This window comes from Pseudomonas saudimassiliensis, assembly GCF_000939975.1.
GTDB lineage: Bacteria > Pseudomonadota > Gammaproteobacteria > Pseudomonadales > Pseudomonadaceae > Halopseudomonas > Halopseudomonas saudimassiliensis.
The window spans coordinates 2,590,632-2,632,240 of record NZ_LK391969.1 but is presented as its reverse complement, the minus strand read 5'-3'; the positions used below and the strand labels follow the sequence as shown (position 1 = coordinate 2,632,240).

41 protein-coding genes (1 of these 41 only partly in view) are annotated in these 41,609 nt (G+C 64.3%); 15 read left to right on the top strand and 26 right to left on the bottom strand.

From position 1 onward, the window contains the following. The 4 genes from VG99_RS12145 to VG99_RS12130 all read right to left on the bottom strand — a co-directional run. Window positions 1-533, bottom strand: a 533-nt coding sequence (locus VG99_RS12145; RefSeq protein ID WP_158023965.1) for a tRNA pseudouridine(13) synthase TruD, incomplete at its 3' end; no start/stop codon positions are given. After that, on the bottom strand, window positions 530-1,003 hold the full coding sequence (ispF, locus tag VG99_RS12140) for a 2-C-methyl-D-erythritol 2,4-cyclodiphosphate synthase (protein ID WP_044500264.1): 474 nt from the start codon (window positions 1,001-1,003) through the stop codon (window positions 530-532). The genes VG99_RS12145 and ispF, both read right to left, overlap by 4 nt. A gap of 598 nt (window positions 1,004-1,601) precedes the next feature. Further along, entirely contained in the window at window positions 1,602-2,456 is an 855-nt protein-coding gene (gene fghA, locus VG99_RS12135; protein ID WP_044500262.1) for an S-formylglutathione hydrolase, read from the bottom strand. 88 nt (window positions 2,457-2,544) lie between these two features. Then, entirely contained in the window at window positions 2,545-3,657 is a 1,113-nt protein-coding gene (locus tag VG99_RS12130) for an S-(hydroxymethyl)glutathione dehydrogenase/class III alcohol dehydrogenase (protein WP_044500261.1), read from the bottom strand. A 127-nt stretch (window positions 3,658-3,784) separates the two neighbouring features. Here VG99_RS12130 and VG99_RS12125 point away from each other — a divergent pair, with 127 nt between their 5' ends. Beyond that, the gene (locus tag VG99_RS12125) at window positions 3,785-4,684 is read left to right on the top strand and encodes a LysR family transcriptional regulator (protein WP_044500260.1); all 900 of its coding nucleotides are present in this window, start codon (window positions 3,785-3,787) and stop codon (window positions 4,682-4,684) included. A gap of 50 nt (window positions 4,685-4,734) precedes the next feature. On the opposite strand, the gene VG99_RS15540 is transcribed toward VG99_RS12125, so the two are convergent. After that, complete coding sequence (locus tag VG99_RS15540; protein WP_052508797.1) at window positions 4,735-5,118, bottom strand: DUF4168 domain-containing protein; 384 nt, start codon at window positions 5,116-5,118, stop codon at window positions 4,735-4,737. Between the two features lie 247 nt (window positions 5,119-5,365). Here VG99_RS15540 and VG99_RS12115 point away from each other — a divergent pair, with 247 nt between their 5' ends. From VG99_RS12115 to ligB, 9 genes are all read left to right on the top strand, one after another. After that, entirely contained in the window at window positions 5,366-6,802 is a 1,437-nt protein-coding gene (locus tag VG99_RS12115) for a sensor histidine kinase (protein ID WP_052508796.1), read from the top strand. Then, window positions 6,799-8,181, top strand: a complete 1,383-nt coding sequence (locus tag VG99_RS12110) for a sigma-54-dependent transcriptional regulator (protein ID WP_044500258.1) — start codon at window positions 6,799-6,801, stop codon at window positions 8,179-8,181. Before VG99_RS12115 ends, VG99_RS12110 begins: the two co-directional genes overlap by 4 nt. Window positions 8,182-8,289: 108 nt before the next feature. Then, window positions 8,290-9,450, top strand: coding sequence for an efflux RND transporter periplasmic adaptor subunit (locus VG99_RS12105; RefSeq protein WP_044500256.1), 1,161 nt, complete (start codon window positions 8,290-8,292; stop codon window positions 9,448-9,450). Beyond that, window positions 9,450-11,399, top strand: coding sequence for a MacB family efflux pump subunit (locus VG99_RS12100; RefSeq protein ID WP_044500255.1), 1,950 nt, complete (start codon window positions 9,450-9,452; stop codon window positions 11,397-11,399). The genes VG99_RS12105 and VG99_RS12100 overlap by 1 nt, the downstream gene beginning before the upstream one ends. Beyond that, window positions 11,389-12,765, top strand: a complete 1,377-nt coding sequence (locus VG99_RS12095; protein ID WP_158023922.1) for an efflux transporter outer membrane subunit — start codon at window positions 11,389-11,391, stop codon at window positions 12,763-12,765. Before VG99_RS12100 ends, VG99_RS12095 begins: the two co-directional genes overlap by 11 nt. A gap of 31 nt (window positions 12,766-12,796) precedes the next feature. Then, window positions 12,797-13,234 (top strand): hypothetical protein, encoded by a 438-nt coding sequence (locus VG99_RS12090; RefSeq protein ID WP_044500253.1) that lies wholly within the window; start codon window positions 12,797-12,799, stop codon window positions 13,232-13,234. A gap of 117 nt (window positions 13,235-13,351) precedes the next feature. Continuing rightward, the gene (locus VG99_RS12085) at window positions 13,352-14,320 is read left to right on the top strand and encodes an alpha/beta fold hydrolase (protein ID WP_044500251.1); all 969 of its coding nucleotides are present in this window, start codon (window positions 13,352-13,354) and stop codon (window positions 14,318-14,320) included. Window positions 14,321-14,765: 445 nt separating this feature from the next. Then, window positions 14,766-15,419, top strand: a complete 654-nt coding sequence (locus tag VG99_RS12080) for a 7-cyano-7-deazaguanine/7-aminomethyl-7-deazaguanine transporter (protein ID WP_044500250.1) — start codon at window positions 14,766-14,768, stop codon at window positions 15,417-15,419. 246 nt (window positions 15,420-15,665) lie between these two features. Next, complete coding sequence (gene ligB / locus VG99_RS12075) at window positions 15,666-17,324, top strand: NAD-dependent DNA ligase LigB (protein ID WP_052508795.1); 1,659 nt, start codon at window positions 15,666-15,668, stop codon at window positions 17,322-17,324. Between the two features lie 132 nt (window positions 17,325-17,456). Here the strand turns inward: ligB and speA are convergent, their stop codons facing one another. Continuing rightward, on the bottom strand, window positions 17,457-19,373 hold the full coding sequence (gene speA / locus VG99_RS12070; protein ID WP_044501625.1) for an arginine decarboxylase: 1,917 nt from the start codon (window positions 19,371-19,373) through the stop codon (window positions 17,457-17,459). Between the two features lie 341 nt (window positions 19,374-19,714). Between speA and ectA the strand changes: the two genes are divergently transcribed. The 5 genes from ectA to VG99_RS12045 are packed head-to-tail and all read left to right on the top strand — an operon-like array spanning window position 19,715 to window position 24,345. Further along, entirely contained in the window at window positions 19,715-20,242 is a 528-nt protein-coding gene (gene ectA, locus VG99_RS12065) for a diaminobutyrate acetyltransferase (protein WP_044500249.1), read from the top strand. Then, a complete protein-coding gene (gene ectB / locus VG99_RS12060; protein ID WP_044500247.1) occupies window positions 20,239-21,525 on the top strand; it encodes a diaminobutyrate--2-oxoglutarate transaminase in 1,287 nt (428 codons plus the stop codon). The genes ectA and ectB overlap by 4 nt, the downstream gene beginning before the upstream one ends. Before the next feature lie 14 nt (window positions 21,526-21,539). Continuing rightward, on the top strand, window positions 21,540-21,932 hold the full coding sequence (locus tag VG99_RS12055) for an ectoine synthase (protein ID WP_044500244.1): 393 nt from the start codon (window positions 21,540-21,542) through the stop codon (window positions 21,930-21,932). Between the two features lie 24 nt (window positions 21,933-21,956). Continuing rightward, window positions 21,957-22,874 (top strand): ectoine hydroxylase, encoded by a 918-nt coding sequence (gene thpD / locus VG99_RS12050; protein ID WP_204216721.1) that lies wholly within the window; start codon window positions 21,957-21,959, stop codon window positions 22,872-22,874. Between the two features lie 40 nt (window positions 22,875-22,914). Next, window positions 22,915-24,345, top strand: a complete 1,431-nt coding sequence (locus VG99_RS12045) for an aspartate kinase (protein ID WP_044500243.1) — start codon at window positions 22,915-22,917, stop codon at window positions 24,343-24,345. Window positions 24,346-24,814: 469 nt separating this feature from the next. Here the strand turns inward: VG99_RS12045 and VG99_RS12040 are convergent, their stop codons facing one another. The 20 genes from VG99_RS12040 to VG99_RS11945 form a co-directional block, all read right to left on the bottom strand. Further along, on the bottom strand, window positions 24,815-25,678 hold the full coding sequence (locus tag VG99_RS12040) for an alpha/beta fold hydrolase (protein WP_044500242.1): 864 nt from the start codon (window positions 25,676-25,678) through the stop codon (window positions 24,815-24,817). A gap of 115 nt (window positions 25,679-25,793) precedes the next feature. Next, complete coding sequence (locus VG99_RS12035) at window positions 25,794-26,510, bottom strand: SIMPL domain-containing protein (protein ID WP_044500241.1); 717 nt, start codon at window positions 26,508-26,510, stop codon at window positions 25,794-25,796. Window positions 26,511-26,547: 37 nt separating this feature from the next. Continuing rightward, window positions 26,548-27,681: a flagellar biosynthesis protein FlhB gene (gene flhB, locus VG99_RS12030; RefSeq protein ID WP_044500239.1), complete on the bottom strand. Its 1,134-nt coding sequence runs from the start codon at window positions 27,679-27,681 to the stop codon at window positions 26,548-26,550. After that, on the bottom strand, window positions 27,681-28,457 hold the full coding sequence (gene fliR / locus VG99_RS12025) for a flagellar biosynthetic protein FliR (RefSeq protein WP_044500237.1): 777 nt from the start codon (window positions 28,455-28,457) through the stop codon (window positions 27,681-27,683). The genes flhB and fliR overlap by 1 nt, the downstream gene beginning before the upstream one ends. Beyond that, complete coding sequence (gene fliQ / locus VG99_RS12020; RefSeq protein ID WP_044500235.1) at window positions 28,457-28,726, bottom strand: flagellar biosynthesis protein FliQ; 270 nt, start codon at window positions 28,724-28,726, stop codon at window positions 28,457-28,459. Before fliQ ends, fliR begins: the two co-directional genes overlap by 1 nt. 10 nt (window positions 28,727-28,736) lie before the next feature. Beyond that, on the bottom strand, window positions 28,737-29,489 hold the full coding sequence (gene fliP, locus VG99_RS12015; protein WP_044500233.1) for a flagellar type III secretion system pore protein FliP: 753 nt from the start codon (window positions 29,487-29,489) through the stop codon (window positions 28,737-28,739). After that, a complete protein-coding gene (fliO, locus tag VG99_RS12010) occupies window positions 29,486-29,911 on the bottom strand; it encodes a flagellar biosynthetic protein FliO (RefSeq protein WP_044500232.1) in 426 nt (141 codons plus the stop codon). Before fliO ends, fliP begins: the two co-directional genes overlap by 4 nt. Before the next feature lies 1 nt (window position 29,912). Next, a complete protein-coding gene (gene fliN, locus VG99_RS12005; RefSeq protein WP_044500230.1) occupies window positions 29,913-30,380 on the bottom strand; it encodes a flagellar motor switch protein FliN in 468 nt (155 codons plus the stop codon). Between the two features lie 51 nt (window positions 30,381-30,431). Next, a complete protein-coding gene (gene fliM / locus VG99_RS12000) occupies window positions 30,432-31,403 on the bottom strand; it encodes a flagellar motor switch protein FliM (protein WP_044500228.1) in 972 nt (323 codons plus the stop codon). A gap of 9 nt (window positions 31,404-31,412) precedes the next feature. Next, a complete protein-coding gene (locus tag VG99_RS11995; protein WP_044500227.1) occupies window positions 31,413-31,907 on the bottom strand; it encodes a flagellar basal body-associated FliL family protein in 495 nt (164 codons plus the stop codon). 156 nt (window positions 31,908-32,063) lie between these two features. Beyond that, on the bottom strand, window positions 32,064-33,329 hold the full coding sequence (locus VG99_RS15535; protein WP_052508794.1) for a flagellar hook-length control protein FliK: 1,266 nt from the start codon (window positions 33,327-33,329) through the stop codon (window positions 32,064-32,066). An 86-nt stretch (window positions 33,330-33,415) separates the two neighbouring features. Next, window positions 33,416-33,760 carry an Hpt domain-containing protein gene (locus tag VG99_RS11985; protein WP_044500226.1) on the bottom strand — a complete coding sequence of 115 codons (345 nt, stop codon included), beginning with the start codon at window positions 33,758-33,760 and terminating at the stop codon, window positions 33,416-33,418. Between the two features lie 123 nt (window positions 33,761-33,883). After that, window positions 33,884-34,351, bottom strand: a complete 468-nt coding sequence (gene fliJ / locus VG99_RS11980; protein ID WP_044500224.1) for a flagellar export protein FliJ — start codon at window positions 34,349-34,351, stop codon at window positions 33,884-33,886. Beyond that, the gene (fliI, locus tag VG99_RS11975; RefSeq protein WP_044500222.1) at window positions 34,344-35,693 is read right to left on the bottom strand and encodes a flagellar protein export ATPase FliI; all 1,350 of its coding nucleotides are present in this window, start codon (window positions 35,691-35,693) and stop codon (window positions 34,344-34,346) included. The genes fliJ and fliI overlap by 8 nt, the downstream gene beginning before the upstream one ends. After that, the gene (gene fliH / locus VG99_RS11970) at window positions 35,680-36,465 is read right to left on the bottom strand and encodes a flagellar assembly protein FliH (protein WP_044500220.1); all 786 of its coding nucleotides are present in this window, start codon (window positions 36,463-36,465) and stop codon (window positions 35,680-35,682) included. Before fliH ends, fliI begins: the two co-directional genes overlap by 14 nt. A 33-nt stretch (window positions 36,466-36,498) precedes the next feature. Continuing rightward, on the bottom strand, window positions 36,499-37,518 hold the full coding sequence (gene fliG / locus VG99_RS11965) for a flagellar motor switch protein FliG (protein ID WP_044500219.1): 1,020 nt from the start codon (window positions 37,516-37,518) through the stop codon (window positions 36,499-36,501). Next, complete coding sequence (gene fliF / locus VG99_RS11960) at window positions 37,511-39,241, bottom strand: flagellar basal-body MS-ring/collar protein FliF (protein WP_044500218.1); 1,731 nt, start codon at window positions 39,239-39,241, stop codon at window positions 37,511-37,513. The genes fliG and fliF overlap by 8 nt, the downstream gene beginning before the upstream one ends. A 37-nt stretch (window positions 39,242-39,278) precedes the next feature. Further along, window positions 39,279-39,614 (bottom strand): flagellar hook-basal body complex protein FliE, encoded by a 336-nt coding sequence (fliE, locus tag VG99_RS11955; RefSeq protein ID WP_044500217.1) that lies wholly within the window; start codon window positions 39,612-39,614, stop codon window positions 39,279-39,281. A 111-nt stretch (window positions 39,615-39,725) separates the two neighbouring features. Further along, a complete protein-coding gene (locus tag VG99_RS11950) occupies window positions 39,726-41,138 on the bottom strand; it encodes a sigma-54-dependent transcriptional regulator (RefSeq protein WP_044500215.1) in 1,413 nt (470 codons plus the stop codon). Beyond that, window positions 41,135-41,609, bottom strand: partial view of a sensor histidine kinase gene (locus VG99_RS11945; RefSeq protein ID WP_044500214.1) — the end only. It continues 722 nt past the right edge of the window; 475 of the gene's 1,197 nt are visible here — the last part of the coding sequence; its start codon lies beyond the right edge, outside the window — the gene reads right to left on this strand; its stop codon occupies window positions 41,135-41,137. Before VG99_RS11945 ends, VG99_RS11950 begins: the two co-directional genes overlap by 4 nt.

Below are 41,609 nucleotides of genomic sequence, written 5' to 3'. Positions count from 1 at the left end.
TGGTCGATATTACCGCCGTCCCGGCCAAAACGCTGGGGACCAAAATAGTTCGGCACGCCTTCGGCAGCGATGCGCTGCAGGCGCGCGTCCAGCTCCGCTGGCACCGCCTCGAGGTTGCTCAACCGGATGACAAAGCGGTTGGCGCTGTGGGCACCGCGCTGCAGCTTACGCGAGTGGCGTCGACTGTTCAGGCAACGCAGACCGGCGTGCCACAGGGATGTCAGGTCAGGGTCCGACCGCCCCGGCAATTGCAGACTGAACCACTGGCTGGTGACCGCGCGCCTATCCTTGATGCCGGCATAGCTGACGTCGCGCAGCTTGATACCGGCTGCCTTGGCCAACAGCCGCGCCACATCCTCGGTGTTCTGGTCACGCTTCTCGATCAGCAACCACAGGTGCTCGCCCGCCCCGCTCAGCTCGATGTCGAGCACCTCGGTTACCCGGAAGTCTTCCGGCTGCGCCTTGAGCACGGCCCGCCCGCAGGGCTCACCCAGGGCCCGCGGTCCCAGCCACTGGCTGTCGTCGAGGATCATCGGGGCAGCAGCAGGGCTACCGCGTGTACGGCTATCCCTTCTTTACGGCCGACAAAGCCCAGCTTCTCGGTGGTGGTGGCCTTGATGTTGACCTGATCCCGTGTCACCTGCAGGTCCTCGGCGACCCGCTCGCACATGGTCTCGATATGCGATGACAGCTTCGGCGCCTGGGCGGCGATGGTGACGTCCACGTTGCCCACTTGCCAGCCCTTGGCATGGACCAGCGACAGCGCATGGCGCAGCAACACCCGGCTGTCGGCGCCCTTGAACTGGGGGTCAGTGTCGGGAAAATGCCGGCCGATATCACCCAGCGCCGCGGCGCCAAGAATCGCGTCGGTCAGGGCATGCAACACCACATCCCCATCGGAATGGGCCACCAGCCCCCGATCATGGGCGATCTGCAGCCCACCCAGAGTAATGAAGTCGCCCTCACCGAAACGGTGGACGTCGTAGCCGTGGCCAATGCGCATGGGATACCTGCTGAGCTGAAAAACGAAAGGGGGATATTACAGGGTCCGGGTTACCGGCAGAAGCGTTGCCGGGGTTTGTGCACGCCAGATGGGCCGAGACCAGTTGCCGCTTCCGGTTGCGAGTGGCTTTTGCACCGGGAGCGGCCTACATGCGACACGCCGCAAATCCCGCAAGCGGCCCGGCCCGTCCCGTCCCGTCCCGTCAATCATAGATTGCCGGGCGTTCGGCTGCACGCGAAGCGATGCTTCGCAAACATTTGCCTCACCCCTGTAGGCTCGCGGTCGCTATCTGACCGCCAGGGATGGCGAGAATGCCGGAAATGCAGGAGCATTTTCCGGCCTTGGCGACACGACGGTCGCATGTAGGCCGCTCCCGGCGCAAAGGTGTGAGTCTCAGTGTGGCTGAGGTTTAAAACCATCAGCACCGTCGAACTTGCGGAGCAGGTTGGTCGGCAGGGTTGTGCCGACCGTCGGTTGCCATGGATGGCAACCGCGAGCCCCCAGGGACGGGTTCACGGCGTGTCGGCACGGCCCTGCCGACCTACCTGCCCTACCGCAAGACCAGCAAACACCAGCAAACACCAGCAAACACCAGCCGTTAGAGCCGCCCCAACGCCCGAGCATGATGTCGCAGATGATCATCGATAAAGCTGGCGATAAAGAAGTAGCTGTGATCGTAACCCGGCTGCCGACGCAAGGTCAGCGGATGCCCAACAGCGGCGGCCGCCGCCTCCAGCGCCTCGGGCTTGAGCTGTTCGGCGAGGAAGTTATCCGCATCGCCCTGGTCAACCAGCAGCGGCAACCGCTCCGGTGCATCGGCAATCAGCTCACAGGTATCCCATTGCTTCCACTGCTCCCGGTCGTCGCCCAGATAGTTACCGAAGGCCTTATGACCCCAGGGGCAGTTGATCGGGTTGGTGATGGGCGCGAAGGCGGAGACCGACTGATAGCGACCGGGATTTTTCAGGGCGCAGATCAGCGCGCCGTGGCCGCCCATGGAGTGGCCACTGATACTGCGCTTGTCCGATACCGGGAAATTCGCCTCCACCACAGCTGGCAGCTCGCTGACGACATGGTCGTACATGCGGTAATGCTGGGCCCAGGGCTGCGCTGTCGCGTTGACATAGAAACCCGCGCCCAGTCCGAAATCCCAGGCGCCGTCCGGATCGTCCGGCACACCTTCGCCGCGCGGGCTGGTATCCGGCGCTACGATGACCATGCCCAGCTCCGCCGCGAGCTTCTGCGCGCCGGCCTTGTGCATGAAGTTTTCATCGTTGCAGGTCAGGCCGGACAACCAATAGAGCACTGGCAGCGGCTCGCCCTGATCCGCCTGGGGCGGCAGATAGATACCGAAGATGGTGTCGCACCCCAACACCGCCGAACGGTACCGGTAGCGCTTGGTCCAGCCGCCGAAACTCTTGTTGGCGGCCAGCAATTCAATTGAGGAATTCATGGATCTACTCCTGACGCATTCAGTTGAAGCTCTGAATCAGCAGTGTGGATGAGCCGGGATGCGACATCCCGGCTGCTCGGGCTCACGCTTAGAAATGGATGACCGTACGAATGCTCTTGCCTTCGTGCATCAGGTCAAACGCCTTGTTGATGTCCTCCAGGCCCATGGTATGGGTAATGAAGGCATCCAGCGGAATCTCGCCCTTCTGCGCCTTCTCCACATAGCCGGGCAACTCGGTGCGGCCCTTCACGCCACCGAAGGCGCTGCCGCGCCAGACCCGGCCAGTTACCAGCTGGAACGGCCGGGTGCTGATTTCCTGGCCGGCACCGGCGACGCCGATGATGGTCGACTCGCCCCAGCCCTTGTGGCAGCACTCCAGCGCCGCGCGCATCAGATCGACATTGCCCACGCATTCGAAGGAGTAGTCCACCCCGCCGTCGGTCATGTCCACGATCACCTGCTGGATCGGCTTGTCATGATCCTTGGGATTGACGAACTCGGTCGCGCCCAACTCGCGGGCCTTGTCGAACTTGGCCGGGTTGATGTCGATGGCGATGATGCGGCTGGCACCGGCCATTTTCGCACCGATGATCGCCGCCAGGCCGATGCCGCCCAGGCCGAAGATGGCCACGCTGGAACCGGCTTCGACCTTGGCAGTGTTGAGTACTGCACCGATGCCGGTGGTCACGCCACAACCCAGCAGGCAGACCTCCTCCAGGGGCGCTTCCGGCTGGATCTTGGCCAGCGACACTTCGGGCAGCACGGTGTATTCGGAGAACGTCGAGCAGCCCATGTAGTGATAGATAGGCTCGCCCTTGTAGGAGAAGCGCGTGGTGCCATCGGGCATCAGGCCCTTGCCCTGGGTCTCGCGGACGGCGCTGCACAGGTTGGTCTTGCCGGATTTGCAGAATTTGCACTCGCGGCATTCGGCGGTATACAGCGGGATCACGTGATCGCCGACGGCCAGGGAGGTCACGCCCTCGCCCACCGCCTCGACAATACCACCGCCCTCGTGACCGAGAATCGCCGGGAATACCCCTTCCGGATCATCCCCCGACAGGGTAAAGGCGTCGGTATGGCAGACGCCGGTAGCGACGATGCGCACCAGCACCTCGCCGGCCTTCGGCGGCGCCACGTCCACTTCGACGATCTCCAGGGGTTTGCCTGCTTCGAACGCCACAGCGGCGCGGGACTTGATCATGGGGGACCCTCCGTTCAGATGATTGGCAATAACAGCTGCCAGTGTAGTAAATCATCCAGTCGTGGATAATAGGCCGCCAGACAAAACATTATTGCCACACAGGGATAATCATGCGAGACCACACCTCATGAGCCGCTGGAGCGGTCTGGATGAATTCGTCGCCGTGGCGGAGCTGGGCCATTTCAGCGGCGCGGCCCGCCGGCTCGGCGTTTCCTCCTCCCATATTAGCCGCCAGATCGCCCGGCTCGAAGATCGCCTGCAGACGCGGCTGTTCTACCGCAGCACCCGCCGCGTCACCCTGACCGAAGCGGGCCAGACCTTCCTGCAACACTGCCAGCGGCTGCAGGACGCGCGGGATGAAGCGTTGCAGGCGGTCACCGACCTGTCCAGCGAACCCAAGGGATTGCTGCGCATGACCTGTTCCGTAGCCTACGGCGAAGAGTTCATCATGCCGCTGGTCAACGACTTCATGGCCCTGCATCCGCAGCTGCGCATCGAGATGGCGCTGACCAACCAGACCCTGGATCTGCTGCACGGGCAGTTCGACCTGGCCATCCGGCTGGGGCGGCTGCAGGATTCCCGGCTGGTTGCCACCCGGCTCGCGCCACGGCGCATGTACCTGTGCGCCGCCCCCGCCTACCTCGCCCACCACGGCGCGCCCCACAGCCTGTCCGAGTTGCCCCGGCACAACTGCCTGATCGGCAGCAGCGATACCTGGACCTTTCTCGAGTCAGGCCGGGAAGTGCCGGTGCGGATCCAGGGCAACTGGCGCTGCAATAGCGGCCGCACGGTGCTGGATGCAGCGCTGCGGGGGTTCGGCCTGTGCCAACTGCCGGACTACTACGTGCAGGAGCACCTGCGCAGCGGCGCGCTGCGCTCACTGCTCAACCAACACCAGCCACCCCACACCGCGGTCTGGGCGCTGTACCCCCAGCAGCGACACCTGTCACCGAAGGTGCGCAAGCTGGTCGAGCACTTGAAGAACGGCCTGCAGCAGCGGCTTGAATATCAGCAGCTGGATGCCTGACAGACACAAAAAAGGGAGCCCGAAGGCTCCCCTTTGTCGCACCCGTGCCGTTATTTCAGGCTTTCGGCGCGCTGCTGCAGTTCGGGATCGGTCTGCATGCGGGTGGCGATCTCGTTATAGGTCGGGACATCCAGATCGGCGTCCTGTACCGCTTCAACCATTTTCTCCTGGGCTTCAAGCTGGAGCTTCTGGGCTTCTTCCTGATCTTCTGCCTTGCTCAGTTTTTCCGAGAACTCGTCACGCAGCTCGGCTACTTCCTTATCCGCCTCGACAAATTTCTCCAGATTCTCTTCGCTGATCGGCGCGGCGGCAGGCTGGCCCTGCTGGTGCTGTTGCTGAGCAGGAGCGCCTCCGGCCTGGGCCATGACAGCGGGTGCGCCCATCCCGAAGGTGGCGAAAGCGATGGCGGCGGTCAGTGTTTTAAGCGTGTTCATGAGGTGCTTCTCCTTCAGTTGAAAGTAACCAGACCTATCCATGAACCGTGCCAGTTTTTGATAAAAACCCGTAAGCACCTGTTTTACCTGAAAAATTAAACATGAACACGTTTCAGATGCACAGGCTGCCCTACCCTCGACCAGCCGTAGAGTGTATATATAATGCACATGCGCAAAAAATACCCGGTCAAAAATGAACACATTTTGCACTGATCCACGGCGTCGTATAAACGGTCTGCAGCGGACCTTGCTGCTATTCGTGGTCCTGCCCATCGTGCTGCTTACCGCGCTGGGCATCCGCTTCGGCCTGGGCCAGGCGGGCCAGTTTCAGGAGCAGCGCTTGAAGAACGACCTGGAGCTGATCGGTCGGGCCATCAGCATTCCGGTGGGTAACGCGCTGAACAAGGGCGACATGCAGGCGGTGGAACTGGCCCTGGGGTCGGTGTTTGTACTGGGCGAGGTGTATGGTGCGTCGGTGTTTGACGTCAACGGCAACCGCATCGCCGCCGCGGGTATTACTGAGACCGACCTGTCCGGCACCACCATCCCCGACCGCATCCGCACTACCGGGGAGGGCCAGGAGGCCTTCAGCCGGGTCGCCGGGCGCAGCCTCTTTTCCCACTTCCTGCCGTTGTTCGATACTGCCGGGCAGATCCAGGGGCTGATCCAGATTACCCGCCGCGCCAGCGATTTCGGTCACGCCCTGCAACAGCTGACCATTATCGCCTGGCTGGTATGGGGCATGTTCAGCCTGGTCATCCTCGGTGGCGTCATGCTCGGCCACTACGGCGGCGTGGGCCGCCACGTGGATAAGCTGCTGGCCCATATGGAACGGGTGGCCCGGGGCGACCTGGCCCACCGCGCCGCCCTGGACGGCCCCGAGGAGGTCGCCAGCATCGCCCGCGGCCTGAACCAGATGCTCGACAGCATCGAGCAGGCGCACCGGGACCTGGATGAGCACCGTGCCGCGGAAACCCAGCTGGTTGCCCGCCTCAAGGACAACGAAAAGATGGTCGCGATCGGCAGTATGGCCCGGGGGATCGCCCATGAACTGGGAGCCCCCCTCAGCGTCATTGACGGTCGTGCGCGTCGGCTGGAACGCTCGGGCAACCTGGATGAGCAACAGCTGCGCAACCTGGAGGGCATACGCAATCAGGTCGGGCGCCTGACTCGCACAGTACGCCAGTTGCTGGACTACTGCCGCCCCGCTGCCACCCAGCGCCGGGAGGTGACCCCGGCGTTGCTGATCGACAGCGTTATCGAAGCCATGCGTCCGGAACTGGATGCAGCTGGCCGCACGCTGGCATCACAGGTACCTGCGACCCTACCGACCCTGCACGCCGACGCCGGGCGGCTTGAACTGGCCCTGCTCAACCTGCTGCGCAACGCCCTGCAAGCCTCCACCAGCCAGGTCGGCGTGGAGGCTGTCGCCGACGCTGGCCAGCTGATCATCTGCATCACCGATGACGGCCCTGGCCTGCCCGCCGACTGCGCCCTGGATACCCTGCTGGAGCCCTTCTTCACCACCAAATCCCCCGGCGAGGGGACCGGGCTCGGCCTGGCCATCGTCCAGGCCGTGGCCGAGGAACATCATGGCCACCTGAGCCTCACCAACCGGCCCGAAGGCGGCTGTCTCGCGCGCCTGCAACTGCCCCTCGCCCCGCCTACGGAGTCGCCCGCATGACCCACGCCGATCACATCCTGCTCGTCGAAGATGACCGCGGCCTGCGCGAACTGCTGCAGGAAGAACTGGAAGCCGAGGGCTACCGCGTCACCGCCTGCGCCGATGCCGAACAGGGACTGCAACAGCTGCGCGCCGAGGCCCCTGACCTGCTGGTCAGCGACCTGCGCCTGCCCGGTGCCGATGGGCTGAGCCTGCTGCCGGCACTGGCCCAGTGCGACATGCCACCGGCGGTGCTGATCATCACCGCCTTCGGCTCGGTGCAGCAGGCGGTCAAGGCCCTGCAGGCGGGTGCCGACGACTTCCTGACCAAACCCCTGGAGATGGACCACTTCCTGCTGGCCGTGACCCGATTGCTGGAAAACCGCCGCCTGCGCAGCGAGGTGCGGCATTACCGCAGCCTGCTGGCGGTCGAGCAGTTCAATGGCATCATCGGCCAGAGTCCGGCCATGCAGCAGCTGTTCCACAACATTCGCCAGATCGCCTCGGCCGATGGGCCGGTGCTGGTCCAGGGTGAAAGCGGCACCGGCAAGGAGCTGGTCGCCCGCGCCCTGCATGACCAGAGCAGCCGCCGGGATGGGCCCTACATGGTGGTCAACTGCGGCGGTATCCCCAACGAACTGATGGAAAGCGAATTTTTCGGCCACGCCGCCGGCGCCTTCACCGGCGCCCGTACCCAGCGGGCCGGGTTGTTCCAGCAGGCCGACGGCGGCACCCTGTTGCTCGACGAGCTGGGCGAGATGCCCCTGGCGCTGCAGGCCAAGTTGCTGCGCGTGTTGCAGGACGGCAAGGTGCGGCCGGTCGGCAGCGACCACGAGATCCAGCTGGATGTGCGCATCATCGGCGCCACCAACCGCAACCTGACCGAGGCCGTGGCCGACGGCAGCTTCCGCGAAGACCTGTTCTACCGGCTGGAAACCTTCGCCCTGCAGGTGCCGCCCCTGCGCGCCCGGGGTGACGATGTACAGCGCCTGGCGGAATTCTTCCTGACCCGTTTCAATGCGCGCCAGCAGCGGCGCATCAAGGGTTTCAGTGATGAGGCGCTGGCCATGCTGCAGCGCTACAGCTTCCCCGGCAACGTCCGCGAACTGCAGAACGCCGTGGAGCGCGCCGCGACCTTCTGCGACACCCCGCTGATCGAGACGCGGCACCTGCCCCAGCGCATCTGCGAGCAGCCCACTGGGCAACCGGTACCCAGCGCCCTGCCCGCCGCTCCGGCTGCACCGCTGCCGGTCAGCGGCGATCCCGAGGGCCTGCCGACGCTGGAAACCGTGCAACGCCAGTACATCCACCAGGTATTGCAGGCAACCGGCGGCAACAAGCGCCGCGCCGCGGACATCCTGGGCATCACCCGCCGAACCCTGTACCGCTGGATCGAGTAACAACTTCCCGGGCTTTACAGTTTCTTTACCCTGCCGCTGCCCCGATTGACAGTGCGCCTCGGTAAACTTGGCGCCATCGCACCCCCATTTGAAATCAAGGACTTGCTTATGTCATTTTCCAGGCGCCGGTGGTGGCCGCTGGCCGCACTGGCGGTCGCGGCCGCATTGCTCTGGTACTTCTGGCTGGCACCGGACAACCAGGGGCCGGAACTGGTCACCGCCCCGGTCGAGCACGCCGATATCGAGGACAGCGTGACGGCCCTGGGCACCCTGGAGCCGCTCAACTACGTGGACGTTGGCACCCAGGTATCCGGCCAGCTGGAAAAGCTGCATGTCGAGGAAGGCGAGCAGGTCGAGGAAGGCCAGTTGCTGGCGGAAATCGACGCCACCATCTACCTGGCCAAGGTCGAGGCCACCGAGGCCCAGCTGGAAAATCTGCAGGCCCAGCTTGCCGACCGTGAGGCCACCCAGGTGCTCGCCCGGCTGCAAGCCGAGCGCCAGCGTAACCTGATCAAGCTCGACGCGACCAGCCAGGAAGCGGTGGAACAGGCCGATGCCACCCTGCGCTCGGCCACCGCCCAGATCGCCGCGCTCAAGGCGCAGATTCGCCAGCTGGAATCCCAACTCAAGGAGGCGAAGGCCGATCTCAGCTACACCCGCATCTACGCGCCGATGACCGGCACCGTGGTCGATCAACTGGCCAACCAGGGCCAGACCCTGAACGCCAACCAGACCGCACCGATCATCGTACAGATCGCCGACCTCAGCACCATGACCGTCCGCACCCAGGTGTCAGAGGCCGACATCACCCAGCTCAAGGTCGGCATGCCGGTCTGGTTCACCACCCTCGGCCAACCGGACCTGCGCCGCGAAGGCGTGTTGCGGCAGATCCTGCCGACGCCGGAGGTGGTCAATAACGTGGTGCTGTTCAACGCCCTGTTCGACGTGCCCAACCCCGACGGCAAGCTGCTACCGCAGATGAGCGCCCAGGTGTTCTTCGTCAAGGCAGCGGCCGACAACGTGCTGACGGTGCCGGTTGCGGCACTCAAACCGCTGCAGCGTGGCCCGGGCAGCGGGCCGGAGCGGCGCTACGCGGTGCAGGTACTGGAGAACGGTGTACCCCAGCAGCGGGTAGTCCGCGTTGGCACCATGACCCGGGTCAGCGCCGAGGTACTCGAAGGCCTGGCCGCGGGCGACGAGGTCGTCATTTCCGGCGGGGCTACTGCATCGCCTGCCGCAGAGCGCGGCCCGCGCCGGCCGAGGTTCTGATGGGCGCGCCACTGATCCGCCTCGACGGCATCGGCCGCACCTACCGCAACGGGGAGTTGTCGACCACGGTGCTGCACGACGTGGCACTGGATATCCATGCCGGGGAGTTCGTCGCCATCATGGGCGCCTCCGGCTCCGGCAAGTCCACCCTGATGCACCTGCTCGGCTGCCTGGACAAGCCCACCACCGGTCGCTACCTGTTCGAGGGCGAGGATATCGCCGGGCTCGATAGCGACCAGCTGGCCAGCCTGCGCAGCCGCACCTTCGGCTTCATTTTCCAGAGCTATCACCTGATCTCCTCGGCCAATGCCACCGAGAACGTCGAGGTGCCGGCCATCTACGCCGGCCTGCCGCGGGAGGCGCGCCACGCCCGCGCCGAAGAACTGCTCACCGGCCTCGGCCTGGGCGAACGTTTGCAGAACCGCCCCAACCAACTGTCCGGCGGCCAGCAGCAGCGGGTGTCGATTGCCCGGGCGTTGATGAATGATGCGCGCATTCTGCTGGCCGACGAGCCGACCGGCGCGCTGGACAGCAAGAGCGGGCAGGACGTACTGCAGCTGCTCAAGGACCTGCACGCCCGGGGCAAGACCGTGATCGTCATCACCCACGACCGGGAAGTTGCCAGCCATGCCGATCGACTGATCGAGATCCGCGACGGGCGCATCATCCATGACAGTGGCCACCCACCGACAACAGCGGAGTCAGAACCGGCGCCAGCCCCCCGCCCGGCACCGAAACAGGGCCTGGCCGCCCTGGGCGATATCAACGAGGCCGTGCGCATGGCCCTGCGCGCGCTCAAGGCCAACCTGTTCCGGACCGTGCTGACCCTGCTGGGCATCGTCATCGGCGTGGCCTCGGTGGTGGTCATGCTGGCGGTCGGCAACGGCGCGCGCCAGGATGTGGTCGAGCGCATCAGCGACATGGGCACCAACCTGCTGCTGATTCGCCCCGGCGCGCCCAACACCCGCCGCTCGGCCGACGGCACCACCAACACCTTGACACCCGAGGACGCCATTGTTGCCGCGCGGGTGGACAATGTCGTGGCCGCGGTGCCCGAAGCCGATACCCGCGCCACCGTGCGCGCCGGCAATACCGATGCCCAGACCCAGGTTACCGGCACTACCGCCGACTACCCGCTGGCCAAGAGCTGGCCGCTGGCCGCGGGCGTCTTCATCAATGACGAGGATAATCGCCGTTACGCCGCAGTCGCGGTCATCGGCAAGACGGTCGCTACAAACCTGTATGGCGAGGCCGACCCGCTGGGCCAGTACATGCTGATCCGCAACGTGCCCTTCCTGGTCATCGGCGTGATGCAGGAGAAGGGCGCGACGCCCTGGGGCCAGGACCAGGACGATGTGGTCTTCGTGCCGCTGAATACCGCGAGCAACCGGCTGATCGGCTCTCGCCACTTGAGCAGTGTCAGTGTGCTGATCGATGACCTGCGGCTGTCCGACGCCACCCAGGAGGCCGTGCGCCAGGCGGTGATGGCCAACCATGCGGGGGTCGAGGACTTCCAGATCCGCAACATGGCCTCGCTACTGGAGAACGTTGCCAGCACCCAGGACACCTTCACCATGCTGCTCGGCTCGATCGCGGCCATCTCCCTGTTGGTGGGCGGTATCGGGGTGATGAACATCATGCTGGTGAACGTCTCCGAGCGCACCCGGGAGATCGGCATCCGCATGGCCACCGGGGCGCGCACGCGCAATATCCTGCAGCAGTTCATTGTCGAGGCGATGGTGGTCTCGGCGATCGGCGGCGCCATCGGCGTGGTGCTCGGCTTGGGATTTGCCAGCCTGCTGCAATACTTCGGCACGCCGATCCAGTTCACCGCCGGCCCGGTGTTGCTGGCCTTCGGCTGCGCCTTCGCGACCGGTCTCATTTTCGGTTTCATGCCTGCCCACAAGGCAGCCCATCTTGATCCAGTGGTGGCCCTCAGTGCGGACTAGACACGCCCTCCCCCTTGCCTTCGCCGTCCTGCTGGCCGGCTGTAGCCTGAACACCCCGGTCCCCCAGGCCGGCCTGCAACCGCCCGAGCAATGGAACCAGGCGCCGGATTCATCGGTCTGGCCGCAGGCGCGCTGGTGGACCCAATATGACGCGCCGCAGTTGTCCCGGTTGATGGCCCAGGCGCGGGTCAGCAACCTCGACCTGGCCAGTGCGGCGACCCGCCTGTTGCAGGCGGACGCCCAACTGCGCCAGAGCGGCGCCGCCCTGCTGCCCAGCGTGGACGGTGGCGTCAGCGGCCGGCGGGGCGGCAACAGCGGCGACGGCAATGTCAGCAGCGGCTTCAACGCCAGCCTCAACGCCAGCTATGAGATCGACTTCTGGGGTCGCAACCGCGCCGCCATCGAAGCGGCTGCAGCCAACCTCAATGCCAGTCGCTATGATCTGGAGGCGCTGGCAATCACCACCGACGCCAGTGTCGCCCGCAACTGGTTCCAACTGGTCGAGAACCAGGCGCGGCTGCAACTGGCGCGGGACAACCTCGCCGCCGCCGAGCAGGTGCTGGCAATTGTCGAAGCACGCTACCGCTACGGCGCCGACGACAGCCTGGCGGTCAGCCAGCAACGGGCGCTGGTTGCCCAACTGCGTGCCAACCTGCCGGCGCTGGAGCAGCAGACCCTGCAGCTGCGCAACAGCCTGGCCCTGCTGCTGGGTCAGGGGCCGGATTTTGTCACCGGTGCGCTGCCCGCGATGACCGATATCGCCGTGCCCGAGCCAGGCGCGGGCCTGCCGTCGGAACTGCTCAACCGCCGCCCGGACATCCGCGCCAGTGAACAACGCCTGCTGGCCGCCAACGCCAACCTCACCGTGGCGCGGGCTGCGCTGTATCCGAGCATCCAGCTGACTGGCAGCTTTGGCGCCCAAAGCTCGGCCCTGTCCGACCTGGTCAGCAATCCGTTGAACCCCTGGAGCCTGGCCGCCGGGCTGACCCAGCCGATCTTTTCGGGCGGCCGGCTGCAGGCCCAGGTGGATATCAGCGAGGCCAGCCAGCAGGAAGCGCTGATCGGCTACCAGCGGGCCATCCTGGATGCCCTCATCGACGCCGATACCGCCCTCGGCGCCCTGCAGCAGGCGCGCCGGCAATATCTGTTGCAGCAGGCCGCCACCGCGGAGTCGGAGCTGGCCTTCGAGCTGGCCCAGGCCCGCTACAAGGCGGGCGCCATCGACCTGCAGAACCTGCTCGATACCCAGCGTTCCTACTTCCAGAGCCAGGATAGCCTGGTGCAGCAGCGCGCCGCCTGGCTGCTGGCCACGGTTGACCTGTACCGTGCCCTGGGTGGCGGCTGGGAAGATGTCCCGGTAAGCTAGCTCACCGGTCATTCATCCTCAGGAGCCTTCCGTGTCCGTCGTCCTGCGTCTCGCCACCCTGGAACAGCGCCATTTCCAGCTCCATAGCACCGTGCTGCCGCAGCTGGCGGAACACCTGCAGGGGCTGGATGCGCTATGCCGGACGCTCGGCGTCACGCCCCTGAGCCAGTTCATCGACCTGACCGCGCTGGAATTCCAGGAAGCCGCCCAATTGCTGGGCGATACCACGCCCCCGCAGCCCGACCCCGAGACGGGCCTGGCCTGGAGCATCGAGGACATGGCCTGGTATCCGATCAGTACCGGCATGGCGACCCTGGAAGCGCTCAGCGGCCACCTGCAGCGCAATCGCCCGCGGGAATTGTCCGGTGCCAACCACCGCGACATGCTCGAGGCGCTGGCCTTCTGCGAAAGCTGCCTGCGCCCGCTGGAAGCGGAAGGCGCGCAGTTTCACCTGGCCGCCGGCCACTGACACACAGCGGTTGGGTGATAAGCCCGGCCACCCCTGGCTTATTTTCCCTGCCAATGGAGCAGCCAGCCGCCGCCGAATTTGCCATAGTGGGCAAAAACGAGAGCGGAGACCGTCAGCATGCTGCAGACCGAACAACATATCCTGGACGTCAATGACATCCAGCTGAGTGTCCATGTGGTGGGGCCCGAGGACGGCCAGCCCGTCTGGTTGCTGCATGGCTTCCCTGAATGCTGGTACTCCTGGCGCCACCAGATGCAGGCCCTGGCCGCCGCTGGCTACCGCGCCTTTGCCCCGGAGATGCGCGGTTACGGCCGCAGCAGCGCCCCACCAGCCATCGAGGCCTATGACATCCCCACCCTGTGTGGCGATATCCAGGCGGCGATGGATCACTTCGGCCACCAGCAGGTCGCCATGGTCGGCCACGACTGGGGCGCCAACATCGCCTGGTACCTGTCGCTGTACGAGCCCAAGCGGGTCAAGGTGGTCAGTGGCATGTCGGTGCCCTTCGGCGGCCGGCCCAAGCGCCCCGCCATCGACATGATGCGCGAGCGGTTCAAGGACAAGTTCCTCTACATTCTCTACTTCCAGGAACCCGGCCCGGCCGAGGCGGAACTGGAAGCCGATATTCCCCGCACGCTGCGCATCCTGATGCATGGCCGCCCTTCGGCTGGTAATGGCCTGATTTCCGACAAGCCGGCCGATTCGCGCTGGCTGGATGATTACATCGACCCGCAGGTGCCGCCGGCCTGGTGCCCGCCGGAGGCTTTTGATGTCTATGTTGAAACCTATCTCGACAATGGCTTCCACGGCCCGCTGAACTGGTACCGCAACTACACGCGCAACTGGGAGCGCACCGCCGAACTGGCCGGCCGGCAGGTGCTGCAACCGGCGCTGTTCATCATTGGCGACCGCGACCCGGTCGCCAAGCTTGAAGCCATCACCATCGAGCGCATGCCCCAAGTCGTGCCCAAGGTCGAGCAGCACGTGATTGAACGCTGCGGTCACTGGGTGCAGAGCCAGAAGGCCGAAGAGGTCAACGCCCTGCTACTGGAATTCCTGCAACGCGAGTACCGCGCCGCGCCTTGATGCCTGGGCCGACCCTTGTGTCAAGCTGGTGCTTGACACTCCCAGGGGGGTGACTCAGGACAGCCAGGGGGCGCTTCCCTGGGATGGTCGAGCGCGGGCTCGCCTGCTACACCTATGTGAGGCCGGTGCATGACACTCCCAGAGGTAGCTCAGGACAGCCAGGGAAGCGCCCCCTGGGATGGTCGAGCGCGGGCTCGCCTGCTACACCTATGTGAGGCCGGTGCATGACACTCCCAGAGGTAACTCAGGACAGCCAGGGAAGCGCCCCCTGGGATGGTCGAGCACCAGCTCGACCGCGGGCTCGCCTGTTACACCTATCGTGAATGCAGTGTTTAATACTCCCCGGTGGCCTTGACTGGCCCTTCCCGCTCCTATCCGGTATAGTGCGCGCCGTCGCCATTCCGGCGGCATGGGTTCCCTAACCCCATCATTAAAAAGGTGACATATGCATTCTGCTACTTCCTCGCGGCTGCGCCTGGCGCTGTCCTGCCTGATCGCTTTTCACATCCTTATCGTTATCGTCAGCAACTTCCTGGTTCAGCTGCCCATCACCCTGTTTGGCCTGCACACCACCTGGGGCGCCTTCAGTTTTCCGTTCATCTTCCTGGCCACCGACCTGACCGTGCGCCTGCTGGGTAAACAAGCCGCCCGCCGCGTCATCGCCCGGGTCATGCTGCCGGCGCTGGTGGTGTCCTATGTGCTGTCGGTATTGTTCCAGGAGGCGGTGTTTCGCGGCGTCGAGGCGCTGACCGAGCTCAACCTGTTCGTGCTGCGCATCTCGGTCGCGAGCTTTTTGGCCTACGTGGTCGGCCAATTGCTGGACATCCAGGTCTTCGACCGCATGCGCAAATTGCCCCAGTGGTGGATCGCTCCCACGGCGGCGATGATTGTCGGCAACCTGATCGATACTTTCGTGTTCTTCTCGGTGGCGTTCTGGCGCAGCACCAACGAATTCATGGCCGCCAACTGGATCGAGATCGCCGCTGTCGACTATGTGATCAAGGTCGCCATCAGCATCATGCTGTTCGTGCCGCTCTACGGGTTGGTGTTGAATTCCATTCTACGAGTGCTGGCCGGGCGCCGGGCGGCGACGGCCTGACCGCGAGCAAAACCACTCCTCCCAAGGATGAGGCGATAGCTATTTCCGCAGAGCCGGTCTAGTACGCTCATCGAGCTGGTGCTCGACGACTCCCAGAGACACCCTGGGTGGTTCGAGCACCAGCTCGTACCTTGCTGTCCGCCCCACTCAAAATGCCACCTCCACCACATTTTCAACCCAAGCAACTTGCCCGCTCCGCCAGTGCCCGTCACATTGCCCCCCTGACCTATCAGCAAGGAGGCTTTCATGTTGCGCACAGGCATCATCGCCGGGCTTTGCCTGGCGGCCCGGCTGGCCAGCGCGGACTGCGCTACGCCACCAGCCGAGTCAGACATCCTCGAGCTCGCCGGGCAGATCCAGCACTGGGACCAGGCCTACCATGAGCAGGGCCGCTCCCTGGTGCCGGATGAAATCTACGACCAGGCCCGGCAGCAACTGCAGCGCTGGCAGGCCTGCACAGCAGCCGACTCACCGCCGGAATATCAACTGCGCGCCGGCAAGCATGCCCACCCCGTCCCCCAGACCGGGTTGGCCAAGATTCATACCCAAGCCGAAGCCGCCGACTGGATAAGGCACCGCACCGACCTCTGGATACAACCCAAGGTCGACGGCGTGGCAGTTACCCTGGAATACCGCCAGGGCCAGTTGGTCCGCGCCATCAGCCGGGGCGATGGCTGGCAGGGTGAGGACTGGACCCCGACTGTGCAGCGCATTCCTGCCGTCCTGCAACAATGGCCGCAACCGGCGGACTTGGTGCTGCAGGGCGAGCTGTACTGGCGGCTGGCCGATCATGTGCAGTCGCGGGATGGCGGCGTCGGCGCGCGCGGGCGTATCGCTGGCCTGATGAACCGCCAGCAGCTGGCCGCAGAGGAGCTGGCAGGTATTGGGTTATTCGTCTGGGACTGGCCAGACGGCCCCGGGTCCATGGTCGAGCGCCTGGCGCAGATGACCCGGGCCGGTCTGGATACCGCTCAGTACACCCTGCCGGTGAGTGATCTGGCCGAGGCCCAGGCCCGACGCCAGCACTGGTTTACCCAACCCCTGCCCTTCGCCACCGACGGCGTGGTCATCCGCCAGAGCCAGCGCCCACCTGCCACCGACTGGCGCGCGGAAACGCCCTACTGGGCGATCGCCTGGAAATACCCACCCCAGCAGGCGCTGGCCCGGGTGCGGGATGTCGAGTTCACCATCGGCCGCAGCGGGCGCGTTACCCCGGTCCTGCAGCTGGACCCGGTGGAGCTGGATGACCGCCGTATCCGCCGCGTCAGTGCCGGTTCACTGTCGCGCTGGCGCGAACTGGATGTGCGGCCCGGCGACCGGGTGGCGATCCAGTTGTCCGGGCAGACCATTCCGCAGCTGACAGAGGTCATCACCCGCACCACACCGCGCCCGGCGCTGAATATCCCGGATCAGGCGCGCTATCACCCGCTGAGCTGCTGGTTGCCCGGCGACGGCTGCCGCCAGCAGTTCCTGGCGCGACTGGCATGGCTGAGCAGTAGCAAGGGGTTGGATCTGACCGGGGTTGGGCCTGGCACCTGGGAATGCCTGGTTGATGCCGGGTACCTGACCGGCCTGCTGGACTGGCTTGACGCCGCCACCCTGCCCGCCACCTGCGGCAGCAAGCTCACCACCCTGCTGCATCCAGCCAGGGAGCGCAGCTTCCACCAATGGCTACGCGCCCTGGGCATGCCGCCCACCGGCGATGCCCAGCTGCCGGACCATTGGCTGGCCCTCTCCAACCGCACCGAGCAACAATGGCAAACCCAGCCCGGCATAGGGCCGCACCGCGCCCGGCAGTTGGTCGCGTTCTTCAATCATCCGCAGGTGGAGTTGCTGCGGGCCGGGCTGGCCGCAGCGGGTGTGGAGGGGTTTGTCGAGGAGATGGCGAGCGTGGGATCAGAATGAGCCACAGCGGTGCGCTCAGGCCGCTATCGCGGCGAGGCGCCGCTCCCACACTCCAGACTTGACGACTGCAGGACCTGTAGGAGCCCCGCCCCGGGGCGATGCTGGCCCGCAGGCCAGCGCCCCGATAGCAGCTCAACTCTGCCCGAGATAGGACGAGCGGGTCAGCCCCAGCCGCAGGATATCCAGGTAGCGTGCCCGTTCCGCTGCGCTCAGGCGGGCGCTGGCGACCTTGTCGCGGTAGCGGGCCATGAGTTCGTCCGGCTCGAAGTGGACATAGCGCAACATGTCCTCGATGGTGTCATGGGTTTCGGTTCCGCCGTGCACCACGCGCCCGTCTTCCAGCTGATAGACGTTGACCGAATCGGTATCACCGAACAGGTTGTGCATGTCGCCGAGGATCTCCTGGTAGGCCCCGACCATGAAGATGCCCAGCAGATAATCCTCCCCTTCCCGCAGCTCGTGCACCGGCAGGCTGTTCTCGATGCTCTGTTCATCCACGTAGTGGCGAATCTTGCCGTCGGAGTCGCAGGTCAGGTCCTGCAGCACCGCGCGGCGCAGCGGTTCCTCGTTGAGCCGGTTGAGCGGCACGATCGGCAGCACCTGGTCGATGGCCCAGGTATCGGGCAGGCTCTGGAATACCGAGAAGTTGCAGATGTACTTGTCCGCCATCTTGTCGTTCAGTTCATCCAGCACCTGGCGGTGCGACCGCTGGCGCGCCTTGAGCAGCGCGTGCAGGCGGTTGCACAGGGCGAAGTAGCACTGCTCGGCCAGGGCTTTCTGCGACAGGCTGATCTTGCCCTCGGCGTAGAGCCCAGCCACATCGCTCATATAGTGGGTCGCCCGCCAATAGGTCTCGGTAACCATCTCGATATCCGTCTGCCCGAGCAGGCCGATCAGGTCGCGCACCACCTGGGGCAGCTCGTCGATGTCGTCCAGCGGCGGCACGGTATCGTTGTGCCGCTCGACATCGGTCACCTGCACCACCAGTACCGCGTGGTGAGCGGTCATCGCCCGACCGCTCTCGGAGAAGATGTGCGGATGCGGCAGGCCCTGCTCGTCGCAGAATTCGCGCAGCATCTGCACCACGGTGCGCGCATATTCGAAGACGTCATAGTTGATCGAGCTGGCATTGCGCGAGTGGGTGCCGTCGTAATCGACGCCCAGGCCACCGCCCACGTCGATATGATCGACCGGCAGCCCCAGCGCCCGCAGCTCGCCAAAGTAGCGGATCGCCTCGCGAAAACCGTGCTGGTAATCCGCCAGGTTGGCAATCTGCGACCCCATATGGAAATGCAGCAGGCGTACCCCAGCTTCAAGCCCGGCGCCGCGGAACTGATCCACCACCCGCAGCAACTGCGCCGCAGACAAACCGAATTTGGATTTCTCCCCGCCGGTATCCGCCCACTTGCTGGACGCCAGGGACGACAGGCGCACCCGCAGGCCCACCTGGGGCGTCAGCCCGAGGGTCGCGGCTTCCTCGATCACCAGCGCGACCTCGGATTCCTTCTCGATAACAATGAAGACGTTGTGGCCCAGCTTCTGCCCGAGCAGCGCCAGGCGGATGAACTCCCGGTCCTTGTAACCGTTGCAGACGATGGTACCGCCCTTGGGCGCCATGGCCAGCACCGCCATGAGCTCGGGCTTGGAGCCGGCTTCCAGGCCGATGGACACGTCCTCGGTCGCAATGATGTTCTTGACCACCGCTTCCTGCTGGTTGACCTTGATCGGGTACAAGGCGGTGTAGCCGCTGGCATAGTCCAGCTCGGCGATATTCTGCTCGAAGGCGCCGGTCAGCTGCCGCACCCGGTCCTGGAGGATGTCCGGAAAGCGCAGCAGCAGCGGCAGGTCCAGCCCGCTGTCGCGCAGCTCGGCAACCAGCTCATGCAGGTCGATCGGCAGGTCGACGCCCGGCCGGGGGCTCACTTCCACGTTGCCCTGCTCGCTGGCATTGAAATAGCCCGCACCCCAGTGGCGGATGCCATAAACACTTCGACTGTCTGCGACCGTCCAGGCGGAAGCATCCTCTTTGCGCGAACGTCGCGATGACACCATGAAATAACTCCTAGGGACTTGTGCAATGGACCTCAGGATAAACCAGTTTCTCCCGCATATCTGGAAACGAAGCCGTCGAGGGCCGCGATTCACAATTAATTTCACAAATTTTTACCGGCCCTAAATGCCCTTTTCAGGGCTCGCCGAGGCTGCCGCCACCGATCCGCCGTAACACTTGAGCTGAGGGGGCTGGAGCGCAACTCATGACAAATATATAACACCTGTAAGTATTAATATGGCCGCCTACCTAACCCCTAAGCCACGAAGATCAACGGTTGTGAACTTTTTTTGGATGTGCCTATCATAAAAATGAATCTACAAGTAAATATCAGGAAATGATGTCTTCCAACGCTTTTACGCTACGCCGTCCGCGACCCACCGACGGCCACGCGCTGAACAAATTGATCGAGCGCTGCCCGCCACTGGACACCAACTCCGTCTATTGCAACCTGCTGCAGTGCACTCACTTTTCCGCCACCTCCATTGCCGCTGAAAACCAGAGCGGCGAGCTGGTCGGTTTCATTTCCGGCTACTGCCCACCGGAGCGCCCCGACACCCTGTTCGTCTGGCAAGTTGCCGTCGACGACAGCATGCGCGGTCAGGGCCTGGGCATCGGCATGTTGATGGCGCTGATCGAGCGCACCGCCGCCCACGGCGTACGCTGGCTGGAAACCACCATTTCACCCGGCAACGGCGCTTCCGAAGCCCTGTTTGCCAAGGCCTTCCGCCAGTTGGGCGTTACCGCCAGCACCGAGGTGCTGTTCAGCCGGGCTCACCATTTCAACGGCCAGCATGATGACGAAGTGCTGTATCGCGCCGGTCCTTTTGCCATACCAGTCAAACTTGATAGCCAGGAGACTGCATGAACACTTTCCATCAGTTCGAACAACACGAATCCGGTATTCGCAGCTACTGCCGTTCCTTCCCGGTCATTTTCGACCAGGCCCGCGGCGCCGAGCTCATTACCCGTGAAGGCAAGTCCTATATCGACTTCCTGGCGGGCGCCGGCACGCTCAACTACGGCCATAACCATCCGGTCCTGAAGAAGGCGTTGATCGAATACCTGGAACATGACGGCCTGACCCACGGCCTGGATATGTACTCGGCCGCCAAGGAGCGCTTCCTGGAGACCTTCCACCGGGTGATCCTGGAGCCGCGCAACCTGGGCGATTACGTAGTGCAGTTCAGTGGCCCGACCGGTGCCAACTCGGTTGAAGCTGCGCTGAAACTGGCGCGCAAGGTAACCGGCCGCAGCAATATCATCAGCTTCACCAACGGCTTCCACGGCTGCACCGTTGGCGCCCTGGCTGCCACCGGCAACCAGCATCACCGCGGCGCCGCCGGCGTGCCGCTGACCGATGTCAGCCGCATGCCCTACGCCAACTACTTCGGTGACAAGGTCAACACCATCTCGATGATGGACAAGCTGCTCAGCGACCCGAGCAGTGGCGTGGACAAGCCCGCCGCCGTAATCGTCGAAGTGGTCCAGGGCGAAGGTGGTCTGAACGCTGCCTCCGCCGACTGGATGCGCAAGCTGGAAAAGCTCTGCCGCAAACACGAGATGCTGCTCATCATTGACGACATCCAGGCGGGCTGTGGCCGTACCGGCACCTTCTTCAGCTTCGAGGAAATGGGCATCAAGCCAGACATCATCACCCTGTCCAAATCCCTGAGCGGCTTCGGCCTGCCCTTCGCCGTGGTGGTCATGCGCCGCGAGCTGGACCAGTGGGAGCCGGGCGAGCACAACGGTACCTTCCGCGGTAACAACCATGCCTTCGTCACCGCCGCCGCTGCCCTGGAACATTTCTGGACCAGCGAAGAATTCGCTGCCAGCGTCAAGGCCAAGGGCGCGCTGATCCGCGAGCGCATGCAGAAGATCGTGCGTCGCCACGGCCCCGACTCCCTGTTCGTCAAGGGCCGCGGCATGATGATCGGCATCAGCTGCCCGGACGGCGACACTGCCGCCGCCATCTGTGCCGAAGCCTTTGAGAACGGCCTGGTCATCGAGACCAGTGGCAACCACAGCCAGGTGGTCAAGTGCCTGTGCCCGCTGACCATCAGCGAGGAACAGATCGACAAGGCCATGACCATTCTCGACGCCGCCTTCGCCAAAGTCATGGCGGCCGGCGCGCAACATAAAGCATCCTGAGGAATCACCAGAACATGATCGTACGTAACCTGAAAGACTGTGAAGCATCCGAACGCAAGGTAGTGACCGAGACCTGGGATAGCACCCGGATGATCCTGAAGGAAGACAAGATGGGCTTTTCCTTCAACATCACCACTATCTACGCCGGCACCGAGACGCACATCCACTACCAGAACCACCTGGAGTCGGTGTACTGCATGAGCGGTAACGGCGAAATTGAAACCGTGGCCGACGGCAAGGTCTACAAGATCGAACCCGGCACGCTCTACCTGCTCGACCAGCATGATGAGCACCTGCTGCGCGGCGGCACCGAGGACATGAAGATGGCCTGTGTCTTCAACCCGCCGCTGACCGGCCGCGAAGTACATGATGAAAATGGGGTTTACCCCGCTGATTTGAGCGATTGAGACACCACAACACCAGGAGAAAACATGTCTACCGTGCAAGCTGACCTTTACCCGTCACGCCAGCACACTCATCCCCGCTGGCAGGAACGTCTGGATCCCGTCGCCTGGCGTACGGATGCCCAGAACGCACCATTGAGTGCCGAGCAGTTGTCGCGCTTCGAGCGCGACGGCTTCCTGGTCCTCCCCAACGTCTTCAGCGCTGCGGAAGTGGCGCTTTTCAAGGACGAGCTGGCGCGGATGGGTGAGGATCCGGCAGTGCTGGAATCCCCCACCGCAATCCGCGAGCCCAACAGTGGTGCGCTGCGGTCGGTGTTCGCCATTCACCGCAGTAACGAGCTGTTCGCCCGGGTTGCCCGGGACGAACGCACCGCCGGGCTGGTTCGCTACCTGTTGGACGGTGATATCTATGTCCACCAGTCACGGCTGAATCTGAAACCCGGTTTCAAGGGCCAGGAATTCTACTGGCATTCCGACTTCGAGACCTGGCACACCGAGGATGGCCTGCCGCGCATGCGCACCATCAGCTGCTCGATACTGCTGACCGATAACCACCCGTGGAATGGCCCCCTGATGCTGATCCCCGGCTCCCACCGGCATTACATCAGCTGTGTCGGCCAGACCCCGGAGAACCATTACCAGCAGTCCTTGCGCCGCCAGGAATTCGGTATCCCCGATGAGGACAGTCTGCGGGAGATGGTCGACCGCTACGGTATCGAACAGGCCACAGGTCCTGCGGGCAGCGTCGTGCTGTTCGACTGCAATACCCTGCACGGCTCCGGCAGCAACATTGCTCCCAGCCCGCGCAGCAACCTGTTCTTCGTCTACAACCATGTAGGCAACAAGCCTGTGGAGCCCTTCGACGGCATGCCGCCGCGCCCCGAGTTCGTGGCCGAGCGCGGGCCTGTCGAGCCTCTGGACATAGGTCCCCAGCAATATCTGTAGACATCTGGCACCCAAACACATTCATACAAGAACCGGGATTATGCACACAGTAGAGAAAATCGGCGGCACATCCATGAGCCGCTTCGATGAGGTACTGAACACCATTTTCATTGGTGAGCGACGCAATAGCGACTTGTACAACCGCATCTTCGTGGTCTCCGCCTACGGCGGTATGACCAACCTGTTGCTGGAGCACAAGAAGAGCGGCGAGCCCGGCGTCTACGAACGTTTCGCCGATGCCCACAGTGAGGATGCCTGGCTGGAGAACCTGGAGCAGGTACGCGCCAGCATGCTGGCAAAGAACGCCGAGCTGTTTTCCGGAGAGTACGAGCGTCAGGCGGCCGACCGCTTTATTACCGGCCGTATCAACGACGCCCGCGATTGCATGCTCAACCTGCAACAGCTGTGCTCCTATGGTCATTTCCAGCTTGATGGCCAGTTGATGAAGGTGCGCGAAATGCTCGCCTCCCTGGGCGAGGCGCACAGCGCCTTCAATACCGTACTGGCGCTGAAGAAGAACGGCGTGAATGCGCGCCTGGTTGATCTGACCGGCTGGAACCAGAGCGAGCCCAAGGCGTTCCAGGACATGATCGCCGACAGCTTCGCCGGCATCGACCTGAGCCGTGAGCTGGTCGTTGCCACCGGCTATACCCATTGCAGCGAAGGTCTGATGAATACCTTCGACCGCGGCTATAGCGAGATCACTTTCGCGCAGATTGCCGCCAGCACGGGCGCCGGTGAGGCCATCATCCACAAGGAATATCACCTGTCGAGCGCCGATCCGAACCAGGTTGGCGTAGACAAGGTGGTGACCATCGGCCGCACCAACTATGATGTTGCCGATCAGCTGTCCAACCTGGGTATGGAGGCCATTCACCCCAAGGCCGCCCGCACCCTGCGCCGTGCCGGCATTCAGCTGCGCATCAAGAATGCCTTCGAGCCGGACCATGGCGGCACTACCATCAGCCAGAACTATTGCAGCGAAAAACCCTGTGTGGAGATCATCGCCGGGCGCAAGGATGTTTTCGGGCTGGAGGTATTCGACCAGGAGATGCTCGGTGATGTCGGCTACGACATCGAGATCACTCGCCTGCTCAAGCAGCTGAAGCTGTACGTGGTAAACAAGGATTCCGATGCCAACAGCATCACCTATTACACGTCCGGCTCACGCAAGGCGCTGACTCGCGCCATCCGCCTGATCAAGGAGCGCTACCCGATGGCCGAGGTGCATCTGCACAATATCGCCATCGTCTCGGCGATCGGCTCCGACCTCAAGGTCAAGGGCATCCTGGCCAAGACCGTGGCGGCGCTAGCCAAGGCGGATATCAGCATCCAGGCCATCCACCAGTCGATCCGGCAGGTGGAGATGCAGTGCATCATCAATGAGGAAGACTACGACGCGGCCGTGGTTGCCTTGCACCAGGCGCTGATCGAGCCTGAGAACCATGGGGATGTGATAGTCGCGGCCTGACTTCGTGCCCGGCGGTGGGAACGCCGCTGGGCACAGCGTCAGGGTAACTGCGGCGCCCTCCGGGCACGCTCGGTGTCAGTCTGGGCAAGCTCAGGTGTTTGTTTTGGGCGGCCTGGTCGGTGTTAGTCGCTCGGGTGTTCGTCTGGGTGGCACGGTTGAGGTTGGTCGCTCGGGGAGTCGTCTGGGCGGCACGGTTGGGGTTGGTCGCTCGGGGAGTCGTCTGGGCGGCACGGCTGGTATCCGACGGCGCTGGGCAGTTGCCCTTGGCGAACACGCACCCGTGCCATCCATGGCGCTCGTGTGCGGCCGTCCCTGGCCGCACACGGTTCGCCAAGGGCAACTGCCCAACACCGTCTTTTTGACTTGGGTGGGGCTGAGGGACACTCCCGCTATGGTATTGGCTGGACCGTGGCACAGTCTTGCCCCTGGGAGGTTCGAGCACCAGCTCGTACCGTAACTGACCGCCACTTCAAAGCAAGAACGCCAGTACCCTCTGCGCCGCCCCTTGCGGATTCTCCTGCATGAAACAATGCCCGCCAGGCACCTCCTCTACCGTTACGTGGACATTCCTTGCCAACAGCCGCGCCGCGGACTGCTTCACGAAGGGATAGGTCTTGTCGCCATGAATCAGCCGCACCGGCGTTTTGATCCGGTTTAATGACCGCCACAGCCCCCGGGGCGCGGATTCGAATATCTCGGCTTCGCGATCAGGTGAGCATTTGAGCACCACCCCCTGCCCCGGCTCGTCACGCAGCGCGTGCTCTACATGGGCGCGCAGGGCCGCGTCTTCCCAGCCCTGGAAAATCCCCCGGCCCTGCAACTTGGCGAAAGCGGCCTGGCGATCCTCCCATTGGGCGCGCCGCTTGCGCGTGCCGTCCGCCAGCGGGTTGGGCAGCAGCCAACCCAGCAAGCGCCGCTTGACCATTTCCTGCTCCGGAAACAGCACCGGGTCGAGCAAGACGACGCGCGTGAACATCTTGGGATGGGCAGCCACGATGAGGCTGGTCAGTACCCCACCAAAACTGTGCCCCAGGGCGTAGCGCGGTACGTCGCCAAAGATCACCTTGCCGGCAACGAAGGCTTCCACCGCCAGCTCGGCGTTGCGGTTCCAACCGAGAAAGGGGCCGCCATGGTCGCTGTCGCCGTGGCCCTGCATATCGCACAGCCACAGGTCGAAATCCTCGGCCAGCAGTGCCAGCATCGGCTCGTAGGTGCGGCCACAGAAGCCGTTGCCATGGATGAAATGCAGGAGGGGTTTGCCGCTCGGCGGGCTGTGCCAGCCACGCAGGGTAAAACCGGCAGAACAGGAATGGGACCAGGGTAACAACGTCATCGACAGACCACTTCACTCAAAAATCGGATGGGCCAGTCTATTACGCGAGCGCGCGACTGTCAGGTTCCCGCAGCGCTTATTGATGGGCTGGATGAACCGACAATCGGGCCAGGATTCAGCGCAGGCTGTAGTCGACGCTGGTGACCACCCGCACCTTCTTGGTTTCCGGTGTATAGGGGTCGACATCCTCGATCGAGAAGTAACCCTGGGAGGCGCGGCGGATGCTGCCGACCTCGGCGCCGGCGTCCCGGGCGAACTGGTCAGCCGCCGCCCGCGCCTCCTGGGTCGCCAGGGCGATCATCTCGGGCTTGATCGAGTTGAGCTGGGTGAAGATGAACTGCGGCTGGTGCTCGTAGCTCTGGGTCAGCGCCACGCCGGATTTTACCAGTTCGCCTACGCTCTGCATGCCGCTGCGGACCTTGTCGATATCGCTGGTACGCACCAGCACGGTAACCTCGGCGCGGTACCGCTGCGGCGGCATGTTGGAGCCGTAGAGGTTGGCATGCTGGTCGGTGATCTTGGGCATCGACAGCTGCAGGTCCGCTTCAGCGAAGCCCTTGAGCAACAGGAAGGAGCGGATCAGGTCCTGCTGGGTTTCGATGTCGCTCTGGAGCACATCCAGGCTATCGCCCATGACGGTGAAGTTGATCGGCCACAGCGCCAGGTCCGCCGCCACGGTACGCTCGGCCAGGCCCTTGACGCTGACCACCCGGTCGGCATCGCGAAACTGCAGCAGACCGGTCTTGATACTCACCGCCATGAACGCCAGTGCCAGCGCCAGCAAGGCCGCGGCCACGACCGCAAAGAACGACACCCGTGAACTGTCAGTCATCAATCTGCTCCTGTTGAATGAGGGTTAGCTGCCGGGCCTATTCATCCCGGCGCAAATCCTCGGGAATCGGCGGCTCGGGCATGGGCCCGGGGCGTTTGCCCTTGCCTTCCTGGAATTGGCGCACCTGGTAAACGTAGGCCAGCACCTGCGCCACTGCCAGGTACAGCCCGGCGGGAATGGGCTGATCCAGTTCGGTACTGTAGTACACCGCCCGTGCCAGCGGCGGGGATTCCAGCACGATGATGTTGTGCTCGGTGGCCACTTCGCGGATCTTCTGCGCCAGGAAGTCTGCACCCTTGGCCAGTACCACCGGGGCGCCGGACTGCACCGGATCATATTTCAGCGCCACCGCATAATGGCTCGGGTTGGTAATCACCACGTCGGCCTTGGGCACCTCGCCCATCATACGCCGTTCGGCCATTTCCCGCTGCAGCTGGCGAATCCGTGACTTGACCTCGGGCTTGCCCTCGGAATCCTTGTACTCGTCACGCACTTCCTGCTTGGTCATGCGCGTCTTCTGCTTGTTATCCCATATCTGGAAGGGCACATCCACCGCGGCAATCAGGATCAGCGAGCAGGCCAGCAACAACAGGGAGGTGCCCAGCACCCAGCCACTATGAAAGATTGCTCCCGGCAGCGTTTCATTGCCCAACGCCAGCAGGTCGTCGGTGCGCAGGTGGAGTACCGTCAGTGCCATGGCCAGGACCACCAGGAACTTGCCGATGGCCTTGAGCAGTTCCACCAGCGCCTTGATCGAGAACATGCGCTTGAGCCCCGCCAGGGGATTGAGTCGCTCGCCCTTGGGGGCCAACAGCTTGGCGCTGAACAGCCAGCCGCCGAGCATGACCGGGCCCACCAGGGCGGCAATCAACAGCAGCAGGAACAGCGGGCCGATGACGCTCAGCCCCTGGCGGATCGACGCCAGCAGGTGCAGTCCCATGGTGTCGGTGCTGTAGAGCGCTTCGCGCTCGATGGCAAAGTTGTACACCATCAGGTCCATCAGCTTGCTGGCCATCGCCGGCCCGAACATCAGCAGACCGACCGCGGCCACCATCACCACCGCCAGGGTGTTGAGCTCCTTGGAGCGGGCCACCTGGCCTTTCTCGCGGGATTCCTTCTGGCGTTTCGCCGTGGGGTCTTCTGTGCGTTCCTGGCCGCTGTCCTCCGCCATTAGCGCGCCCCCACCATCTCGCGCAACCAGATCAGCGCTTCGGAAGCGAACAGGTGGTACTGCTCGGCGGTGCCGCTGAGCAGTACCCAGAGGATGAACAGGCCAAATACCAGGGTCAGGGGAAAACCGATGGAGAAGATATTGAGCTGCGGCGCCGCACGCATCATCACGCCGAAGGACAGGTTGACGATCAGCAGCGCGGTGATCGCCGGCAGGCCGATCAGGATCGCTGCGGCCATCACCCAGGAAAACCGCAGCACCAGGGTATGGAAGTCGCCGGCCTGCAAAGTCTGGCCGATGGGCAAGGTGGTGAAGCTTTCGACCAGCACCTCGATTACCACCAGATGCCCGTTCATTGCCAGAAACAGCAGCGTCACCAGCATGGTGAACACCTGCGCGACCACCGCTACGGAGATGCCCATGGCCGGGTCGTTCATCGAGGCGAAGCCCAGGCCCATCTGCATGGCCACGATCTGCCCGGCGATCACATGGATCTGGAACAGCAGCTGCAGCAGAAAGCCCATGGCCGCGCCGATCAGGATCTGCTCGGCGATGACTACCCAGGTACTCAGCGCCAGGGCGTCGAGTTGCGGCACATCGGTAATCTGCGGCGCGACCAGGAAAGTCAAGGCGAGCGCCAGGTACAGGCGGATACGCATCGGCACCAGCGCGGTTCCGATCACCGGCATGGTCATCAGCACGGCGCCGATGCGAAACAGCACCCACAGGTAGCCGGCCACCCAGCGGCCGATGTCGCTGCCGGCCAGCTCGATCATCAGCCGATCAATCCGGGGATGTTGTGGTACAGCTGCTGGGTGAACTCCATCAGCTGGCTGACCAGCCAGGGGCCGAGCACGATCAGGGTGAAGAAGGTGAACAGCAGGCGCGGCAGGAAGCTCAGGGTCTGCTCGTTGATCTGCGTGGCCGCCTGGAATACGGCCACGATCAAGCCCACCACCAGGCTCGGCAGCACGATCACCGCCACCATCACGGTGGTCAACCAGACCGCCTGCCGGAACAGGTCTACTGCGATTTCAGGGGTCATCGCGCGGCTCCTAGGTGACGGCGAAGCTGGCGGCCAGGGTCCCGATGATCAACGCCCAGCCATCCACCAGCACAAACAGCATGATCTTGAACGGCAAAGAGATGATCAAGGGCGACAGCATCATCATCCCCATGGCCATGAGCACGCTGGCCACCACCAGGTCGATTACCAGGAACGGGATGAAGATCATGAAGCCGATCTGGAACGCGGTCTTCAGCTCGGAGGTGACGAACGCCGGCACCAGGATATGGAAAGGCACCTCGTCCGGGCCGGTCAGGTCGGTGCGCTTGGCCAGCCGCACGAACAGCTCCAGGTCGGTCTCACGGGTTTGCGCCAACATGAATTCGCGCAGCGGCACACTGGCCTGCTCCAGCGCCTGGGGCGGCGTCAGTTGCTCGTTCAGGTAGGGCTGCAACGCGCTTTCGTTGATGCGCTCGAATACTGGCGCCATGATGAACAGCGTCAGGAACAACGCCAGGCCGATGAGGATCTGACTCGACGGCGTCGATTGCAGACCCAGGGCCTGGCGCAGGATCGCAAACACGATGATGATCCGGGTAAAGCTGGTCATCATCATCACGAAGGCGGGGATGAACGTCAGCGCGCTCATCAGCAGCAGGATCTGCAGGCTCACCGAATAGGTCTGCTCGCCTTCGGCATCCGTGGTCAAGGTAATCGCCGGCAGGCTCAATGGATCAGCCGCGGTCTGGGCAAATACCGTGGGCGCCAGCAACGTCAGCAATAACAGGCTCCAGCGCATCATGGCTTCTGCTCCCGCTTGAGCATGGCCTGCAGCTTGCGGGCAAAGTCGCCGCTGGCGGCCTCGCCCTGGCTGTCGACCACCGGCTCGGGAAATACATGCAGGGTGTTGATCCGCCCCGGCGAGATGCCCAGCAGCAGTTGCTGGCCACCGACATCAACCAGCGCCAGCCGGTCCCGTGGGCCCAGCGGATAGCTACTGATCAGCCGGATATGCTGCCCGCCCTGGGGCGCCATGGGACCGACCCGGCGCATCAGGTAGCCCAGCAGGAAGATCAGGCCGACCACGACGATCAGCCCCAATCCCAGCTGGGTCAACTGCGTCATCAGGGACGCGCCGGCGTCACCACTGGCAGCCGGTGCCGCCGCCAAAGGCATAACCATGGCCGCCGGCAGGGCCGGCAGCAGAACGCGGAGCCACCGCATGTCAGCTGAGCTTCTTGATACGTTCGGACTGGCTGATCACGTCAGTCAGGCGGATGCCGAATTTCTCGTTGACCACCACCACTTCACCGTGGGCGATCAGGGTACCGTTGACCTTGACGTCCAGCGGCTCCCCGGCGAGGCGATCGAGCTCCACCACCGAGCCCTGGTTGAGCTGCAGCAGGTTGCGGATGGTGATATCGGTGTTGCCCACTTCCATGGAAATGGTCACCGGGATATCCAGGATCACGTCAAGGTTGGGGCCGTCGACGCCGCCGAACAGCTCACTGCTGGCCTGCCGGGGCGGCGCGTTGAATTCTTCCATGGGCATCGCCCGGGACCGGTCGTTGCCGGCCAGCATCGCGTCGATGTCGTCCTGACTGGCGTTGCCGGCCTCATCCAGCGCGGCAGCCCATTCGTCCGCCAGCGCCTGCTCTTCCGGACTGATGTCGTCCTGTCTGTCCTCAGCCATCTTGCCTGATCCTCATTTATCTCTGCTCAGAGTACTGCATTGGTGGATCGGTCAGCGCGGACGCGTGACCGGACCCAGAATCTGTAGCGCCAGGTTGCCATTGACCGAGCCGAGCCGCGCCTTGAAGGTGGGCACGCCGTTGGCGCACATCACCATGTGCTCGGGCATCTCCACCGGGATCACGTCGCCGGCCTGCATGGTCAGCAGGTCCCGCAGCTTGAGCTCGCGGCGGACCACGGTGGCGCTCAGGGGCACCTTGGCTGCGGTGATCTCCTCGCGCAGGGCGCGTTCCCAACGCTCGTCGTGCTCGTCCACATCGGATTGCACCCCGGAGTCCAGCACCTCGCGCAGCGGCTCGATCATCGAATAGGGCATGGTCACGTGCATCTCGCCGCCACCGCCATCGAGTTCGATATGGAAGGTGGACACCACCACCACTTCGCTGGGGCTGACGATGTTGGCCAGCGCCGGGTTGACCTCGGAGTTGACGTACTCGAACTGCACGTCCTTGACCGCCTGCCAGGCTTCGCGCAGATCGACGAAGGCTTGCTCCAGCACCATGCGCACCACGCGCAATTCGGTCGGGGTGAACTCGCGGCCCTCGATCTTGGCGTGGCGGCCATCGCCGCCGAAGAAGTTGTCGACCAGCTTGAACACCAGCCGCGCATCCAGGATGAACAGCGCGGTGCCGCGCAGCGGCTTCATCTTCACCAGGTTGAGGCTGGTCGGCACGTACAGGGTGTGCACGTACTCGCCGAATTTCATCACCTGCACCCCGCCCACGGACACATCCGCCGAGCGGCGCAGCAGGTTGAACATGCTGATGCGGGTATAGCGGGCAAAACGCTCGTTGATCATTTCGAGCGTCGGCATGCGCCCACGCACGATGCGATCCTGGCTGGTCAGGTCGTAACTCTTGACGCCCCCGGGCTCGTTATCCTGGCTGCTGTCGATAACGCCTTCATCCACCCCATGCAGCAGGGCATCGATTTCATCCTGGGAGAGCAGGTCTTGAACCGCCATATTGTTTTCCTATTGCAGAACCAGATTGGTGAACAGTACCGACTCTATGACCGGTTCGCCGAGTTCCTGTTCCATCAGCTCCTGCACTGCGAGGGTAGCCTGCATACGCAGTGCTTCCTTGCCCTCGGCGGTCATCAGGGATTCAAATTCCGCACTGCTGAACAGCATGACCAGCCGGTTGCGGATCAGCGGCAGATGATCCGCCAGTGCGGACATCGCCTCCGGTTGGCGCCCCATCAGGACCACGTTCGCCTGCATGTAGCGCTGGCGACCCCCGTGGGCGTAATTGACGGTAAAGGCGGGTTCCAGCGGCTGGTACAGCGCCGGCAGTTTGACGGCCTCCTGCGGCTGGGCAGTGGTCGCGCCGCCCTTGTTGGCCAGCAGCGCATAGGCCACCCCACCGGCGGACAGCAACAGGGCCGCCAGGCCGATGCAGATCAGCAATAGTTGCTTGCGCTTGTTGGACGGCGGGGCCGTGTCGGCTCCTGCCTGATTCTTCGCCATGACAAAATTCCGTCGCCAGATGCGGGCACAGCCCGCTTGAATAAAAGTTGTGCATTGATCATGCCAGAAACGGCATGGTGGCGTGTTGCCTGTGGCGGACAAGGATAAAGCGCTGGAGGGAAAATGTCTGCGCTTGGGTGGCTAGCCACCCAAAACTCACACGTAGTAATCCACCAGCCGCTGCGTCGGCAGCCACTGCGCGCGGGACGTTGAAGGTTCGCCCGGCTCGCCGCTGGCTGCACCGCTCACGGGGCTGGCGCCCGGAGCAGCGCGCCCGGCGGTTCGCTCCGGCGCTTGCCCCTCACGCTGCCCCGGCTGGTCACCGGCAGACCGGTCGGCCACGGTCACCTCGGCTTGTTCCAGGCCCTGTTGGCCGAACATGTCCCGCAGCCGGTGCATCTGGGCTTCCAGGGCTTCACGGACACTGGGGTTCTGGCTGACGAACTGCACCTGCAATTCCTGGCCGCGATGCTGGATATGGATTTCCAGCGGACCGAGTTCGGCTGGATCCAACTGGATCTCGACGCTGCGCAGGTTCTGGCTGGACATCCACATGACCTTCTCGATCATCGCCTCCCCCCAGCTCGGCTGCCCGAAGGGCACGCCCAGCGCCTGGGTCGGTGCCGCGACCGGGCGCGCGGTGGCGGCGTAGGAGCCGGGTCGCGCGCCGTCCAACGCCTCGGTCTCACCGCCACTGCGACTTGCACTGCCCCGCTCCAGCTGCTCGGCCAGCTTGCCCAGCATGGCGGCGGATACCGGCTGGCTCTCCGCTGCACTGGCGGCCACCCGCTGCAAGGCCGCAGAGAAGTCCTGCGCTTGGTTAGTCTGGGTCTGGGCGCCCTGCCGCGTCGGGCGATTCAGGTCGTTGTCCAGCAGGGGGTCACGGCCGGTCTGCTGGCGGTCCGACTGTTCCCTGCCGGTCTGCTCCCTGCCCGCCTGGCCAGCTGTCAACTCCAGCGAATCCACGCCGTCCATGGGCAGTCCCGTCTGGGATGCACCGAGAGCCGAGCCGGCCGCCGGTGTGGCCGCCCCACCCGCCGCCAGCGTTGCCGCGCCCGGTTGCCCCGACGTAACGGGCTTGGCCGCGTCCTGCAACAGTTGCAGCCACTGGCCGATGGCGCTGAGCGCGTCCTCACCGCCCGGCAGCAATTCATCCTGCTCCAGCGGCAATTGCTCCAGCCACTCCTGCAGGGGCGGCAAGCCCTTGCCGTCAGCGGCAAGGGCGGCCTGCTCCAGGGCGGCGCGCTGTTCGGCGGACAGGTCATCCAGGGCGGCGGCCAGATCGTCCGGCAGCTGCTCGGCCAATAGCCCGGCGAAGGCATCGCCCTGCTCCGCGTCCGGTGTCGTACGGGCGCTGTCGCTGCGGGCACTGGGACGCAGGTCGGTATTGAGCAGGGCCATCAGGGGCGGGCTGGCGGACATCGGACGGTCTCCGTGGGATCACGATAACGGTTGGGTTATCAGTACAGAGCAAGTTCCGGGCCAGGCGTCCCGTCAGAAGAGCCAGCTCAGTGGGTGCAGGTCAGTTGCGGGCGCAGCCGCAGGCACAACCGGTCGATAAGATCACAGACCTGGGTGGCAGCTTCCGCATCGGCCAGGGACGCGGCCTCTTCGGCCTGCTGGCAGGCCTTGGTCAATGCCAGCGCACCCATATTGCCGCAACTGCCCTTGAAGCTGTGGGCAGCCTGACGGAAACCCTCCCAATTGTTGCGGTCGAGGCTCTCGTGCAGTTGGCACAGGCGCCGATCGGTATCCTGCAGAAAGGTCTGCAACAGCGAGTTGTAGTCGTCCTGCATCAGCTCGCGAAGCATGGTCTGTACATCCGGATCGAGGTCGGAAAGGCGTTCAGGCATGGGAGAAGTCCGATAAATAAGCCGAGGGGATGAGGCAGGCGGCGCCGGCGGCAGGAGTATGCCGAAGCTGGCCAGCGAAGGCTATATCGGACGGGTTACGCTTTTATGTAAATGCCAACGGGATCACAAAAGATCGCCATCGGTTTGCCGACGATGGGCGAAGGCGCGCTGGGTCAATTCGTCCAGCAGCTTCTGCTCCTGCTTGTCGGCCCGGGCCCGGGCTTCCTCGCGGTATTTCTCGATCAGCTTGCGCAGCGCCTCGACCCGCTGATAGCGCTCGCGCCAGAGGCTGCGGGCCCGCTCCAGGCTCTGCTGGTGCCAGCCCAGGGTCTGGCGCTGCTGCTCGATGGCCGTCTGCATCTGTGCCATGAAGCGCTGGTAGTTGAGCAACCATTCCCGCCCCACGCCCGCGCTGCCCTGCTGGCTCCAGCCCTTGGCGTACTCGCCGCTATAATGCTCCAGGTCCCGCAGCCGGGCGGCCGCGTCCTCGAGCTGCTTCTGGCAATCGCCCAGCACCCCGGCGGCCTTGCGTTCCTCGGCCAGGGCCAGGTCCAGCACGGGCGCCATGCGCCGGACGCGGCTGTCACTCATTGATCAACTGCTCCATGGCCGCCTGGCTGTCGCCCAGGTTGAAGCTCTCCCGCAGGCCTTGCCGGAGGAAGCCCTGGATACCGGGGATCTTGGCGATCGCCCGGTCGGTCATGGGATCGGAACCGGCGGCGTAGGCGCCGACGCTGATCAGGTCGCGGTTCTGCTGGTAGCGGGCATACAGCTGCTTGAGCAGTTGCGCCTGCTGCAGGTGCTCCGGCGGTACGATCTGCGGCATGGCGCGGCTGATCGAGGCCTCGATATCAATGGCCGGGTAATGTCCCTCCTCGGCGAGGCGCCGGGACAGCACCACGTGACCATCGAGAATCGCCCGCGAGGCATCCGCGATCGGGTCCTGCTGGTCGTCCCCCTCGGACAGCACGGTATAGAAGGCGGTAATCGAGCCGCCGCCCTCCTCCGCATTGCCCGCCCGCTCCACCAGCGCCGGCAATTTGGCGAACACCGAGGGCGGGTAACCCTTGGTTGCTGGCGGCTCGCCGATGGCCAGGGCGATCTCGCGCTGGGCCTGGGCAAAGCGGGTGAGCGAATCCATCAGCAACAGCACGTTCTTGCCCCGGTCACGGAAGTATTCCGCCACCCGGGTGCAATACATGGCCGCGCGCAGGCGCATCAGCGGCGCATCATCGGCCGGGGAAGCCACCACCACCGAGCGGGCCATGCCCTCCTCGCCGAGGATCTGCTCGATGAACTCCTTGACCTCCCGGCCCCGCTCGCCGATCAGGCCGACGATGGTGATGTCCGCCTCGGTAAAACGGGTCATCATGCCCAGCAGCACGCTCTTGCCCACGCCGCTGCCGGCAAACAGGCCCAGGCGCTGGCCACGGCCAACCGTGAGCATGCTGTTGATGGCGCGGATGCCGACGTCCAGCGGCTGTTCGATGGGGTGGCGCTTGAGGGGATTGATTACCGGACCGTTGAGGTCTACCCAGTCTTCGCACTTGAACGGGCCCTTGCCGTCCAACGGGCGACCGATACCGTCCAGCACCCGGCCGAGCATGTCGCTGCCCATCGGCAGCTTGCCACCGCCGGCGGCGGGCACCACCCGCGCGCCGGGCTGCAGTCCCTGCATGCGGTCCACCGGCATCAGGTAGATCTTGCTACCGGCAAAGCCCATCACCTCGGCCTCGACCCGGGTTTCCCCCTGCAGGCTTTCACTGATGACCACGCAGCGGCTGCCGACCGGGGCCTGCAACCCTTCGGCCTCCAGCGTCAGGCCGACCATGCGGATCAGCCGGCCTTCGACTACCGGCGCGGCCGGCAGCTCGGTGGCGGCGGTATAGCCCGCCAGCCGCCGGGCGAAGCTGATGCGCTCAAGCCTGGTCATCACCAGCCTCGTCGCTCAAGGCAGGAATTGGCAGGTCGGGCGCCGGCGGATGGGCGCGCTGCTCCCGCTGCTGCTCGTAGAGCTGCTCGATGACCTGCTGCAGGCGGGTTTCCCGGGTGGCATCCACCTGGCTGTGTTCGGTTTCAACCCGGCAGCCACCGGGCAGCAATTGATCGTCCTCGAGCAGGCGCCAGCTTTCCTCGTGGCGCTCGCGCAGGCGCTTGACCGCCTCGAAGTCGGCGGGATTGAGATAGATACGGATATTGTTGGCGCCCATCGGCAGCACCTTGAGCGCGCCGCGCAGCACCTGGACGATCTGGCTGGAATCGGTCTGCAGCTCGCGCTGGATAACCTGGCGCACCATGCTCTCCACCAGGGTGAGCAGCATGTCCTCGATCTGGTCATCCTGTTGCTGCAGCGGCTCGAACAGCTGGGCCATCAGCGCGCCCAGCTCGTCGACCCGGGCCTCGATACGGGTCTTGGCCTCCTGCTGGGCCTTGAGCTGGCCCGAGTGGAATCCGTCCCGCTCGCCGGTGGCAAAACCTTCGTTGTAGGCCTCGGCGCGGATCTGCTCCAGCTCCTCGACGGTAAACGGCTTGACCTCGGGGAGCTCTTCCACATCCTCGACCACCGGCTCCGCTTCCAGCACCTCGGGCTGGTCGGCGTCGCGGGACACCTGATGCGGCGCCTCGTCGAAACTGGGGATGTCCCAGAGGTTGAACGCCTGCAGCTGGTCCCCGCGGATCAGCTCGCTGTCCTTTTTGTCGTTCATTCAGTCACCTCTGCACCGCAGTGCAGGACGTCGTCAGATCATTTCCTCGGCGCCCTTGCCACCGAGCACGATTTCCCCAGCATCGGCCATGCGCCGGGCGATGGCGAGAATTTCCTTCTGCGCAGCTTCCACTTCGCTGATGCGCACCGGCCCCTTGGCTTCGAGGTCGTCCTGCAGCAGCTCGGAGGCCCGCTTGGACATGTTGCGGAAGATCTTGTCCTTGATCATCTCGTCGGCGCCCTTGAGGGCCACGACCAGCACATCGGTGGACACTTCCCGCAGCAGCATCTGGATGCCGCGGTCGTCCACGTCCGCCAGGTTATCGAACACGAACATCAGATCCTCGATCTTGCTCGACAGGTCCTCGTCCAGTTGCCGGATGGATTCTATCAGCTGCGCCTCGGCGCCGCTTTCCAGATAGTTCATGATGTCGGCGGTACGCTTGACCCCACCCATGTTGGCCCGGGTGGTGTTGGAGTTGCCGGCGAACTGTTTTTCGAGGATCTCGTTGAGCTCCTTCAGGGCCGACGGCTGCACCGTATTCAACGCAGCGACGCGCAACAGCACATCGAGCCGCACCTTGTGATCGAAATACCCGATCACCTCGGCGGCCATGTCCGGGTCGAGATAGGCCACCACGATGGCCTGGATCTGCGGGTGCTCGTAGCGGATCACATCGGCGACCGCCCGGGGCTCCATCCATTTGAGGCTGTCCAGGCCCGAGGTGCTGCCGCCCATGAGGATCCGATCGACCAGGCTGTTGGCCTTGTCCTCGCCCAGGGCCTGGGTGAGCATGGTGCGGATGTAGCTGTCGGCGCCAACACCGAGGCCGGTCTGGTCGCCCGCCACCTCAATGAAGTCCGCCATCACCTGCTGCACGTGATCGCGCTGCACAGTGCGCAACCCGGCCATGGCGCTGCCGACCCGCTGTACTTCCTTGGGCCCCATGTGCCGCAGTACCGCCGCGGCATCGGATTCACCCAGGCTCAGCAGGAAGATCGCCGCCTTGTCCAGCTTGGAGAGTTTTTGCGTACGCTTGGCTTCGTCACTCATCGGCATTGATCCATTCTTTCACTACCTGGGCCACGCGGCCCGGGTCTTCGGCCAGCAGGCCCTTGATGGCATTGAGTTGCTGCTCGTAACCGGCACTGGGTGGCGGCAGCAATACCGGGCCGGCGCCCGGTGCGGACAGGCTCACGGTATCGTCGCGCAGATCATCCGCCAACAAACCGTCGTCGCTCAAGGCTGGGTAGCCCGCAGTGTCGCCGGCGCCCTGTTGGCTGCCACCGCTGAGGCTCTTGAGCACCGGCCGCAGCACGCCGAAAACCAGCACCAGCACAAACAGAATGCCCAGCGCCTGCTTGGCAATATTCCAGAACCAGGGCTGGGTCCAGAACGGCACCTCCGGCAGTGCTTCCACCTCGCCTGCCGGCACGAAGGCACTGTTGATCACGCTGACGCTGTCGCCGCGGGCCTGATCATAGCCGACCGCATCGCGCACCAGTTGGGTGAGACTGGCCAGCTCGGCCTCGGTCAGCGGTACGCTGGTGACCTCGCCGGTCTCGGCGTTGAGCTGCTGGCGGTTATCCACCACCACCGCTACCGACAGGCGATTCAACCGGCCCTGTTGCTGGCGGGTGTAGCTGATCTGCCGGTCCAGCTCGTAATTGCGCGTGGCCTGCTCGCGTGAGTCCCGCGGCGGCGCGGCCAGCACCGGCTCGCCGGTTTCCGGATCGATCACCTGCTCCGGCACCTGGGTGGTACCGGGCGGCTGGTTGCTCAGTGCCCCCGGAATACCCTGCGGCCCTTGCCCAGCGGCGCGCTGCTCGCTGACCACCTGCTCGCTGCGCAGCACGGCTTCGGGATTGAAGTTCTCGGAGGTGGACTCCATGGTGCTGAAGTCCACATCGGCGGAGACCTCCGCCTTGTAGTTACCGGTGCCCAGCACCGGCTGGAGGATATTGTGCACCCGGCGGGTGAAGGTTTCTTCAAGACGGCGGGTGTGGTCGAACTGGCGACCGGCGATGGTCAGCTCGTTCAATTCGTTCTGGTCGGACAGCAGGTTGCCGTGCTGGTCGACCACGGTCACCTGGTCCTTGCTCAGCTCGGGTACGCTGGTCGCCACCAGGTTGACGATGGCCATGACCTGGGCGGGCTCGAGCTTCCGGCCGGGATACATCTCCAGCAGCACCGAGGCGCTGGGCTTGCGGTCATCGCGCACGAACACGGTGGAGCGCGGCATGGCGATATGCACCCGCGCACCCTTGACGTTGTACAGGCTGGAGATGGTCCGCGCCATTTCCCCTTCCAGGCCGCGGCGGTACTGGGTGGCCTCCATGAACTGGCTGGTGCCCAGGCCCTTTTCCCGGTCGAGGATCTCGAAGCCGAGGTTGCCGTCGCCCTGACTGACCCCGGCACTGGCCAGGCGCATACGGGCGTCGGCCAGGTCGTCCGCCTGCACCAGCAGCGCCCCGCTGCTCGGCTCGACCTTGTAGCGGATGCGGCTCTGCTGCAGCACCTCGATCACCTGGGTGGCGTCGAGGTTGTCCATGCTGCTGTACAAAGGCTGATAGTCCGGCTGCTGCGACCAGAGCACCACGGCAAAGCCGATGGCGACGCTGGCAGCCAGCCCGACCAACAGGGCGAACTGGCGCAGCATCGGCAATTGCGCCAGGTTGTCCAGGAAGCTCAGCCCCATGAACGGCTTGCGCGGGCCGCCGGCAGCACTGGGGTCAGGCCGGGTAGCGGGGGTGTTCGGAGTGCTCGCAGCATCCATCAATCAAATCCTCGATCAAACGAAACAGCAGGCTGAATCAGATAGGCATCTTCATGATGTCTTCATAGGCGGTAATCAGCTTGTTGCGCACCTGGGTCATGGCCTGGAAGGCAACGCTGGACTTCTGCGAGGCCACCATCACCTCCGCCAGATCAATCCCCGGCACCCCGCGCTCATAGCCGCTCTGCAACTCGCTGGTCGTTTGCTGGAGTTCATTGACGCGATTGACCGCCTGCTGCAGCAGATCATCGAAGGCCGGCGCGTTGACATCCTGCGCTACGGGCGCCACTGCAGGCTGCGGACGGCTCATCGCCTCCATCTGCATGGAACGCATCTGCAACATCAGACGATTGAACTCGACACCCTGCGTCATGATTCCTCCCGGCCGTGGATATTTTGACGGCAAATTCAGCTTTGGAGATTACAGAGCAAGATTGGTGCCAGGTTGGGGAGAGGGGGAAGCGAGATATCCAGCTACGCCACCTCACCCCAAAAACAACTTCCCCTCCACATCCAACCCCGCATCCCGCATCTGCGCCAGCTTGTACCGCAACGTACGCGGACTGATCCCCAGCCGCTCCGCAGTCTCCTTGCGGCGACCGCGCTCGGCGCGCAGGGTGTCGATGATCAGTTGGTATTCCCGCTGCTTTACATCATGCCCCAGCCCCGCACTCCCCTGCGGCAGGCTCGGCGCGAGCGGCTGACTCGGCATCGGCGCCTGCACCACCGGCGCCAAAGCATCCCCCGGTAATATCGCATTACCCGGCAAGGTCGCCAGACACAAATCTTGCGCCCGAATCACCCCGCCCTGCTGCAAAATCAACGCCCTTTGCACGGCATTGTCCAGCTCGCGCACGTTCCCCGGCCAGGCGTGCTGTTGCAGCGCCTGGCAGGCGTCGGGGGCGAAGCGGACCGGGTTCTGGTTCATCTTGCCGATATGCTTGGCCAGCAGCCGCTCGGCAATCGGCAGGATATCCGCCGGGCGCGCCCGCAGGGGCTGCCACTGCAGCGGGAATACGCCGAGCCGGTAATACAGGTCTTCGCGGAAGCGCCCCGCCGCCACTTCTGCGGGCATGTCCCGGTTGGTGGTGGCGATGATGCGGATGTCCAGCTGGATCAGCTTGCGCCCGCCGACCCGCTCGACCTCCCGCTCCTGCAATACACGCAGCAACTTGGCCTGCAGCGCCAGGGGCATTTCGGAAATCTCGTCCAGCAGCAGCGTGCCGCCATTGGCCTGCTCGAACTTGCCGGGCGCCGCGGCCACCGCGCCGGTAAAGGCGCCCTTTTCGTGGCCGAACAGGGTCGCTTCGAGCATGTTCTCGGGGATCGCCGCACAGTTGATGGCGATATACGGCTGGCTTGCCCGGAGGGATTGCTGGTGAATATAGCGGGCCAGCACTTCCTTGCCGGTACCCGACTCGCCTGAAATCAACACAGTGGAATCGCTGGCTGCCACCCGCTGGGCCAGATGCAACAGCTGCTGGCTCGCTGGATCGACCGCCACCGGTCCATCGTCAGCGTTGGCTTGCAGGCGACCCTGGGCATGTTGCGCCACCAACGTAAGCAGGGCTGACGGCTCGAAGGGCTTGACCAGATAGTCGACCGCCCCCACCCGCATGGCTTCCACGGCGTTCTGCACCGTGCCATAGGCAGTCATCAGCAGCACCGGCAATTGCGGATAGCGCTCGCGCAGCGCACGCAGCAGCGCATGGCCGTCCATGCCGGGCATATTCACATCGCTCACCACCATCGCCACGCTGTGCCGTTGCAGCAACGCTAACGCCTGCTCGCCATCGGCCGCTTCCAGGTAATCGTAGCCACCCAGCATCAGGGTGTCGGCCAACGCCTCGCGCAGGGCGCGATCGTCTTCCACCAGCAGGATACGCGGCCCGGTCATGCCAGCGGCCCTCCCGCTACAGCTGGCTGCACGGGCAGCACGAGTTCGGCCCAGGTGCCGCGACCCGCCCGACTGCGCAGCAGAAAGGCGCCGCCATGGGCCTGGGTCACGGATTTGACCACCGACACGCCCAGGCCGGTGCCCTGGGCCCGGGTGGTATAGAAAGGTTCGCCGATCTTGGCCAGTTCCGCCTTGGTCATACCGCGCCCAGCGTCGACTACGCTCAGGCTCAACCGACCCTCCTGCAGACGCTGGACCACCTTCAGCCGCGCCGCAGGTGCGCCGGCCTGGATGGCATTGTCGATCAGGTTGAGCGCCGCGCCGATCAGGGTCTCCCGGTTGCATTGCAGCAGCACACCGGGCGGGCAGCGGTCCTCCCAGCGGCAGTCTGCGGCGGCTTCGCCCACCAGGGTTTCCGCCTGCTGTTGCAGGTCGGCAAAGAGGGCGTTGGCGCACAGCGAATCGGTCAGC

Coding starts and splice junctions, on each gene's coding strand:
- ispF (WP_044500264.1), bottom strand. CDS start 1,003: ATGCGCATTGGCCACGGCTACGACGTCCACCGTTTCGGTGAGGGCGAC.
- fghA (WP_044500262.1), bottom strand. CDS start 2,456: ATGAATTCCTCAATTGAATTGCTGGCCGCCAACAAGAGTTTCGGCGGC.
- VG99_RS12130 (WP_044500261.1), bottom strand. CDS start 3,657: ATGATCAAGTCCCGCGCCGCTGTGGCGTTCGAAGCAGGCAAACCCCTG.
- VG99_RS12125 (WP_044500260.1), top strand. CDS start 3,785: ATGAGCCGCTGGAGCGGTCTGGATGAATTCGTCGCCGTGGCGGAGCTG.
- VG99_RS15540 (WP_052508797.1), bottom strand. CDS start 5,118: ATGAACACGCTTAAAACACTGACCGCCGCCATCGCTTTCGCCACCTTC.
- VG99_RS12110 (WP_044500258.1), top strand. CDS start 6,799: ATGACCCACGCCGATCACATCCTGCTCGTCGAAGATGACCGCGGCCTG.
- VG99_RS12105 (WP_044500256.1), top strand. CDS start 8,290: ATGTCATTTTCCAGGCGCCGGTGGTGGCCGCTGGCCGCACTGGCGGTC.
- VG99_RS12100 (WP_044500255.1), top strand. CDS start 9,450: ATGGGCGCGCCACTGATCCGCCTCGACGGCATCGGCCGCACCTACCGC.
- VG99_RS12085 (WP_044500251.1), top strand. CDS start 13,352: ATGCTGCAGACCGAACAACATATCCTGGACGTCAATGACATCCAGCTG.
- VG99_RS12080 (WP_044500250.1), top strand. CDS start 14,766: ATGCATTCTGCTACTTCCTCGCGGCTGCGCCTGGCGCTGTCCTGCCTG.
- ligB (WP_052508795.1), top strand. CDS start 15,666: ATGTTGCGCACAGGCATCATCGCCGGGCTTTGCCTGGCGGCCCGGCTG.
- ectA (WP_044500249.1), top strand. CDS start 19,715: ATGTCTTCCAACGCTTTTACGCTACGCCGTCCGCGACCCACCGACGGC.
- ectB (WP_044500247.1), top strand. CDS start 20,239: ATGAACACTTTCCATCAGTTCGAACAACACGAATCCGGTATTCGCAGC.
- VG99_RS12055 (WP_044500244.1), top strand. CDS start 21,540: ATGATCGTACGTAACCTGAAAGACTGTGAAGCATCCGAACGCAAGGTA.
- thpD (WP_204216721.1), top strand. CDS start 21,957: ATGTCTACCGTGCAAGCTGACCTTTACCCGTCACGCCAGCACACTCAT.
- VG99_RS12045 (WP_044500243.1), top strand. CDS start 22,915: ATGCACACAGTAGAGAAAATCGGCGGCACATCCATGAGCCGCTTCGAT.
- VG99_RS12040 (WP_044500242.1), bottom strand. CDS start 25,678: ATGACGTTGTTACCCTGGTCCCATTCCTGTTCTGCCGGTTTTACCCTG.
- VG99_RS12035 (WP_044500241.1), bottom strand. CDS start 26,510: ATGACTGACAGTTCACGGGTGTCGTTCTTTGCGGTCGTGGCCGCGGCC.
- flhB (WP_044500239.1), bottom strand. CDS start 27,681: ATGGCGGAGGACAGCGGCCAGGAACGCACAGAAGACCCCACGGCGAAA.
- fliR (WP_044500237.1), bottom strand. CDS start 28,457: ATGATCGAGCTGGCCGGCAGCGACATCGGCCGCTGGGTGGCCGGCTAC.
- fliQ (WP_044500235.1), bottom strand. CDS start 28,726: ATGACCCCTGAAATCGCAGTAGACCTGTTCCGGCAGGCGGTCTGGTTG.
- fliP (WP_044500233.1), bottom strand. CDS start 29,489: ATGATGCGCTGGAGCCTGTTATTGCTGACGTTGCTGGCGCCCACGGTA.
- fliO (WP_044500232.1), bottom strand. CDS start 29,911: ATGCGGTGGCTCCGCGTTCTGCTGCCGGCCCTGCCGGCGGCCATGGTT.
- fliN (WP_044500230.1), bottom strand. CDS start 30,380: ATGGCTGAGGACAGACAGGACGACATCAGTCCGGAAGAGCAGGCGCTG.
- fliM (WP_044500228.1), bottom strand. CDS start 31,403: ATGGCGGTTCAAGACCTGCTCTCCCAGGATGAAATCGATGCCCTGCTG.
- VG99_RS11995 (WP_044500227.1), bottom strand. CDS start 31,907: ATGGCGAAGAATCAGGCAGGAGCCGACACGGCCCCGCCGTCCAACAAG.
- VG99_RS15535 (WP_052508794.1), bottom strand. CDS start 33,329: ATGTCCGCCAGCCCGCCCCTGATGGCCCTGCTCAATACCGACCTGCGT.
- VG99_RS11985 (WP_044500226.1), bottom strand. CDS start 33,760: ATGCCTGAACGCCTTTCCGACCTCGATCCGGATGTACAGACCATGCTT.
- fliJ (WP_044500224.1), bottom strand. CDS start 34,351: ATGAGTGACAGCCGCGTCCGGCGCATGGCGCCCGTGCTGGACCTGGCC.
- fliI (WP_044500222.1), bottom strand. CDS start 35,693: ATGACCAGGCTTGAGCGCATCAGCTTCGCCCGGCGGCTGGCGGGCTAT.
- fliH (WP_044500220.1), bottom strand. CDS start 36,465: ATGAACGACAAAAAGGACAGCGAGCTGATCCGCGGGGACCAGCTGCAG.
- fliG (WP_044500219.1), bottom strand. CDS start 37,518: ATGAGTGACGAAGCCAAGCGTACGCAAAAACTCTCCAAGCTGGACAAG.
- fliF (WP_044500218.1), bottom strand. CDS start 39,241: ATGGATGCTGCGAGCACTCCGAACACCCCCGCTACCCGGCCTGACCCC.
- fliE (WP_044500217.1), bottom strand. CDS start 39,614: ATGACGCAGGGTGTCGAGTTCAATCGTCTGATGTTGCAGATGCGTTCC.
- VG99_RS11950 (WP_044500215.1), bottom strand. CDS start 41,138: ATGACCGGGCCGCGTATCCTGCTGGTGGAAGACGATCGCGCCCTGCGC.